The following is a 44,278-nucleotide window of genomic DNA, read 5'->3' on the forward strand; positions in this document are numbered from 1 at the left end:
TTCCTCACCCTCTACGAGGAGGCGCGGGTGGCGCTGATGTTCGCCGGCGCCCGGGCGTGGGGCGTCGACTCGTTCGCCGACGGTGTGGTCATCCGCCGGCACGAGGTCGACTACCTGCGCCCGGTCGACTACTCCCTCGACCGCTCCACGGTCGAGGCCGCGCCGACCGTGCGCATCGAGCTGTGGGTGGAGGAGATCCGGGCGTCGCGCTTCACGGTGGCGTACGAGCTTTTCGACGGTGACGTGCTGGCCGGCCGGGCGCGGTCGGTGCTGGTGCCGTACGACCTGCGCCGGCAGGTGCCCCGGCGGATCACCGAGCGGGAACGGGAGTTCCTGCTCAACCACGCGCCGTCGGGCGGGTCGGTGTGACCCGCCCGGAGGCGGCGCGCGCGAGCGACCGGGGCGGGGTCGGCGGCACTGCCGAGCAGCCCGCCGGGGCGGCGCGGGGCGGCCACGGCATCCTCGGTGTGGCCGACGCCGGCGCCTTCCTGGCCCGGCTGGTCCGCCTGGACCCCGCCGCGCCGGTACGGCTACGGCCGGCCGGGTCCGGCCGGACCGCCCTCTGGGCCCGGCTGCCGTGGCAGGTGCTCGTGGTGCGGACGGTGGCCGGGTCGGGCGCCGACGACGTGTCGGTCGGAGCCGGCGAACTGCTGGCGGAGCTGGAGCGCTCGGGGCCGGGGTTGCCGCCCCGCCGCGACGCCCAGTGGCGATGGCCGTTGCCGCCGGCCGCGAGCCGGCAGGTGGAGACCATCCCCGCCGACGACCTCTGGCGGATCGCCCGGGCGGCGGCGGGCACCCTGCGCGCCGCCAGCGAGCAGGGCGTGGGTGGCCGGGCCGTGGGGCAGCGGGCGCTGCGTGACGCGCTGCTCGACCACGTGGCCGTGCTTGTCACGCCGGACGAACCGCCCGGTCCGGCGGTCGAGGTGCCGCAGCGGCTGGTGCAGGGGCTGGTCCGGATGGGCTTCCTCGGTGGCCCCGGCGAGCCCCGTGCCGCGGGTGACGTGCAGGTCCGCACGGCGGGCCGATGGGTCGGTCTGGTGGGACCGTACGGAGCGGCCTGGTTGCAGAACGGTGGGAATCTTGCGCTGACCCCCCTCACCGCTCACCCGAAAGTATGACCTCCAGTCGTACTTCTGGTTTGGGGCGGGCGTTGGGGGGATGCTTCAACCCGGCTGTCCGGGTACCGTCCATCCTCGGATCCAACGCACGGTAGGCGGCTGGATCCGCTGGGGAGTGAGGTGCGCGAGCGATGCCGTGGTGGTCATGGCGACCGGGTCCCGCCAACGGCGGCAGTCCGGAAACCCGAAGCGGGATCACAGTGGAAGGCACCGTCCGGGTGGGGCCACCGACCCCGCGCCAACCGGGAGACGACTGTAAGCCCAACGACCGGTCCGTCCTCGCCGAGATGCCGGCCACGGTGGCGCCGGTCACCCTGAGCCGGGTCTGCGACGCGCTCGACCTGCTCGACGTGCGCTACCTGGCCGACGGTGACGGCAACCTGCTGGCCATGTGGGAGCGGCACGCCGTACTGGTCACCCTGGAGGGGCCGGAGGACGAGATCCTCGTCATGCGGGCCCGTCCACACGCGACCGTGCCGCCGGACTGGGCCGACCGGGCCTACCGGGTCGTCAACGAGTGGAACCACACCCGTCGGTTCTGCAAGGCCTACATCGGAGACCCGACCGAACGCGGCCAGTTGCCGATCTACGCGGAGCTCCAGGTGCCCCTGGGCGCCGGGACGCACGACGCACTCCTGGTCGAGATGCTCGACTGCGGCGCCGCGGTGGCCACCAGCTTCGTGGACTGGCTGCACGACGAGGGCGCGCTGCTCTGAGCGCCCCCGGCGCTCCGGCTCGGACCGCCGCGTCGAGGGTCGCGCCGGGCGCCGCGCACGGGCCCGACTGGCCTGACCGTTGGCCGGTCGGTGCGGGCGCCGGCTCGGTGGACCGGCGCCGTGGGCCGGGTCAGGCCGGGTCCTCCATCACGTTGACCATGAAGAACGCGGCCCGCTCCAGGTAGTCCCAGAGCGCCGTGGCGTGCTCCGCGGGCAGGTCGAGCCGGTCCACGGCGCGACGCATGTGCCGCAGCCAGGCGTCCCGCTCGGCCACCCCGATGCGGAACGGCGCGTGCCGCATCCGCAGCCGTGGGTGCCCGCGCTGCGCCGAGTAGGTGTTCGGGCCACCCCAGTACTGGATGAGGAAGAGGGTCAGCCGATCAGCCGCCGGGCCCAGGTCCTCCTCCGGATACATCGGCCGGAGCAGCGGGTCGGTGGCGACACCGGCGTAGAACTCGTCCACGAGCTTGCGGAACGTGGGCTCGCCGCCGATCGCGTCGAAGAGGGTCGTCGACGGCCGGGAACGGTCGGATTCGCCTGCGGGGTTCACCGTTCCATCCTGCCAGGCGTCCCCACCGGCGGCGGTACCGCCGCCGCTGTGCGCCGGGTCACGGGTCAGGAGACCGCGTGCCGGGCCCGGCCGCCCTCGGCGGAGGGGCTGCCGACCGGATCGGGGGCCGCGTCGGGGCGGCCGTCGGCCGGCCCGCCTCCCGGCTGGTCGGCCGAGCCGCCCGAGGCCTTCGCGATGGCGGCGTCCACCGTCTCGCGGCTCGGCCAGCTCAGGCTGGCGACCAGCATCAGCAGGACGCCGGCGGCGCTCCACAGCCCCACCACCGACGGCAGGGAGAAGCGTTCGGCGAGCAGGCCGGTGACGAGCACCGCCAGCCCCTGGATCACCTGGACGCCGGTGGCCATCACACCGAAGGCGCGGGCGCGGAAGGTGTCCGGTAGGGCGCGGACGAAGAGGCCGTTCGCGGTCGGCAGCATGCCGGCGACCGCGAAGCCGCAGGCCGCCGCGAGCAGCGCCACCACCAGCGGTGACGGGTCCAACAGCGCGGGCACCAGGGTCAGCGGGGCGAGCACGGCCAGCGGCCGCATCAGGAACTGCCGCCGGGCCGGCCCGAAGAGGCGCCCGATCAACAGCCCACCGAGGATGAAGCCGACCGGGTTGGCGGCCATGATCACCGCCTGTGCCGCGCCCTTGTCGAGGTCGCCGCCGGCCTTCTGGTCGGCCCACGCCGCGGCCAGGCCCTCCGGCACGATCGAGAAGAGCATGGCGCTGAAGACCAGCACGGCGATGGCCCGCAGCACCGGGGTGCCGAACACGATCTGGAACCCCTCGGCCGTCTCCCGGAGCAGGTGGGTGCGGTGCGCGACGGTCAGCGCCGCCGGCCGCTCGCGCACCCCGAAGCGGACCAGGAACGCCGACGCGCCGAAGGTGGCCGCGTTGATGAGCAGCGCGGTGGTCGGGCTGATCTGGCCGATGGCGGCACCCAGCAGGTAACCGGCGACCTGCGCGGCCTGGCTGGCGCTGGCGTTGAGCGACAGCCCGAGGACCAGCCGGTCACCGGTGAGGATCTGTGCCATGAGCGCGGACTTGGCGGCCTGGCTCGGTGGGTTGGCCAGGGTGGTGAGGAAGAGCAGCGCGAGGATGACCGGCACCGGCAGACCGGGGATGGCGATGAGCAGCATCAGCGCCATCCGGATCAGGTCGCAGGCCGCCATCACGCGCCGGTAGGGGTAGCGCTCGGCGAGCGCGGCGAGCAACGGACCCCCGGTCAGCCAGGGCAGGTAGCTGACCGCGAAGGCGACGGCGGAGAGCGCGACGGACTCGGTCTCCTGGTAGACGAGCAGGGTGACGGCCGCCTTGGCGAGGTAGTCGCCGATCCAGGAGAGCGAGCCGGCCGTGAAGACGGCCCCGAACTCCCGCTGGGCGAAGACCTCGCGGAAGGTGGCCGGCCCTTCCGGAGAGGGTCGCTCGTCGGTCACCGTCGCCTCCATCGTTCCCAGGGCGGCCACTCGTGGCGGCGTCAGCCCGGGGAACCGTCGTCAGATCTGCGGATCAGCGAGGACGCAGCACGCTTCCGGCGGGAACTCGTGCCCCGGATTCTGCCCGATCGTCTGACAACTAGCTAGGGCGAACGGATAGATCGTCGCATCTCCGACTGAACGAACGGACGATACCTGAGGGGCCGCGCGGCCCGCGACCCCTCCTTCGATGGCCGGTCCGACGGGATCTCAGGTCGCGCCGCTCTGGCCGGTTTCGCCACCGGACGCCGGTGGCATGGGCCCGAGAGGGTAGAGGCGGGCGGCGGCGATCTGCGCGGTGATGCCGGAGTTCTCCAGCGCCTCGGCCAGCCGGCGGCGCAGCTCCCTACCGACCGCGAACTGGCCGTCGGCGGTCGTCTTCACCACCGTCCGGATCACCGCCCCGTCCACGGTCATCTGCTCGACGCCGAGCACCTCCGGCGCCTCGACGATCTCCGGCGCCAGATCCGGGTCCATCGCCACCGAGGCGGCGGCCGTACGCAGCACCGCCGTGGCCTCCTCGGTGCTGGCGAAGCCGATCGGCAGGTCGACCACGACCAGCGCCCAGCCCTGGCTCTTGTTGCCGACCCGGACGATCTCGCCGTTGCGGATGTACCAGAGCACGCCGCGCCCGTCCCGGACCGTGGTGACCCGCAGCCCGACGGACTCCACCACGCCCGTCGCCTCGCCCAGATCGACAGTGTCGCCGACGCCGTACTGGTCCTCTATGAGCATGAACAGGCCGGCGAGCAGGTCCTTCACCAGGCTCTGCGCGCCGAAGCCCAGCGCGACACCGGCGATGCCCGCGCTTGCCAGCAGCGGCGCCAGGTCGAAGCTGAACTCGCGCAGGACCATCAGCAGCGCTATGCCGAAGATGAACGCGGTGGTGAGGCTGCGCAGCACCGAACCGATCGCCTCCGCCCGCTGCCGCCGCCGCTCCGGGACGAACTCACCGGGCTCGGTCGCGGCGGTCGGGATCCGCTCGCGCAGCGGCCGCAGCATGGTCGGTACGCCGGCGTCGCTGGTGGTGCGGACCAGCCGGCTGATCGTGCGGTGCACCGCCCAGCGGGCGATCACCGCCAGCAGCAGGATCAGGACGACCCGTAGCGGCTTCACGAGGATCCAGTAGCTGCCCTCGGCGAGCCAGACCCAGTGGGTCGACCGCCAGACGGCGTTGCACAGCGCCTCGTTCAGGCAGTCCGGGCTGGGGCTCTCACCCGTGCCGGGAGCGGCCGCGAGGAGCGTCAGGACGGAGGCAGTCACCCTGAATTCGTACCGCAACCAGCTGAACGGACCGCTGTCGACCCACCGCCGGGTGACGCCCGTCCGATTCCCGGTCGACGTACGCGTGAACGGACGCGGGCGAAACCGGTCATCCTGCCATGGCCGGAAAATGCTTCACGAGGGACCCCGGATTAGTACGTGCAATCTGGGGTCCGATCAGGGACGATTGGCGCAACGGACGTCGGTGATCCGACCGGCGCCGACCGTGGTGGCCACGTGCCCGCTTCCGGTCGACGGCGCGCGGAGGGGGCCGCTGAACCGGGAGGGTGAGCGCGATGCCTGACATACGACCCACGGTGGGCTCCGGTGCGCTGGTCCTCAACGCCACCTACGAGCCGCTGTGTGTCGTGTCCGTGCGTCGTGCCGCGATTCTCGTCCTGTCCGCGAAGGCGGTCTGCGTCGCCGACGGCGACGGCATCCTGCACAGTGCTCGTGACGCCCTCCCCGTGCCCTCGGTGGTCCGCCTGACCCGCTACGTCCGGGTGCCCTACCGCACCCACGTCGGGCTGTCCCGCCGGGCGATCTTCGCCCGCGACAACTGGCGCTGCGCCTACTGCCGGGGCCCGGCCGAGACCATCGACCACGTCTTCCCCCGCAGCCGCGGCGGCCGGCACGCGTGGGAGAACGTGGTGGCCGCCTGTGCCCGCTGCAACCACACGAAGGGCGACAAGACCCCCGCCGAGCTGGGCTGGCGGCTGCACGCGCTGCCGGCCGCGCCGAAGGGGACGGCCTGGCGGGTGCTCGGCCACCGGGCGCCCGACCCGCGCTGGGCCGACTGGCTCGACCTCCGCGAGCCGGAGGCGGCCTGAGCGCGGCGCGCGACCGGCGCACCCGCGAGCCCGCGCTGGCCCGCGGCGGTCACCGGCGTGCCTTCACCAACGAGGCGAAGACCACCACGTTGTCGGCGTAACCGGTGTCCCCGCCGACCCAGCGCCCGCCGCAGGTGATCAGGCGCAGGTTGGGCCGGCTGAAGTCGCCGAACACCTGGTCGACCGGCAGCTCGTCCTTGCCGAACCGCTCCACCGAGTTCACCTCGAAGACCGCCACCGTGCCGTCCTCCCGGGTGACGTCCACCCGGTCCCCGGCGCGCAGGTCCTTCAGCTCGTGGAAGACGGCGGGCCCGGTCGTCGTGTCGACGTGCCCGACGATCACCGCCGGGCCGTACTGGCCGGGGGTCGGGCCCTGGTCGTACCAGCCGGCCTCCTGGGCCCGCGTGGCGTCCGGCACCCCGATGCTGCCGTCCGCGGCGATGCCCACGTTGTGCACCGGGGCGCGCAGGTCGATGCTGCCGATCGAGAGCTGCACCGGTGGGCTGGCGGGCAGCACCGGGAACTTCTTCGGCGGCGGGCGCAGCCCGGCGCTGAGCTGGTCGGGAAGGACGCTGAGCCCGGTTACCCGCTCGACCCCGAGCATCGCGACGATCAGGACCATCAGCGTGCCGATGAGGAGCACCGGCACTCCGGGGCCGGTCCCCGTACGCAACCGGCGCACCGCACCGGGCTGCCGGGGCCGGGCCGGCAGGGGCGTCATCCGAGGGTCGGTCGCGGTGACACCCGCCGCGAGCGTGTGCCGGGCGACCAGGCGCAGCCGGCGCGAGGCCCGGAGCGCGAGCCGGCCGGACGCGCGGAGCGCCGAGCGGCTGGCCGTCCGGAACCGGCCCCGATCCGGCCGCCTCCGGCGTGCGGTTGAGGGGGCCATGCTGCTCCCGGCTCAGGAACCGCCGGTCCGCCGGCGGCTGCCCGCCATACCGAGGGCCACCACGGCGCCGACCGCCGCCACCCCACCGATCACCAGCAGCGTGCCCGTGCGCCCGCCCATGGCGGTGCCGCCGCCACCGGTCGCCGGGCCCTTGGTGGGCTGGGCCATGTTCAGGACGGTCAGCGTCGTGGACGCGGTGTTGCCGTTCTGGCAGCGCAGGTTGACCGGGTAGTCCCCGGGCTCCTTGTTGCTCGGCACGGTCACCGAGCCGGTCAGGAAGCCGTTGTCGGGCCGTACGGTCACCCGGCCGAACGCGTCCGACTCGACCTGGGCCTGCCGGTTGTTGTTGTTCTCGCAGCTCGCCCGGATGTTGACGCGGCTGCCCGCCTGGACGCTGTTCGGCGTCACCTCGACGAACACGTTCTCGCCCGCTCGCGCGGGCTCCGCGCCGACCAGGACGAACGCCGCGATCAGCGCGAACGTGCCGAGCAGCCTGGCGATGACCGACGGGGCGGCAAGCACGCCACCGTCCTGTCGCAGACCCCGCATGATCCTCCCTCCCGGCACCGGTGCACCGGTCCTGCTGGGGCGACCCGCGCTGCTTTCCCCGTGGTCCGGCGGCAAACCCGGCCGGCATCCGGGGCGGCAGGGGCGGGTAGCGGGGCTGCCGGGTGGGAGGGGGTGGGCTCGCCGGAGCAGCCGGGTGGGAGGGGACGGGTTCAGCGGCGCCGGGGGGCGGCGTCCGGGCCGGCGGGCGGGGTGAGGGGCGCGATCGGCTGCCAGTCCAGCGGGGTGGACAGGACCATCGTGCTGGAGGGCTGCCCGTGCGGGGCGAGCCGGTCGATGACCCGCTCGAACGCGTCGATCGAGCCCGCCGCGACCTTCAGCATGCTGCACGCGTCCCCGGTGATCCGGTGGATCTCCAGGATCTCCGGCCAGCCCGCGACCTCCGGGTTGTAGAGGATGCAGCGGGAGCCGTAGCAGGACATCCGGATCAGGGCCACGACGCTGCGTCCGGCCCGGCTCAGGTCGACGTGGGCGTGGTAGCCGGTGATCACCCCCGACTCCTCCAGCCGGCGGACCCGCTCGGCGACCGCCGGGGGCGAGAGGTGCACCCGGCGGGAGAGTTCGCTGAAGGAGAGGCGGGCGTCGGCCTGCAGCTCCCGCAGCAGCGCCCAGTCCATGTCGTCCATGAGCAGACCTTACTTTCCTTAACCGGAGGCGCCCTCACACCTTCCGGGTGGCAGCTCGACGGCGGCCAACCCCGTTGATTGGGCATTCCGATCGGCGAACGACAAGCGAGATCATGTCGAGAAGCCGGCTCGAAGGAGACGAAGGTGGAGCAGACGGAGCTGCGGGGCCCCTCGCTGGCCACGGCGGTACGCCCCGTCACGCCGCAGCAGCGTGCGGCCAAGGCGGCACAGACGGGTGGGAACCCGACCCTGGAGTTCGCCGGTGAGGTGCCCTACGACGTGTACACCCGCGCCAGCACCCTGCACCGGCTGCAACAGCCGCTCAGCGACGACCCCGGCGAGATGTCGTTCCTCATGGTCAGCCAGATCATGGAGCTCTACTTCGGGCTGACCCGCTACGAGCTGCGGGAGGCCCAGCGGCTGATCCGCCGCGACGAGGTGTGGGAGTCACTGGCCCCGCTGCGCCGGGCGGGAATGCACCTGGAGGCGCTGAACGCCGCCTGGCGCGGCCTGCGCTGGATGTCGCCGGCCGACTTCAACCGGTTCCGCAACCTCCTCGGCGAGGCGTCCGGCTTCCAGTCGGCCATGTACCGGCAGCTGGAGTTCCTTCTCGGCCTCCGCGACCCGGCCCTGATCCGGCCGTTCCGCCGGCACGCCGACGTGTACGCCGAGCTGCGCCAGACCCTCGCGGCGCCGAGCCTCTGGGACGACGTGGTCGCCCTGCTCGCCCGCCGCGGCTTCGACCTCCCCGCCGACCTGCTGGACCGGGACGTGGCGGTCGAGCACGAGGCGCATCCGCGGGTCGAGGCGGCCTGGGTGGAGATCTACGCCGACAGCGGCCCGGACAACCACCTCCGGCTGCTCGGCGAGGCGCTCACCGAGGTCGCCGAACAGTTCGGCGAGTGGCGCTGGCAGCATGTCAAGGCGGTGCAGCGGACGATGGGCGCGAAGGTCGGCAGCGGCGGTTCCGCCGGCCTGGCCTGGTTGCAGCGCAGCATGGCCCGGGTGGTCTTCCCCGAGCTGTGGTCGGCCCGCACCAGCATGTGATCCCGGAAGCGAGACACCCCTCATGAACGCCCCGCACCCCGACCCGTCCCGACCCGCCACCCCGGAGGACGAGGCACGCCGGCTCGACGAGGCCGACCCCGGCCACCGGCATCTGTTCCACGTGCCACCGGCCGACGGCGGCCGCTACCCGCAGGCCGCGTACCTCGCGGGCAACTCGCTCGGCCTGCAACCCCGGGCCACCCGCGACGAACTCCTCGCCGACCTGGACGCCTGGAGCCGCCTCGGAGTCGAGGGGCACCTGGAGGCCGAGCGGCCCTGGCTGCCGTACCACGAGCTGCTCACCGCGCCGGCCGCGCGACTGGTCGGCGCCCTCCCGGCGGAGACCGTGGTGATGAACTCGCTCACGGTCAACCTGCACCTGCTGATGGTGAGCTTCTACCGCCCGGCCGGTCGGCGGACCCGCATCGTCATCGAGGACAGCGCCTTCCCCTCGGACAGCTACGCCGTGCGCAGTCAGGCCCGCTTCCACGGCCTCGACCCGGACGAGACGGTGGTCCGGTTGCGGCCCCGCCCGGGTGAGGACACGCTGCGCACCGAGGACGTGACGGCCTACCTCGCGGCCGAGGGCGACCGGGTGGCGTTGGTGCTGCTCGGCGGCGTCAACTACCTCACCGGCGAGCTGCTCGACATCCCGGCCGTCACCGCGGCCGGCCGGGCGGCCGGCGCCGTCGTGGGCTGGGACCTCGCGCACGCCGTCGGCAACGTGCCGCTGGCCCTGCACGAGTGGGGGGTCGACTTCGCCGCCTGGTGCTCGTACAAGTACCTCAACTCGGGGCCGGGTGCCCTGGCGGGCGCGTTCGTCCACGAGCGGCATCTCGGCGACCCGACGCTGCCGCGGTTCGAGGGCTGGTGGAGCACCGAGGCCACCACCCGGTTCGAGATGACGCCGGTGTCCCGGCCTCCGGCCACCGTGGAGGCGTGGCAGATCTCCAACCCGCCGATCTTCTCGATGGGGCCGGTCCGCACCTCGCTGGAGCTGTTCGACTCGGTCGGCATGCCCGCGCTGCGCGAGCGGAGCCTGCGGCTGACCGGGTACCTGGAGCGGCTGCTCGACGAGGTGACCGCCGACCGGCCGCTCACCGTGGTCACCCCGCGCGACCCCCAGCGGCGCGGCTGCCAACTCTCGCTCCGCATCGGCTCGGGCAGCGCCGCGGAACTCGCGAAGCGCCTGCGCCACGAGCACGGGGTGATCGCCGACGCCCGGGAACCGGACATCGTCCGCTTCGCGCCGGTGCCCCTCTACTCCACGTACCACGACTGCTGGCGCGTCGCCGAGGCGCTCGCCGCGACGGTGCCGGCGGTGCGCTCGTGAGCGCGGCGGCCCGGCCGCAGCCGCGGAGCCCGTGGGCGCGAACGGAAGGTGGGCACCGATGAGCCCGGAGCGCGACGAGATCGCGGTGGTCGGCGCGGGGCTGGCCGGCTGCCTGCTGGCCTGCTTCCTGGCTCGGCGGGGATACCGGGTGGCGCTCTACGAGCGGCGACCCGATCCGCGGACGGGGCGGGTCGAGCGGGGCCGCTCGATCAACCTGGCCCTCTCCGAGCGCGGCCTCGACGCGCTGCGCCGCATCGGCCTGGCCGAGCAGGTGATGGCCGACGCGCTGCCGATGCGCGGCCGCATGATCCACCCCGTCGCGGGCGAGCCGCAGTTCCAGTCCTACAGCGCCTCCGGTGACCGGGCCATCAACTCGATCAGCCGGGGCGCGCTGAACAACGCCCTGCTCGACGCGGCCGGCGCGCTGCCCGGGGTGCGGATCGCCTTCGACCACCGGTTGGTGGAGCTCGACCCGGCCACCGGCGGAATGACCTTCGAGACCCCGCAGGGCAAGGTCACGGCGACCGCGTCGGTGGTCCTCGGCGCCGACGGGGCCGGTTCGGCCGTACGCGGGCAGCTGCTCGCGCACGGGCTGCTCACCGAGAGCCTGGACTTCCTGGACTACGGCTACAAGGAACTCACCATCCCGCCGCTGGGCGGCGACTTCGCGCTGGAGCCGGACGCCCTGCACATCTGGCCGCGCGGCACCTCGATGATGATCGCGCTGCCGAACCCGGACCGCTCCTTCACCTGCACGCTCTTCTGGCCGACGCACGGCACAGCCGCCTTCGCCTCGCTCGGCAGCCCGGCCGCGATCGAGCGGCACTTCGCCGAGCACTACCCGGACCTGGTCCCGCTCGCACCGAACCTGGTGGACGACTACCAGCACAACCCGGTCGGGGTGCTCGGCACCGTCCGCTGCACGCCGTGGCAGGTCAACGGGAAGGTGGGCCTGCTCGGCGACGCGGCCCACGCCATCGTCCCCTTCTACGGGCAGGGCGCGAACTGCGCCTTCGAGGACGTCGTCGAGCTGGACCGCTGCCTCGACGAGTGCGGCGACGACTGGGCGGCGGCGCTGCCGCTGTTCCAGCGGCACCGGCAGGACAACGCCGAGGCCATCGCCCGGATGGCGCTGGCGAACTTCGTCGAGATGCGGGACAAGGTCGCCTCGCCGCTGTTCCAGATCGGCCGCCGGGTCGAACACGCGCTGGAGCGGGCGCTGCCCGGCCGGTACGTTTCCCGGTACGAGCTGGTGTCCTTCTCCACCACTCCGTACGCCGAGGTGGTCCGTCGGGTACGCCGGCAGCACCAGGTGCTCGGCGCGGTCGCCGCCGGCGCGACGGCGTTGCTGGCCGGTGCGGTCGGCGCGGTGCTCAGTCGAGGGAGGCGTCGATGAGCGTCATCTGGGATCCGCGGCTCATGGCCGGGCGGGCGCCGGACGGGCCGCCCCTGCTGCGCAACTTCGTCGACGGTGAGTTCGTCGCCGCCGGCCGGCGGTTCACCAGGAGCAGCCCGGTCACCGGCGAGCCGGTCTTCGAGGTCGCCGAGGCCGACGCATCCTGTGTGGACGACGCGGTGGCCGCGGCCCGCTCGGCGCTGCGCGGGCCGTGGGGCCGGATGGGGGAGCGGGACCGCGCCGAGGTGCTGCGCCGCGTCGCCGACGAGCTGGAACGCCGCTTCGACGACCTGGTCACCGCGGAGGTGGCGGACACCGGGAAGTCCATCTCCCAGGCCCGTACGCTCGACATCCCGCGGGGCGCCGCGAACTTCCGGGCCTTCGCGGAGATCGTCGCCACCGCGCCCACCGAGTCGTTCACGACCGTCACGCCCACCGGCGGGCGGGCGCTCAACTACGCCGTACGCAAGCCCGTCGGCGTGGTGGCCGTCATCGTGCCGTGGAACCTGCCGCTGCTGCTGCTCACCTGGAAGGTGGCGCCCGCGCTGGCCTGCGGCAACGCCGTGGTCGTGAAGCCCAGCGAGGAGACCCCGGCGTCGGCGACGCTGCTGGCCGAGGTGATGGCCGCGGCCGGCGTGCCGGCGGGAGTGTTCAACCTGGTGCACGGCTTCGGGCCGGACTCCGCCGGGGAGTTCCTCACCCGGCACCCCGGGGTCGACGCCATCACGTTCACGGGGGAGTCGGCGACCGGCAGCGCCATCATGCGCGCGGCGGCCGACGGGGTGAAGGCGGTCAGCTTCGAGCTGGGCGGCAAGAACGCGGGGCTGGTCTTCGCGGACGCGGACCTCGACGCCGCCGTCGCCGGGTCGGTGCGCTCCAGCTTCACCAACGGGGGCCAGGTCTGCCTCTGTACCGAACGCCTCTACGTGCAGCGCCCGGTCTTCGAGGAGTTCACGGCGCGGCTGGCGAAGCGGGCCGGCGAGCTGGCGTACGGCTGGCCGACCGACGAGGCCACCGCGACCATGCCGCTGATCTCGCACGGCCACCGGGCCAAGGTGCTCGGCCACTACGAGCTGGCCCGCGCCGAGGGCGCGCAGGTGCTCGCCGGGGGCGGCACGCCGCACTTCGGCGACGCCCGCGACGGCGGCGCGTACGTGCAGCCGACTGTGCTGACCGGGCTCGGCCCGGACGCCCGCACCAACCGGGAGGAGATCTTCGGCCCGGTCGTGCACGTCGCGCCCTTCGACGACGAGGAGGAGGCGTACGCGCTGGCGAACGGCACCGATTACGGGCTCGCGGCGACGGTGTGGACGCGCGACGTGGGGCGGGCGCACCGGGCCGGCGCGCGGCTGGACGCCGGCATCGTCTGGGTGAACACCTGGTTCCTGCGCGACCTGCGCACCCCGTTCGGCGGGGTGAAGGCGTCGGGGATCGGTCGCGAGGGCGGGGTGCACTCGCTCGACTTCTACTCCGAGCTCACCAACGTCTGCGTGGAGCTGTCGTGACCGGGCGGAGCGAGCAGCCGGACGTGATCGTCGACATCGAGGCCGCGAACCGGGAGCTGGCCGAGGCCCGCAGCAGCGGCAAGCCGTGCCCGCCGCTGCGGGGGCGGCTGCTGCCGGAGGGGGACGTCGAGTCGGCGTACCGCGTGCAGCAGCTCCAGGCGCGGGCCTGGCAGGGCCAGGGCGAGCGCCGGGTGGGCGCGAAGATCGGGCTGACCTCCCGGGCGGTGCAGGAGAGCCTCGGCGTGTTCCAGCCGGACTTCGGCATGCTGACCGACGCGATGGCCGTGGGCGACGGCGTCGAGGTGCCGATCGGGCGGCTGCTCCAGCCACGCGTGGAGGCGGAGATCGCCTTCGTGCTCGGCGCCGACCTGACCGACGAGCGGGTCACCACCGTGGACCTGATCCGCGCCGTCGACCACCTGCTGCCGGCCATCGAGATCGTCGACTCCCGGATCGCCGGGTGGGACATCTCCATCGTGGACACGGTGGCGGACAACGCCTCCAGCGGCCTGTTCGTGCTCGGCACCTCGCCGCGCCGGCTCGCCGACGTCGACCTGCGGCTCTGCGGCATGGTGCTGGAGCACGCGGGGGAGCCGGTGTCGGTCGGCGCGGGCGCGGCCTGCCTGGGCAACCCGCTGCACGCGCTGCAGTGGCTGGCCCGGACGCTGGCCGGCACGGGTGACCCGCTGCGGGCGGGGGACGTCGTGCTCTCCGGGGCGCTCGGCCCCATGGTGCCGGTCACCCCCGGCGCCGCCTACGAGGCGCGGATCTCCGGTCTCGGCTCGGTGCGGACGAGCTTCTCGAAGGAGGCCCAGTGACAACCGGTGTGGCGGTGATCGGTTCCGGCAACATCGGCACCGATCTGATGATCAAGGTGCTCCGGCTGAGCGACCGCCTGCGCATGGTGGCGATGGCCGGCATCGACCCGGAGTCCGACGGTCTGGCCCGCGCCCGCCGGCTCGGCGTGGCCACCACCGCCGAGGGGGTGGAGGGTCTCGTCGGGATGCCGGAGTTCGCCGACGTCGAGCTGGTCTTCGACGCCACCTCGGCCGGGGCGCACCGGCACAACGACGCGGTGCTGCGCGCGCACGGGCGCACGGTCGTCGACCTGACCCCGGCGGCGATCGGCCCGTACGTGGTGCCCCCCGTCAACCTCGACGAGCACCTGCACGAGCGCAACGTCAACATGGTCACCTGCGGGGGTCAGGCCACCGTGCCGATCGTCGCCGCCGTCGGCCGGGTCACCCCGGTGGCGTACGGCGAGATCGTCGCCTCGATCGCCTCGAAGTCGGCCGGCCCGGGCACCCGGGCCAACATCGACGAGTTCACCGAGACGACCGCCCGGGCCATCGAGGTGGTCGGCGGCGCCGAGCGGGGCAAGGCGATCATCGTGCTGAACCCGGCCGACCCGCCGCTGCTGATGCGCGACACCGTCTACTGCCTCTGCCCCGACGCCGATGCCGACACCGCGGCGATCGCGGCCTCGGTGGCGCGGATGGTGGCGACCGTGCAGGAGTACGTGCCCGGCTACCGGCTCAAGCAGGACGTGCAGTTCGACCGGGTGGACACCTACGTGCCGTCGTTGGGCCGCCACCTCTCCGGCCTGCAGGTCTCCGTCTTCCTGGAGGTCTCCGGCGCCGGGCACTACCTGCCCGCGTACGCCGGGAACCTCGACATCATGACCTCGGCGGCGCTGCGCACCGCCGAGCGGCTGGTCGTCCGGCAGTCGGAGGGGGCGGCGGCGTGACCGAGCTGTACATCCAGGACGTGACGCTGCGCGACGGCATGCACGCCATCGCCCACCGGTACACCGTCGACCAGGTCCGCACCATCGCGGCGGCGCTGGACGCCGCCGGCGTCGCCGCGATCGAGGTGGCCCACGGCGACGGCCTCGCCGGGTCCAGCGTCAACTACGGCCACGGCGCCGCGACCGACGCCGAGTGGATCGCCGCGGCGGCCGAGGTGCTGACGAACGCGAAGCTCACCACCCTGCTGCTGCCGGGGATCGGCACCATCGCCGACCTGAAGGCCGCCCGGGCGCTCGGTGTGACCAGCGTCCGCATCGCCACCCACTGCACCGAGGCGGACATCTCCGCCCAGCACATCTCCTGGGCCCGGGAGAACGGCATGGACGTCGCCGGGTTCCTGATGATGTCGCACATGAACGACCCGGCCGGGCTCGCCGCCCAGGCCAAGCTCATGGAGTCGTACGGGGCGCACTGCGTCTACGTCACCGACTCCGGGGGCCGGCTGCTCATGTCGGACGTGGCGCAGCGGGTCGACGCGTACCGGCAGGTGCTGGAGCCGCAGACGCAGATCGGCATCCACGCCCACCACAACCTCTCCCTCGGGGTGGCCAACAGCGTCCTGGCGGTCGAGCACGGCCGCGTCCTCGGTGCGGCGCCCGTGGGCCCCGACGCCCCGCACGGGCGCACGGTGCGGGTGGACGCCTCGCTCGCCGGCATGGGCGCGGGCGCCGGCAACGCCCCGCTGGAGGTCTTCGTCGCGGTAGCCGAGCTGCACGGCTGGAAGCACGGCTGCGACGTGTTCGCGCTCATGGACGCCGCGGACGACCTGGTCCGGCCGGTGCAGGACCGGCCGGTGCAGGTCGACCGGGAGACCCTGTCGCTCGGCTACGCCGGGGTCTACTCCAGCTTCCTGCGGCACGCCGAGCGCGCCTCGGCGAAGTACGGCGTCGACGTCCGCTCGATCCTGGTCGAACTGGGCCGGCGGCGGATGGTGGGCGGCCAGGAGGACATGATCGTCGACGTGGCGCTGGACCTCGCCGGCAAGGAGGACCGGTGAGCACCGGGAGCGAGCCGGGCCTGCGGGCCCCGCGGTCGGGTACGGAAGGTGGCGCAGCATGACCGGGCCGGACGTCGCCGGGATCGCCGAGCGGCTGGGCACGGCGGCCGACACCGCCACCGCGATCGCCCAGCTCGCCGCGGAGACCGGCCTCGACGTGGACGCCGCGTACGCGGTGCAGACCGCGCTGCTGGACCGCCGGCTGGCCCGGGGCGAGCGGCTGGTCGGGCTCAAGATGGGGCTCACCAGCCGGGCGAAGATGGCCCAGGTCGGCGTGGACGAGGTGATCTGGGGCCGGCTCACCGACGTGATGCGGGTGCCCGACGGCGGCACGGTCGACGTGGGCGCGTACATCCATCCGCGGGTGGAGCCGGAGGTGGCGTTCCTGCTGGACCGCCTCCCCGGGCCGGGCGAACCGGTCGGTGCCTTCACCGACGCGGTCCGCGCGGTCGCCCCGGCCATCGAGCTCATCGACTCCCGCTACGCGAACTTCACGTTCTCGCTGCCCGACGTGATCGCGGACAACACCTCCGCCGCCGCGTTCGTCCTCGGACCCTGGTCGCCGGTGCCCGACGGCCTGGAGAACCTGGGCGTGCTGCTGGAGGTCGACGGGCGGGTCGCCCAGGTCGGCTCGACCGCGGCGATCCTCGGCGACCCGCGTCGGGCGCTGGACGAGGGGATCCGGCTGGCCGGCCGGCACGGGGTGCGGCTGCGGGAGGGCTGGGTCTTCCTCGCGGGCGCCGCGACGGCCGCCGTCCCGCTGCGTCCCGGCGCGCACGTGCGCGCCGTCGTGGAGAAGCTCGGCGCGACCTCGCTGCGGGCGGCGTCGTGAGCGCGGTGGGTGCGCCGGTCCCGGGGGCCGGCGACGGCGGAAACGGGACAGTGGCCCGGGTGGTGCCCGGCAAGGCCGTGCCGCGGGGGGCGTTCCCACACGTGAAGGTCGCCGGTGGCTTCGTCTTCGTCTCCGGTACGTCGTCGCGCCGGCCGGACAACACCTTCGCCGGGGTCGAGGTGGACGAGTTCGGCACCACCTCCCTCGACATCCGCGCGCAGACCCGGGCGGTCATCGAGAACATCGGCGACCTGCTCCGCTCGGTCGGCGCCGACCTCTCCGACCTGGTCCAGGTGACCACGTACCTGGTGAACATGAACGACTTCGGCGGCTACAACGAGGTGTGGGCGGAGTACTTCGACGCCGCTGGCCCCACCCGGACCACCGTCGCCGTGCACCAGTTGCCGCACCCCCACCTGCTCATCGAGATTCAGGCCGTGGCCCTTCGTCCCTCAGGAGGTCAGTCGTGAGCGAGATCGCCGAGCCGTTCAGCTTCCCCGGGTGGATCGCCGAGAACCAGCACCTGCTCAAGCCGCCCGTCGGCAACAAGGAGATGCTGCCGGGCAGCGACGACTTCATCGTCATGGTGGTCGGCGGGCCCAACCAGCGGACCGACTTCCACGTCGACCCGTACGAGGAGTTCTTCTACCAGATCAAGGGCAACATGCACGTCAACCTGATGCTCCCGGAGGGCCCCCGTACGGTCCACATCCGCGAGGGTCAGATGTGGATGCTGCCCCGCAACACCCCGCACTCGCCGCAGCGACCCGAGGCCGGCTCGATCGGGATGGTCATCGAGCGGGTCCGCGAGGAGGGCACGCTGGAGAAGTTCCAGTGGTACTGCCCGGAGTGCAGCCACAAGGTGCACGAGGTCGAGCTGCAGGTGCGCGACATCGCCGCCGACCTCCCGCCGGTCTTCCGGGCGTTCTACGCCGACGAGAAGGCGCGCACCTGCGGCGACTGCGGCGCGCTGCACCCGGGCAAGGGCTGATGGCCGGCTCCGCACCGGGCCTGGCGGGGGAGGTGCCCTCGCCGGTGGTGGACGTGCACACGCACGTCGTACCGAAGGGATGGCCGGCCCTCGACGCCGCGTGCGGCGGGTCCGGTTGGCCCTGGCTGCGGATCGACTCCGAGCGGGCCGCCATGATCATGGTGGGTGCCACGGAGTTCCGGCCGGTCGGCGCCGAGTGCTGGGACGCGCCCACCCGGCTGGCCGACATGGACGCCGACGGCGTCGACGTCCAGGTCGTCTCGCCCACACCGGTCTTCTTCAGCTACGACCGCCCGGCCGACCAGGCGGTCAAGGTGGCGAGGATCTTCAACGACCTCACCCTGGAGGTGACCGCCGCCGGCGGCTCCCGGCTCGTGCCGTTCTGCCAGGTGCCCCTCCAGGACCCGGACGCGGCCTGCGCCGAGCTGGACCGCTGCCTCGCGGCCGGGCACGCCGGCGTGGAGATCGGCAACCACGTCGGCGACCGCGACCTCGACGACGCCGGGATCGTGCAGTTCCTGACGCACTGCGCCGAGGTGGGCGCCCCGGTGTTCGTGCACCCCTGGGACATGCCCGGCGGGCCGCGGCTCGACCGGTGGATGGCCCGCTGGCTGACCGGGATGCCGGCCGAGACGCACCTGTCGGTGCTGGCGCTGATCCTCGGTGGGGTCTTCGACCGGGTGCCGGCCAGCCTGCGGATCTGCTTCGCGCACGGCGGCGGCAGCTTCCCGTTCTGGGTGGGGCGCGCGGACAACGCCTGGCACCGCCGGGGCGATCTGGTACGCGGGTCCTCCACCGCCCCGCCCAGCGCGTACCTGGACCGGTTCCTCGTCGACTCGGTGGTCTTCGAGCCGGCGGCGCTGCGGCTGCTGGTGGACACGATGGGGGAGGACCGGGTGCTGGTGGGCAGCGACTACCCGTACCCACTGGGGGAGCGCCCGGTCGGCCAGGTGGTGCGCAAGGCGGACTTCCTCACCGCCGACCAGCGCGCGAAGCTGCTGTCGCGCAACGCCCTGCGCTTCCTCGGCCGCGACGCCCCGCCGCGCTGACCCGCGGTCGGGCGGTCCGGTGCCGGCGCGGCCGGCGGCACCCGACCGGTCGTGTCTGCGTGCCCGAGGGCGCGCGGACGGGCAGGATGGGGGCATGGCCGAGCCGCACGACCTGACCGCGCTGGAGCAGGCCGCCGCGATCGCCCGCGGCGAGCTGTCCAGCGTGGAGCTGGTCGAGCATCACCTGCGCCGGGTCGCGGCGCTCGGCGACACCGTCGGCGCGTTCGTCACCGTCACCCCGGAGGCGGCCCGGGAGGCGGCCCGCGCGGCCGATGCCGTCCCGGTGGAGGAGCGGGGGCCCCTGCACGGCGTACCGACCGCGATCAAGGACCTGACGCTGACCGCCGGGGTGCGCACCACGTTCGGTTCGGCCGCCTTCGCCGACTTCGTGCCGCCCGTGGACGCCGACGTGGTCCGGTTCATCCGGGGCGCCGGCCTCGTGAGCCTCGGCAAGACGACCACCTCCGAGCTGGGCTGTTCGCTCTACTCCGAGGGGCTGGTCGCGCCGCCGGCCCGCAACCCGTGGGACCTCGCGTACACGGCGGGCGGGTCCAGCGGTGGCGCGGCGGCCGCCGTCGCGGCCGGCCTGGTGCCGGTGGCGCAGGGCTCCGACGGGGGCGGGTCGCTGCGCATCCCCGCCGGCCTGTGCGGGCTCGTGGGCTACAAACCCAGCCGGGGCCTGGTCTCCGGCGGCCCGGTGGGCTTCGGCGCGTTCGGGCTGCCCACCCACGGCCCGATCGGGCGGACGGTCACCGACGTCGCGGCCCTGCTCGACGTGATGGCGCAGCCGGTGCCGGGTGAGCCCTACCTGCCGCCCGCCCCGCCGCCCGACGGCTACCTCGGGGCGGCCCGTGCCGCCGGCCCGGGCCGGCTGCGCATCGGCCGGTTCACCGCCCCGATGCTCGCCGAGGAGCCGGTGCACCCCGACTGCGTGGCCGCCGTCGACCGGGCCGCCACGCTGCTGGCCGCCGCCGGCCACGAGGTCGTCGACGTGCCCCCTCCGCTGGGCCCCACGGCGTGGCCGCTGTTCGAGGTCGTCTGGTACGTGCTGGCGCTCTCTCCGGTGCCCCCGGAGCGGGAGAGCCGGCTGCTGCCGCTGACCCGGTTCCTGCGGGCCCGCGGCGCCGAGGTGTCCGCCGGCATGCTCGCCGCCACGCTGGGCGAACTCCAGGCCCAGGTACGCCTCGGCGCCCGCAACACGGCCGGCTGCGACCTGCTGCTCTGCCCCACCCTCGCCGCCCCGCAGGCGCCCGTCGGGTGGTTCACCTCCGACGGCGACCCGGAGGCGGATTTCGACAGGCAACGCCGTTTCTCGCCGTACTGCGCCATCTTCAACGTCACGGGCGAGCCGTCCGTGTCGCTGCCGGTCGGCACGACGGCGGCGGGCCTGCCCGTCGGGGTCCTGCTGACGGGCCGGTACGGTGACGACGCGCGGCTGATCGCAACCGCTGCGGAACTGGAGAACTCCAGTGGCGGATGGGATCGGCACCCCGCGATCTGGCGGGCCGCCGACTCCGCTAACGTGAATGGGAGCGGAGTCGGGCGGTTGACGCCTTGAACCTGTCCACCCGACCTTGATGGCCTGAGGTCTCTTCTTCCGCCTGGGGGCGTTGGGATTGTCTGTTACCGACACGTTGCTGGTCTTCGTCGGCATCCCGGCGGCGGCCGTACTGGTGATCGGCGGTCTGGCGTACGCCGGTAGCCGCGGCAATGGTGGGGGCGGCGCCAAGCGTTACCGGCCGGGCCGGGCCTTCGACTTCACGCCGGTCTGGTTCCTGGCCCGCCCGGAGCAGCTGGCGGACTCGGCCGGCACCGCCCTGGCAGCGGGCGCGCAGGCGCCGGCGCTGACCAGCCGCAAGCAGGAGCAGGCCGGCCGGGAGGCCCCGGCCGGTGGAACCGGAGGCGCAAGTGACCGTTGGTGAGACGCAGGTGGGCACGGGCAACCCGCCGGAGGTGCTGGACGGTCCGTTCTCGACCCGGCAGCTGCTGCGCATCGACGAGGCCCTGCGCCTGGCCGACCAGGGCACCGGCCTCGTCTTCTCGGTCTTCGTCGGCGGTCTCGACGAGCCGATCCGGGAGCACGCCGAGCGGCTGCACCGCCAGCTCGCCGACCCCGACCGATCGGTGCTGATCGCGGTGTCGCCCAACCAGCGCCGCCTGGAGATCGTCACCGGCCGGCACGCGCGCAAGCGCATCCCCGACACGTACGCCAAGCTCGCCGCGCTCTCCATGGTCGCGGCCTTCGGCGGCGGCGATCTGGCCGGCGGCATCATCAACGGCCTCGACCAGCTCGCGAGCCACGCCGGCAAGGGCTGATCCCGCTCCCGTCGACGAAGCCCGGTCCGCGCCGAACGCGGGCCGGGCTTCGTCGTGTGCCGCGCCGACAGTCACCGCCTCGGCGCCCTCGTCGCCATGATCGGCACGCCCGACGGCGACGCGGGCACAGCCGCCGTGCCGGCGACGCGAGCACGGCCGCCGTGCCGGCGACGCGGGCACGGCCGCCGTGCCGGCGACGCGGGCACGGCCGCCGTGCCGGCGACGCGGGCACGGCCGCCGTGCCGGCACGCGGACGGCACGACGAACGGCCCGGGGCCGGCGCGGGTTCGTGCCCACGCCGGCCCCGGGCCGTGCTCGATCGTCGCGTCAGGCGCTGCGGGCGTCCCGCTCGCGGGCCCGCAGCGCCCGGACCACGCCGTCGCGGCCCTCGGCCACCAGCCGGCGCAGCGGCGCCGGGTGGCCGTCGCCGGTCAGCCAGGCGTCGGTGGCCGCCACCGTGTCGTCCTCCACGAGGTACGCCGGGTATCCGAGCTGCGCGAACTCCTGCGCCGGCTCGCTGTCCCGGCTGGCCCAGACCTGGCCGACCGTGGCGAAGTACCGCTCCCGGTAGGGCGTGATCAGCTCGACCTGCGTCGGGTGCGCGAAGCCCTGCAACAGCGCCCGGTTGCGCCAGTTCGGCAGCGCCTCCGGGCCGGTCAGCTGGGCCCAGACGGCGGCCTTGTTCTCCGCGGTCGGCACCAGCGCGTGCACGTACGCGGCCTCCCGCTCGCCGCTCGCCGTCCGGTCGCGGGCCAGCTCGGCGTCCACGTCGTCGGGCCCGGCCGCGCCGTTGGCCACCAGCGCCGCGAGCAGGCCCCAGCGCAGCTCGGTGTCGATGGTCAGGCCGGCGGGCACCTCCCGGCCGTCCAGCCAGCCGCGCAGGGTCGCCAGGTCCTCACTGGAGCGGGCCGCCGAGGCGTACGCCCGGGCCCACGCGAGCTGGAAACCGCTGCCCGGCTCGGCCGCCGCCAACGCCGCCTTCGCGGTGCGGGCCAGCTCCGCCCAGCCCGTCGGCGCCCAGGCCGGGTCGGCGTAGAGGGTGAGCGTCGTCGTGGCCTGCCGCAGGGTCGCGGTGACCAGGTTGATGTCGGTCTCGGCGGGCAGCCCGGCGAGCACCAGCGCCACGTAGTCCCGCGCGGCGAGCTCGGCGTCCCGGGTCATGTCCCACGCCGCCGTCCAGCACAGCGCGCGGGCCAGCGACGACTCGAAGCCGGCGATGTGCTGCACCACGGTGGCCATCGACCGCTCGTCCAGCCGGAGCTTGGTGTAGGTGAGGTCGTCGTCGTTGAGCAGCAGCACGTCGGCGGCGCGCACGCCGGTCAGCTCCGCCAGCTCCGTGCGTTCACCGGTCACGTCCACCTCGAGCCGCTCACGGCGGACCAGGCGCCCGTCGGCCAGGTCGTAGAGGCCGACCCCGATCCGGTGGGTGCGCAGCGTCGGATAGCCCGACGGCGCCTCCTGCCGGACGGCCACCTGCTGGTAGGTGCCGTCCGCGCCGATCGTCACCTCCGGCCGCAGCGTGTTGACCTGGGCGGTCTCCAACCACTGGGCGGCGAACTTGCGCAGCTCGCGGCCGGAGGCCGCCTCCAGCTCGGAGAGCAGGTCGTCGAAGGTGGCGTTGCCCCAGGCGTGCTTCGCGAAGTAGGTGCGCAGGCCGGCCAGGAACGGCTCCTCGCCGACGTACGCCACCAGCTGCTTGAGGACGCTCGCGCCCTTGGCGTAGGTGATGCCGTCGAAGTTGACCTCGACGGCCTCCAGGTCGGGCATCTCGCAGTAGACCGGGTGGGTGGAGGAGAGCTGGTCCTGCCGGTAGCCCCAGTTCTTGCGGATGGAGAGGAACGTCGTCCACGCCTCGCGGAACCGGGTCGCGTGGGTGTTGCACCAGTGGCTGGCCCACTCGGCGAACGACTCGTTGAGCCACAGGTCGTTCCACCAGCGCATCGTGACGAGGTCGCCGAACCACATGTGGGCCATCTCGTGCAGGATCGTGTTGGCCCGCTGCTCGTACTCGAAGTCGGTCACCTGGGAACGGAAGATGTAGTGCGACTCGGCGTGCGTGACGCAGCCGAAGTTCTCCATCGCGCCGGCGTTGAAGTCGGGCACCCAGAGCTGGTCGTACTTCGGCAGCGGGTAGCGGACGCCGAACTGCTCGTGGAAGAAGTCGAAGCCCTGCTTGGTGATCAGGAAGAGGTCGTCCGCGTCCATGTACTGCGCCATCGACGCACGGCAGAACACGCCGAGGTCGATGCCGTCGTGGCTGTCGCGCACCTCGTGGTACGGCCCCGCGCAGAGCGCCGTGATGTAGGTGCTCATCCGCGCGGACTCCGCGAAGTGGACGGTCTTCAGGTCGTCGCCCGCCGGCTCCTCGCGCTCCACCGGCATGTTGGACACCACCCGCCAGTGCTCCGGCACGGTGGCCCGCCAGGTGTAGACGCTCTTCAGGTCGGGCTGGTCGAAGCAGGCGAACACCCGCTGGGCGTCGGCCGTCTCGAACTGGCTGTAGAGGTAGGTCTCGCCGTCGACCGGGTCGACGGTGCGGTGCAGGCCCTGCCCGCTGCTGGAGTAGGCGAAGTCCGCGTCGACCACCAGCGTGTTCTCGCCCTGCAGGCCGGTCAGCGTGAGGCCCTTCTCGGCCGACCAGTCGGAGAGGTCCACCGGGGAGCCGTTCAGCGTGGCCGAGCGCACCGACTCGGCGGCCACCTCGATGAACGTGCTCGCGCCCGGCTCGGTGCAGCGGAACCGGACCTCCGTGGTGGACCGGAAGGTGCGGCCCTGCGCCGCCTTCACGGCGGTCGACAGGTCCAGACTGATGTCGTACCCGGTCACCTCGAGCAGTCGGGCCCGCTCGGTCGCCTCGACCTGCGTCAGGTTGCGCACTCCCGGCACTGTTGTCTCCATCCCACTCGCGTGTACGCCGCGTCGGCGCCGGCCACCGGTCGACTCGCGGCGTCGGCCCGGGACCGAGTCTTCCATGCAGCGGCGCCCGGCGGTGGCCGAGGTCACGCTCTCATTCCGCTGTCGGTCGATGCCGCCCGGGGTGAAGATCGGTGAAGACGCCGGACGGTAGGCGTCACCCGTTGCGAAGGGACGCACCGTGAGCGAACGTGTCGCCGTTGACATGTGGTTCGACCCGATCTGCCCGTGGGCCTGGATCACCTCCCGCTGGCTGCTCGAGGTGGAGAAGGTCCGTGACCTGGACGTCCGCTTCCACGTCATGAGCCTCTCGGTGCTCAACGAGGGCCGCGACCTGCCCGAGGAGTACCAGGAGATGATGCGGACCGCCTGGGCGCCGGTGCGGATCTGCATCGCCGCGGAGCAGCGGTACGGCGGCGAGGTGCTGCGCCGGCTCTACACGGCCCTGGGCACCCGCATCCACCTGGCCAAGGAGAACCGTGGCCCCGAGCTGTACGCCGCCGCGCTGACCGACGCGGGCCTGGACCCGGCGCTCGCCGCGGCGGGCGACAGCACCGAGTACGACGAGGCGCTGCGCGCCAGCCACGAGGCCGGCATGCGGCCGGTCGGCCAGGAGGTCGGCACCCCGGTCATCCACGCCCCCGGCCCGGAGGGCAGCCCGATCGCGTTCTTCGGCCCGGTGATCACGCCCGCGCCCAAGGGGGAGGCCGCCGGCCGGCTCTGGGACGGCGTAATGCTGGTCGCCGGCACCCCGGGCTTCTACGAGCTGAAGCGCACCCGCGACCTCGGTCCGATCTTCGACTGACGCGGGCAGGGCTCCCCGGCGCACCGTTCGGTGTGCCGGGGAGCGTTGTTAACACGTGACGACAACCGTCACCGCTCCGCCGCCGACCTCGTTTGGCCGGATGTCCGCCGCAGCCAGTCGCAATCCGCAACTTCGCAGCTCGTGGAGGCATCCTGATGGCCAAGCACCGTCGCGTGTCCGGTGACGATCCGCTGCCCCAGGCGGAGGTCGAGACCCCCGCGTACTGGTCGGTCGACGACTCCCGCTGGCCGGCGCTCCGGCCGGACCTGCCCACGGACGTGGCGGACCTGCTCGCCCCGCCGATCGTGGTGGGCGTCGCCCGGGTGGCGGCGACGTCCCGGCTGACCCCACCGGGCGCCGGCACCCCGCCGCGGCGGACCCCGCCCACCCCGGCCACGCGCCCGGCCGGCGGCCCCGGCCCCGTCGGGCGGCACCGGCCGGCGGCCGAACGCGCCCGTTAGGCCCCCGACCACGATGACCGGACCGTCCGGGTCGCCGCTTTCACCTGATGGACGGCGGCCCGGGTCCGCGTCCCGGCCCGGACCGGCGACGGTAGCGTCAGCGGGCATGACGGTCGTGCATCCGATCGCCCGGGCCTGGATCACCACTGGCGGCACCGGCGCGCAGAACTACGACGAGTTCGCCGACGACGCGGAGATCACCGCGATCATCGAGGCGAACCCGCACAGTGCCCTCGGCATCGAGATGCCGCACCGGGCGCCGGAGAGCCTCGGCAGGTCCTTCCTCGACGCGCTGCCCGACGCGGTGGCCCGGCTCACCGAGGCCAAGGCCGACGGGAGCTACACCCCCGCCGAGCAGGTGGTGGTGCTCTACCGGATCAGCGCGCCGGGCGAGGAGTCCGCGTACGGCCTCTTCGCGATGGTGGACACCGACCAGATCTCCACCCGGGCCGACGAGCCCGGCCTCGTGATCCGCAACGAGGACGTCTTCATCGCCAAGGTGCGGGAGCGGGTGGCGCTGGCCGAGGCGCTCGGCCACCTCCTCTCCCCGGTGCTGCTGCTGCAGACCGGGCGCGGTGGGGACCTGCACGCCGCGCTCGCGGCGGCGACGGAGGCCGCCGGGGCACCCGCCGCCACCGACACCGACCAGGCCGGCCGGACCCACGCCATCTGGCCGGTGGGGCCGGGCCCGGAGCAGGACGCGCTGACGGCGCTCGCCGGCGGCGGCGAGCTGGTCGTGGCCGACGGCAACCACCGCAGCCTCGCCGCGCAGACCGGTGGCCTCGCGCGCTTCCTGGCGGTGGTCACGACGCCGGGATCGGTCGCCATCCAGCCGTACAACCGGCTGGTCAGCGAGCTGACCACCAGCCCCGGGGAGCTGCTCGACCGGCTCCGCGCGGCCGGCGCGGAGATCAGCCCGATCGACGGCCCGGTCGAGGTCCCGGCGGCCGGCGGCACCGTGCACCTCCGGCTGCCCGACCGCGGGTACGCGGTCCGGCTCCCCCGGGTCGGCGGCGGCCGGCTGGAGAACCTCGACCACGCCCTGGTCGAGCGGCTGCTGCTGCGGGACGCGCTGGGTCTCGACCCGGGCGACAAGCGGATCACGTACGTCGGCGGCGACTACCCCGCGAGCTGGCTGACCGGCGAGGTCGAGTCCGGCCGGGCCGAGCTGGCGGTGCTGATCGCCCCGGTGACCGTGGACGACTTCGTCGCGGTGAACCTCGCTCGGGAGAAGATGCCGCGCAAGAGCACCTGGTTCACCCCCAAGGCGCGCGGTGGCCTCGTGGTGGCCGAGCTGCCGCGCTGAGCTGTGACGAATCGCCGCGGTGACGCCGCCCGCGCGGCGTCACCGCCGGCGGCCTGACAGACTGCGCGGTATGCGCGTCTACCTGGGATCCGACCACGCCGGTTACGAGCTGAAGGTGCACCTGGCCAGCTACCTGGCCGACCAGGGCTACGAGGTGGTGGACGTCGGTCCGCACGTGTTCGACCCCGACGACGACTACCCGGTCTTCTGCTTCCACACCGGCGACCGGGTGGTGGCCGACGAGGGCAGCCTCGGTGTCGTCATCGGTGGCTCCGGCAACGGCGAGCAGATCGCCGCCAACAAGGTCGTCGGGGTGCGGGCGGCGCTCGCCTGGAACATCGAGACCGCCCAGCTGGCCCGGGAGCACAACGACGCCAACGTCGTGGCCGTCGGCGCCCGGCAGCACACCCTGGACGAGGCGACCGCCATCGTCGAGGCCTTCCTCAACACGCCGTTCTCGGGCAACGAGCGGCACGCCCGCCGGATCGCGCAGGTCGCCGCCTACGAGTCGAAGCGGGAGCTGCCGCCGCTGCCCTGACCCGGCCGTCCCGGTCGGTCGTCAACGCGGGGAGCGCGGCAGCTCCTCGCGGGGCACCCAGTTGCGCCGTACGACGACCACCCGGGCCTCGGCCTCGGCCAGGTCGTCGTCGGTGGGCCGGGCCGCGTCGCGGGCCCGCAGCGCGGCGCTCACACCCACCTGGGACGAGCCCGAGCCGACCAGCCCGCGCAGCCCGCGCTCGCCCTCGCGGTCGTCGCCCGGGGCGCCCCGCCGGCGGGGCGCCCCGGCGCCGTCGTGCACCCCGGACGTGGTGGCCGTGGCCCCGCCGGCCTCCCCGGCCTCGTCACCGGGGCGGTGCCGCAGCCGGCGTCGCCGTCGCTCCGCATCACCCATTCCCCGACCGTACCGCCCGCGGGCCGCGGCGGTGCTCCCCGATCCGCGCCCGCACCTCGGCCGGCCACCCGGCGTCGGGGCGCTCGCCCGCCGGGCGGTGGCGGACTCGGCGACCGATTTGCCGGGTGGCTACCCTCGGACGCAGGCGCCGACGGTGCCGTCGGTCAGGGGGAGGGGACGAAGATGGCGGACCAGACACAGCCGTGGGCGGAGCGGACCGTCGAGGTGCCGCCGCAGCCCGGGGTGGTGCCACCGCAGCGGGACGGCTTCCGCCGCGGCGTGGCGTCGGTCGGTCAGCCGCAGACGCCGCGCACCGAGCCGTTCCCGGTGGTCGAGCAGGAGCCGACCGGCACCGGCTGGCCGGGCGGCCCGCAGCCGCGCCGGCCGATGAGCTGGCACCTGGCGCAGCTGCGGCGGGGCAGCGAGTGGAGCACGGCGGCCGGCCTCTTCGCGTTCGTCTGCTGGGGGATCTGGGCCATCTCCGGCCAGGGAAACCTGACCGGTCCGGTCCTGGTCTTCGTGCTGAGCCTGCTCGTCGCGGTCGGGCTCTTCGCGCTCGCCCGGCTGCTCGGCCGGGTGATCCTGGAGCGGCAGTTGGGCCGGGTCCGGCGCACCGCGCGCGGCGCTCACCTGGTGACGGCGGTCTTCCTCGTCGGGCTGGGCGTGGCGTGGCTCCAGCAGACCGAGTGGGTGGTCTCCGCCTGGAACTGGATCACCGGCAACTGATCCCGGCGGCGCCCGGGCGGGCCGGCCAACGCCGCCCGCCCGCGCGCCCGGTCGCGGTGATCACCGCGACGTCGGTCGTCCTCCGCCAGGATGGCGCTTCTTACCCGGCGAGCCGCGGTTCATCCACGGCGCCTCGGCCCGGCTGCGGCCCGTACGCGTCAGTGGGTGCCGCCGTGCCCCTCGGCGTCGGCGAGCGGAGAGGCGACGCGCGCCTGCGGGTCCTCGACGCCCGGCTCGCCGCCGTCCGGGGCCACCGCGCCGTCGTAGGTGTAGACGGGGCCGCCGTCGTCGTGCTGCTTCGTGGTGCGGATGTAACGGTGGATCAACCCGTCGATCTTCAGCTCGACGAGGGCCTCGTCGCCCGCGTCGTGGGTGCTGCCGTCCCGGGGGCCACCGACCAGGTGTGCCGTGCTGTTCGTGTCCATGCCGAAGCCCTACCCGGGCGGTCCCCCGGCAAAACGGGCGCCGGAGGCGGGCACGGGCCGGCCGGAGCGGTCCCGGCCGGCCCGTGGTCGGTCAGCCCGCCTGGGCGACGGCGTAGTCGCGGGCGACCCGGACGAGCTCCACGAGCCCACCGGCGTACTCCTGCGACTCGCCGTGCGCCTCCTCGAACGGTGGCTGGAAGCCGACGCCCTCCCACTGGCCGGTCGCCGCGTTCCAACGGTCGTTGCCGACCTCGAAGTCCCAGGCGAAGATCCCGAGCTCGTAGTACAGCTCGTCGGCGGAGTTGCCGGCGGCCGAGTAGAGCACGTCCGCGACCGGGCCGGTCTGCGACGGCCAGGTGACCGTGCCGCGTTCCTGCGCGATCGCGCCGACGATCCGCCGGGCGCTGTCCAGGAAGAGCTTCGACTCGTCGATCGACGGCCTCGGCAGCGTCACCCGCCCGTCGGCCTTGTACGCCCCCGGCGGCCACATGAAGTACCCGCCGTAGGAGTGCACGTTCATCGCGAACCGGATGTTGTCGTGCTCTCGGGCCAGCGCCACGACGTTGCGGCTCTCCGCCTCGGAGAGTTCGCTCGTCCCGGCGTAGCTGCCGGAGAGGCAGTTGGCGCTGGCGCCCACGTAACCGTCGAAGTACGAGCCGACGGTGTAGTTGCGGTTGAGGTCCACCCCCCACGAGTCACGGTTGCGGGGGTCGCGGCTGGTGCCGGTGCAGTGGTTCACCAGGTTCTTCCGCTGGAAGTTGAAGTCGTGGAACGAGTAGTTGGCGCCGTCGGGGTTGACCGTCGGGATGACGAAGATGTCGACCTGCTCCAGCAGTTCCCGGGTCGCGGCGTCGGTGCGGGAGTTGGCCAGCATCCGTTCCGCGAACTCCAGCGTCACGAGCGGGGTGGCCCACTCCCGGGCGTGCTCCTGGGAGTACGCCAGCACGCCGATGCGGGACCCGTCGCGGTGCACGCCGATGCGCAACGCCTGCACCGTCCACGGCTTCGTCGGCACCTCCGCGCCCTGCAGGCCGTCGTCGAGCCGTACCGGCGCGACCACCGGCATCGGCAGCCCGGCCGAGCCCTCCTCCACGAACGCCCGGAACCGGTTCGGGAAGCGGGCGTTGATCACGGCGGCGACCTGGTCGGTGCTGCTGGTGATCTTGCCGGCGCCGTCGGTGGCCAGGGAGACGGTCAGCACCCGGTCCCGGTAGGTCGCCGTGAGCGGGCGGTTCGGCCGGCCCGGGTCGACCGTCCGGGCCTGCACGCCGTTCATGCCCTGGTCGCCGAAGCGCACCGACTCCACCACCACCGCGGCGGCCGCCGGGTCACCGAGGTACGCGGTGGCGGTCCGCCGGTAGCCCTGCGTCTTGTACGGCAGGTCGATCACGTCCACCAGGTCCCGGTACTGACGGGCCAGTCGCTTGATCCGGGCCTGGATGTCCACCGGCGTGAGGTACGCGTCGATGAAGTCCTTCTGGTAGCCCTCGGGCAGGGGTGGCGGCGCGGCGTTGGGCCACCCGGCCGGGGTGACCGGCCGGCTGACCCCACCCAGGCTGGACGTGGCGGTCACCTGCACCGGCCGGCTCGGCACCGGCACGGGTAGCGCGTAGTGGTACTGGTACTCGCCCGAGTCCTCGAACCGGAACAGCGGGAACGAGCCGGTGGCGCCGTCGGCGGTACGCCAGTTCACGGTGATCTCGACGTCCGGGTCGTCGGTGGCGGTGGTCGTCACCTGGGTCTGCACGAAGGTCTGCCCACCGGTGGTCCACCAGTACGCCTGGAGGAAGTGGAGAGTGTCCGCGGCGGCCGTCGCGGTGGCCGTACGGTGGCCGGTGGCTGGGGCGCGGAGCCCGGCCGCGGTGCGGGCCTGCGCGGCGCGGACGCTCTCCGCGAAGTGCCGGGCCCCGTCGCCCGCGCGCTGGACGACCTGTACCGGGGTCGCGCCCTGCGCGGTCAGCTCGGCGAGTTCGGCGCCGGTGAGCACCAGGTCGGCGAGCACCCGCCCGTCGGCGGAGCGCGGACGGTTGGCGAGGTCGGCGCCGCGCGCGACGAGCTGGTCGAGCTGCGCCTGGTCGCGCAGCTGCACCCGGACCAGGGCGGTCTCCCCGCTGGCCAGGGTGATCGCCGGTCGTGGCGCCGGGGTCGGCGCGGCGGCCCCGGCGCCGGGATGGGACAGCACCGCGCTGACCAGGATCGCTGTGGTGGCGGCGGCCGCCCACCGTCGTCGGACGATCATGTGCCCTCCTGACGGACGTCGATGTCTTCTCTCCCACACACCAGTCCACGGATCGACAGGTGTCAAGAAGGCTTGCCGCCGCCGGCGGTGTTTCGCGGTGCCGGACGCGGGAAGGCACGGCCGCCACCAGCGCGCGCCGGGACACCCGTGATCCGCTCCCGCACTCCGGAGGTACGCCATGTCACTGCCGACCCGGGAGGACCCCCGGCTGACCCCGATGGTGGCGAACGACCGCGTCTGCACCGGGGTGACGACGGTCGACGGGCGGATCTTCGTGAGCTTCCCCGGCGCGGGCGGGCCGGGCGTGCAGGTCGCCGAGGCCCTGCCGGACGGTCGTCGGGTGCCGTGGCCGGACGAGGCGTGGAACGCCGTCCGCGACGAGCCCTCTCCCGAGGGCGCGTACGTGCACGTCAACGGCGTGCGGACCGGCCCGGACGGGCAGCTGTGGATCATCGACTCCGGTGCGCCGGCCCTCGGCCGGCCGCAGGTGCCCGGCGGCGCCCGGCTCATCGTGGTGGACCCCGACTCCGCCGAGATCACCCGCGTCCACGACCTGGCGGAGGCGGTGCGCGCCACCAGCTACGTCGACGACGTCCGGTTCAACGCCGGCACGGCGTACCTCACCGACGCGGGGGCGCCCGGCATCATCGTGCTCGACCTCGCCACCGGGCGGGCGCGGCGGGTGCTCGACGGGCACCCGAGCACCGTGGGGCGGCGGCTGGTCGCCGACGGGCAGGTGCGGTACGGCCCCGACGGCACCGAGGTGGTGCTGCACGTCGACCAGCTCGAGGTGTCACCGGACGGGCGGCACCTCTACTACCAGCCGGCCTCCGGCGGCCTGTCCCGGATCGAGACCCGGTGGCTCGACGACCCGGCGGCCGACCCGGCCGAGGTCGCCGCGCACGTCGAGCCGTGGCTGGAGACGCCGACGACGGGCGGCACCGCCATCGACGCGGCGGGCACCATCTACCTCAGCGATGTGGAGCGGCGGCGGATCCTGACCATCTCGCCGGAGCGGGAGGTGGCCACGCTGGTCGCGGATCCCCGCCTCGCCTGGGTCGACGCGATGTGGATCGACTCCGACGGCGACCTCTGGCTGCCCGCCGCGCAGCTGCACCGCACGCCGGGCCTCTCCGGAGGAGTGGACCGCGTCGACTACCCGGTCTGGGTCTACCGGACGGCCATCGGGATCGGCCCCGCGCCGAACGACCATGCCTAGCGCCGCGGCGCCGGCACCGTCTGCGGCGGTCGCGGGCCGCGGTCTCAGGGCCGGGCGGTCTCATTCGCCCGGGCGGTTTCGCTCGCCCGGGCGGTTTCGTTCGGCCGGTCGGCGAGCCACTCCTCGCGGGTGAGCGCGTACTCGACCTCGCCGTGTTCGGTGCCGGGCAGCGGGTCGTCGAAGTCGAGGTGGAAGGTCCGGACGTAGCGCAGACCCACCGACGACATGGTGGCGCGCGACCCCTCGTTCACCGTCATCGTCTCCGCGAAGATCCGCGTCAGGCCCAGGTCCTCGAAGCCGTGCCGGATCAGCTCACGGGCGCCCTCGCTGGCGAGGCCCCGCCGCCAGTACCGGCGCAGCAGCCGGTAGCCGAGCTCCGCCTGCCCCCGCACCGGGCCCTGGTCGGCGCGCTCCGGCGGCTCGAGGATCCACCAGCCGACGAAGTCGCCGTCGACGAACCCCGCCCAGAAGCCGAGCCCGGGCACCCGCTGGGCCGCCGCGAGACGGCGGCGGTGCACCACCTCGACCTCCGCCCGCGTACGCGGCGGACCGAGGTACCGCATCACCTCGGGGTCGGAGTCGAGCTCGACCTCGTGTTCGAGGTGCTCGTCGGCGAGCGGGACGAGCCGGATGCGGGCGGTGCGCAGCGTGGCCTGGGACATGGCGGGATTCTTCCCCGGCCCGTGCGGAAGGGCAGCCGAATATCCGCGCCGTCGACAGCCGTCCCGCGTCGGCACGTGGCTGGCCCGGAACCGGCTGAGATACCTTCGGCCGCTGTGACAGCACCTGAGATCACCGTCGCCACCCCGGCGGACCGGACGGCCGTCGTCGGCTCCTTGGTCGCCGCCTTCACCGACGATCCCGTCCTCACGTACCTCTTCCCCGACCGCGCCACCTACCCGCGGCACGCCGGCGCCTTCTTCGGGCATCTCTTCGACAAGCGCGTGCGCCGGGAGACGATCTGGACGATCGGGCGGGGCGCCTCGGTCGCGATCTGGGAGCCCCCCGGTGTCGACGAGGGCGCCTCCGACGCGGCTCTGGCCGCCCAGCTCCCCGCCGACGCCCTGGCCCGGGTGCGGGCGTACGACCGCGCGGTCCACGCCGCGCTGCCGGCGGCCCCGTTCTGGTACCTCGGCGTCCTGGGCACCCACCCCGACCACGCGGGCCGCCGCTGGGGCCACGCCGTCATGCGGGCGGGCCTGCGCCGCGCCGCGGCCGACGACCTGCCGGCGGTCCTCGAGACCAGCAACCCCGGCAACGTCGAGGTCTACCGCAGGGCCGGCTGGGAGGTGGTACGCGAGGTCACCGATCCGCTGCCCATCTGGGTCATGCGACAGACGGCGCGCTGACCGCGCCGGTGTGACGCCGGTGTCCGGGACCGTCCGGCCCACCGGGGTCAGGCGTCGCCGCGGATGCGGGCGTGCAGGTGCATGTCGTGCCGTCCGTCGGAGTGGACGGCGTCGCTGCGCTTGGTGCCCTCCAGGACGAACCCGGCCTTGACCGCGACGCGGCACGACGCGTGGTTGCGGGTCGAGTGATCGAGGTGCAGACGGTGGAACCCCGCCTCGCCCAGCGCCCAGCCGCTCAGGGCCCGTAGCGCGCGGGGGGCCACGCCCGCGCCGCGGGCGGCCGGGAGCACCCAGTACGCGCACCCCGCGACCCCGTCGTCGAGGTTCACGCTGTTCAGGGCGATCCGCCCCAGCACCTCGCCACCGTCGCGGGTCACGGCCCAGCTCGCGCCCGTCTCCTGCTCCCAGTCGCGTCGATAGTGCGCGAACCACTCGCGGACCTGGTCCTCCGAGGCCGGTTGCCGGGTGTGCCAGTGCCGGATCCGCGGGTCCTGGTAGGCGGCGAGGAAGACCGGGGCGTCGGGTCGCTCCCACGGCCGCAGGAGGAGCCCGCCCTCCGCGGCGAGCGTCGGTTGCGGACCGGCGGCCAGGGCGCCGGGGGGAATCGCCGGTGGTGTCGACAGGGGAGACCGCACGCGCTCATCTCTACCAGTCCGGCAGCGGCGGGTCGCACCGGCTCGACCCGCCGACGGCGCGCTCGTGACCCCGGGTCGCCAGGTTGCCGGCCCCGGCAGGGGAGCGGGCCACGACCCGTGCCGCTCGCGCCCGCCCGGGGCCCGGGCTACTGGCACGTGGCGGGCCCGGCGGGATGACGTCGGGCCAGATCATTTGGCTCGGAAGCGTTCATGGTCATCCGCGACGATTTCTGCTTGACCTCAACCGAACTTCAGATTCGAGCATCGTGGGTATGGCGAGTTCTCTCCTCGACGAGGCTTACGAACGGGTGCGTTCCACCGGCCCGGAGCGCAACGGTTGGCTGTCGAACCACGCCCCCATGGCGGTGGAGGCGCTGGTCCACCGCGGCCACGAGCGGGCCGTTCACCGATGGATCGATGCGTACGCCGACAAGCTGGAGGAGCGACCACGGGGTGTTCGCCCCATCCCCCGCGACGAGTGGCGTGACCCGCTCGGCGACCCGGTTCGTACGGGCGACTGGCTGAACTACTTCGACCGCGAGCTGGCCGGCGAACCCTGGCGGGAAGTGCTCGTCCGCTGGTGGCCACGCCTGCTGCCCGGGATAGCCGCCGGCGCGACCCACGGAGTCATCCGAGTCGGTCACGTCGTACGCGCGCTGCTCGACGAGGAGACCCAGCCGCGCGTCGCCGAACTCGGTCAGGGGTTGGCCTACTGGGCCGCCCGGTGGCAGCCCCTCGCACCCCCCGGCGCCGGGCCGTACCCGACAACCGACGCCCGGTCGGCGCTCGACGCGGTACCCCGCGTACCCGACCAGCGGTCCGGCATCCGAGCCCGCCTCGCTCAGTTGGCCGACCTGCCCCGGTGGCCTTCGGTAGCCGGCGCGGTGCCGGGCAACAACCAGGACGACGTGCCGACCCGGCTCGCGGGCATCGTCGACGCCGCGGTCATTCGGCACGGCACCCACGGGTACGCCAGCCCGGTCATGCTCGTCCACGCCGCCACCGCGCCGAACGCGGTCCTACGTGCCTTGCCCGCTCTCCCGCCAACGCTCTGGGCGCCCAGCCTCGCCGCCGCCTGGGCGGCAACAGCCGCGGTCACCGCCGCCTACGCGCCGGCCGAGGCACGGCCCGTCCCGCCCGCCGGCAACGACCTGAGCCTCGACGAGGTCATGCGCCGTGCAACGGACACCGGGGACGCTCACGCGATCAAGTTCGTCGACACCGTGAGCGACACGTACACCCGCTCCGCAGACCCCACCCTGGCCGCCATCGCCGCCCGATCCATCGAGCAGATCGCCGCCGACTGACCAAACTCGTGCCGTCTCCCCGGCGAGGCGCGAGCCGGGAAGGACGAAGATCATCGCCAGGAAGCACCTGGCGGCCCAGGCCAAGGCATGAGACGAGTGACCGCTCGTCCCCCTGGTGACCGTCCCGGGTACCGGCTGCTGGCACGTGGATGGCACGGGTTGAACCCCTACCGGCTCTGCGACCCGGCTGTCCAGCGCGACAAGATCTTCGTGTGGTGGTATTCCTCTGCGCGAACTGTCACCAGCCGCTCACCGAGGAGATCAGAGAGGGGGCGCCGTCGCGACGTCCCGAGCGCCCGGCCGGGCACGAGATAGCGCACCCGCGGATGACACAGGGAACGTACAAGGTCAATTTCGATGCCACCCTGCTGATCCTCCGTCCGGATGACGTTCCGGGGACAGCTCTCCACCCTGACCGCCGGCGTCTCAGCGGATGCTGCGGGGTTGCGGGCAGGATGGCCCCGACCTGATCTGTTCTGGCTGTGGCGCAGAGGTCGCAACCAAGGAGCCCGACTGCTGGACCGATCAGTGCGGGCATCGAGGGTTGTAGGGAACGAACTGTCCTCATGGGGTTGCGGTAGGCCCCTGTCCCACCCTCGCCGTCGTGGATCTGCACTTGGTAGTGCGCGGTGCCCTGTGCGCCGTCACCTGTGTGCTGTGCTGGGCCTGCGATGTGTGCCGGGGAGTCGAACCCCTGCGCCTGCCCTCGGCGCGCCAGGAGTGAACCGGAATACCCGCCGGCTCTCGGGTTCGTGCACGCCTCCACGTCGGCTACCTGCTCCGCAACCTCTCAGTCCAGCAGGTCGACCTCCCAGTTCGTCCGCTGGATCACCGTGTCGACCTCGCGAAGGTGCCGGGCGAGGTCGTCGGCCTGGCTGCGCAGTTGCGCCACCGGCAGGGCCGGGATCATCTTCAGCTCCGACCGCAACTGCCGAAACCCGCGCTGACCTTCCCCAGCGGCGGCGTCGGCGGCGGAGGTGATCACGCTGTGCCGCAGGCGAAGCACGTCGCGGCGCGCCAGCGCGTCGGTGAGTGTGCCACCGTCAACCCGGGTGGCGGCGTTGGTGCGGTTGATTCGTCGAATCAGCGTCTCCAGCTCACCGAGCACCTCGCCGGCTTCCGCCAGGAGGGACGCCGCATCCTCAGCGGGCGTCTCGCCCTCCTGGTATCGAGCGCTGGCGACGATGCGGGCACGGAGTTGTTCGGCGCGACGCGCCGCATCCGCGCGCAGCGCAAGAGCCTCAGCAAGCTTCATGAGCACCAGTATGACCAGCGAAGATCAATCCCGCCTTTCAATTCATGAACCACGGCAAGAAGGAGAAGCAAGGGCGGAGGTCGTTAGGTTCCTGTTGCCTCTTCAGCGTGGCCGGCCCGCCCGGCCGATGCCTGCTGGAGGTCGCCAGCAGGCCGGGGCCGGGCCGGCGGGCCTGCTTGCGGGCGCCTTGATCAGCATGCGACCAGCGAGGACCGCGAGATCGCCCAGGCCATGGACCGGAGGATCGCCCGGCGTGCTCGACGGAAGACCGGCAAGGGCAGCTAGTGGCCCACGGATGGCCCGCAAGATCGAATCGAGGAAGTGACCGGCCGGCCCAGGATCGGGGGATGCCGCCTCTGAGCTGGGCCGGAGGCCGGTGGAGCGGGCGACGGGAATCGAACCCGCACCGTCAGTTTGGAAGACTGAAGCTCTGCCATTGAGCTACGCCCGCGTGCGCGCCCTGACGTCAGGGGCGCGCCCGACAGCCTACCCAATGTCCGCACCGCCCGTGCGGCCCCACCCGGCCGCGCTGTGCGCTGCGCGTACGCCAAGATCCGCGCAACTACCGGGAAAGAGTGCCCTCCCGACGCGCCGAGACCACTATTTCCCGGAAGCTGCCCCCTCGCGCGCCCTCACGCGCCCCCTCGGGCGCGCCCGAGGGGCCCGCGCTCTTGCGGCGGGGGTGAGTGGTCTGGAGGGGTGGAAGGGGGTGAAGTGTCGGGTTGGCCGTGCCCCGAGGCCCGAGCCGGGGCGCGACGGCATACACTTCTCGTCGCCACGGGGTGTGGCGCAGCTTGGTAGCGCACTCGCTTTGGGAGCGAGGGGCCGTGGGTTCAAATCCCGCCACCCCGACTGTCGTCCGCGGCCGGGCCGCCCCCGGGTGCCGTCCGGTCAGCGTGCGGTCCGTGGGCGCTGCCGGGGGTCCCGGCCGGCTCACCTACACTCGATGGGCTGAATCCACGCCCAGACTCAACTGAGATCCGTCAAGGAGTACGCCTGTGAAGAGCACCGTCGAGACTCTGAGCCCGACGCGCGTGCGGCTCGCCATCGAGGTGCCGTTCGTCGAGCTCGAGCCGAGCCTCCAGAAGGCGTACCGGGAGATCGGCCAGCAGGTCCAGGTTCCCGGCTTCCGCCGGGGCAAGGTCCCGCCCGCGGTGATCGACCAGCGGGTGGGCCGCGGCACCGTCCTCAACGAGGCGGTGCAGGAGGCCATCCCGCAGAACATCCTCGCCGCGGTCCGCGAGCACGACCTGAAGACGCTCGGCCGTCCCGAGGTCGAGATCACCGAGTTCGCCGACGGCGACTCGCTGAACTTCACCGCCGAGGTCGACGTCCGTCCGGAGATCACCCTGCCCGACCTGGCCACCGTCGAGGTGACCGTGGACGAGCTCCAGATCGACGAGAGCGAGATCGACGAGCAGGTGAAGAACCTGCGCGAGCGCTTCGCCACCCTGAAGACCGTCGAGCGGGCGGCCCAGGAGGGCGACTACGTCCAGATCGACCTGAACGCCACCGTCGACGGCGAGGACGTGCCGGGCGGCTCGGCGACCAACATCTCGCACGAGGTCGGCAGCCAGCAGCTGCTGCCGGGCCTGGACGAGGCCGTGGTCGGCCTGGCGGCGGGCGAGAGCAAGACCTTCACCACCCAGCTGGTGGGCGGCGACTTCGCGGGGCGCGACGCCGACGTGTCGGTGACCGTGCGCACGGTCAAGGAGAAGGAGCTGCCGGAGCTGGACGACGAGTTCGCCCAGATGGCGAGTGAGTTCGACACGATGGAGGAGCTCCGCAACGATCTGCGTGAGCGGGTCAGCCGCGGTAAGCAGGTCGAGCAGATCTACGCCGCCCGGGACAAGGCCCTCGAGCAGCTCGTCGAGGCGGCCGACGTGCCGGCGCCGGAGGGCGTCGTCCGCGAGGAGGTCGCCAGCCGGAAGCAGGCCATGATCGACCAGCTCGAGCGGATCGGCGCCTCCCTGGAGGACTACCTCGCCTCCGAGGAGAAGACCGAGGAGCAGATCGACGCCGAGCTGACCGAGGCGGCCACCGAGGGCGTCAAGATCCAGCTGCTGCTGGACACCCTGGCCGACGCCGAGGACGTCCAGGTCTCCGACGACGAGTTCGGTCACGAGATCGTGCACCGGGCCCAGCGCGCCGGCATGGCCCCGCAGCAGTACTACGACCAGCTGGTGCGCTCCGGCGCGGCCGCCGCCGTCTACGGCGACGTCCGGCGCGGCAAGGCGCTCGCCTCGGTCATGGAGCGGATCACCATCAAGGACACCGCGGGCAAGGAGGTCACCCTCGACGCCCTGCGGGAGGCCAACGAGGCCGCGCACAACCACGACCACGAGCACTGATCGTCGGGGTGGGGCCGCCGTCCGCCGCTTGCGGTGGAGGGCGGCCACATCCCTTTTCCGGGTACGTCCCGACGGTGACTGCGCTGTGAGCGAACAGTGCCACGACCGGGACTCTGCTGCCCGGCCGAGCGGTTAGGGTCGGGTAGGACGGTACGGAGAGCGAAGGGCTGCCATGACCGACATGCACATCCCACCGAAGCCGCTCCGGGCGATTGACGCCCGAGGTGGCGACAACATTGGCAACCTCGACGACTCGGTCTACAACCGGTTGCTCAAGGAGCGGATCATCTTCCTGGGCAGCGAGGTGACCGACCAGGTCGCCAACCGCATCTGCGCGCAGCTGCTGCTGCTCGCCGCGGAGGACCCGGACCGCGACATCAACCTCTGGATCAACTCGCCGGGTGGCTCGGTCTACTCGGGCATGGCGATCTACGACACCATGCAGTTCATCGACAACGACGTGTCGACCGTGGCGATGGGCATGGCCGCCTCGATGGGGCAGCTGCTGCTCTGCGCGGGCACCAAGGGCAAGCGCTACGCCCTGCCGCACGCCCGGATCATGATGCACCAGCCGTCGGGTGGCGTGGGTGGCACCGCCGCGGACATCGCGATCCAGGCGGAGCAGATGCTCTACACCAAGCGGATGTTCCAGGAGCGGGTCGCCTTCCACACCGGTCAGGAGCCCGCCCAGATCGAAGCGGACTCGGACCGCGACCGTTGGTTCACCGCCCAGGAGGCCGTGGACTACGGCTTCATCGACAAGGTCATCACCGGAGCCACCCAGGTTCCGGAAGGTGCCGGGACCCTGAGCTGAGGAGCTGACGATGACCGACCTGAGTTTGCCGCCCCAGTTCGCGGCCGTGCACAACCGCTACGTGCTGCCGTCGTTCGTCGAGCGCACGTCGTACGGGGTCAAGGAGTCGAACCCGTACAACAAGCTCTTCGAGGACCGGATCATCTTCCTCGGCGTCCAGGTGGACGACGCGTCGGCCAACGACGTGATGGCCCAGCTGCTGACGCTGGAGGGCACCGACCCGGACCGCGACATCATCATGTACATCAACTCGCCGGGCGGCTCGTTCACGGCCATGACGGCGATCTACGACACGATGCAGTACGTCCGGCCCGACATCCAGACGGTCTGCCTGGGCCAGGCCGCCAGTGCGGCCGCCGTGCTGCTCGCGGCGGGCACCCCGGGCAAGCGGATGGCGCTGCCGAACTCGCGGATCATCATCCACCAGCCGGCCACCGAGGGCGGCTACGGGCAGGGCTCGGACATCGAGATCCAGGCCCGGGAGATCCTGCGGATGCGGACGCAGCTCGAGGACATGATCTCGCGACACGCCGGTCAGCCGATCGAGAAGGTCCGCAAGGACATCGACCGTGACAAGATCATGACGGCCGAGGAGGCCCGGGAGTACGGGCTGGTCGACACGATCCTGACCAGCCGCAAGAAGGGCCTGCTGGCCGCCAACGCCGCCAGCTGAGCAGTGCCGGTGCAGAGGTCGGTCGGGATGTTGATCCCGGCCGGCCTCTGACACACCCGTTTTGGGGGTCGGAGAAAACCCGGCCAGCGGGTAACGTCGGGTCCGTACCGCTTCGCCGGGTCGGACCGACGAGGTGGACGAGACGGGCGGGGGCAGCCTCCGCGGGTCATGGCCGGGCCTCCGGCCGGTTGAGTGCAGGGAGAACGTAGGTGGCACGGATCGGTGACGGCGGCGACCTACTGAAGTGCTCCTTCTGTGGCAAGTCGCAGAAGCAGGTCAAGAAGCTCATCGCGGGGCCGGGCGTCTACATCTGCGACGAGTGCATCGATCTCTGCAACGAGATCATCGAGGAGGAGCTGGCCGAGTCCGGCGAGGTGAAGTGGGAAGAGCTTCCCAAGCCGATGGAGATCTGCCAGTTCCTCGACAACTACGTGGTCGGCCAGGACCAGGCCAAGAAGGCCCTCTCCGTCGCGGTCTACAACCACTACAAGCGGATCCAGGCGGAGGCGGCCGGCGGGCCGGGCTCCGGTGAGGCCGTCGAGGTCGCCAAGTCCAACATCCTGCTGCTCGGTCCGACCGGCTGTGGCAAGACCCACCTGGCGCAGACGCTGGCGCGGATGCTGAACGTGCCGTTCGCGATCGCGGACGCCACGGCGCTCACCGAGGCCGGCTACGTCGGTGAGGACGTGGAGAACATCCTCCTCAAGCTGATCCAGGCCGCCGACTACGACATCAAGCGCGCCGAGACCGGCATCATCTACATCGACGAGGTCGACAAGATCGCCCGCAAGTCGGAGAACCCGTCGATCACCCGGGACGTCTCCGGCGAGGGTGTCCAGCAGGCGCTGTTGAAGATGCTCGAGGGCACGGTGGCGAACGTGCCGCCGCAGGGCGGCCGGAAGCACCCACACCAGGAGTTCATCCAGATCGACACCACCAACGTGCTGTTCATCTGCGGTGGCGCCTTCGCCGGCCTCGACCAGATCATCGAGGCCCGCACCGGCCACGGCGGCACCGGCTTCGGCGCCCGCCTCCGGGCCGTCTCCGATCGCTCGACGGACGACATCTTCAGCCAGGTCATGCCGGAGGACATGCTCAAGTTCGGGCTGATCCCCGAGTTCATCGGCCGGCTCCCGGTGATCACGAGCGTGCGGAGTCTCGACCGTGAAGCCCTGGTGCGGATCCTCACCGAGCCGCGCAACGCCCTGGTCCGGCAGTACCAGCGCCTCCTCGAGCTGGACGGCGTCGAGCTGGAGTTCGAGCCGGCGGCGCTGGAGGCGATCGCCGACCAGGCCATGCTCCGGGGCACCGGGGCCCGCGGGCTTCGGGCGATCATGGAAGAGGTCCTGCTCTCCGTGATGTACGAGGTCCCGAGCAACCCCGACGCCGCCCGGGTGCTGATCACCCGCGAGGTGGTCCTGGAGAACGTCAACCCGACGATCGTGCCGCGCGAGTTCACCGGCCGGCGTGCCCGCCGGGACCGCGAGGAGAAGTCCGCCTGAGCCGGTTGGCCCGGCCCGACCAGGTCCGGCCGGATGGGCGTCGCCGCCCTGTCCGGGTGGCTTCCGCCCCCGTACGCTGAGGGCCATGCGCGTCGCCGTCTGCCAGCTGAACTCTCAGGAGGACCGCAAGGCCAACCTCGCCGCCGCGGAGGCGCTCCTGGAGCGCGCCGCCGCCGGCGGCGCCGACCTGGCGGTCCTGCCGGAGTACGTCGACTATCTCGGCCCCGCGGCGGGCATGCCGGCGTCGGAGCCGGTCGACGGTGAGGTGGGGCAGTTCTTCGCGGGCGTCGCTCGCCGGCTCGGCATGTGGGTGATCGCCGGGTCCGTCCACGAGGCCGGCCCCGACCCGGAGCACACCTGGAACACCTCACTGGTCTTCGACCGCGGCGGCGCGCTCGCCGCCAGCTACCGCAAGATCCATCTGTACGACGTGGAGATTCCCGGCCGGGTGTCGTATCGGGAGTCGGCGACGGTGGCGCCGGGGGAACAGCCGGTGGTGGTGACCGTCGAGGGGGTCCGGATCGGGCTGTCGATCTGCTACGACCTGCGGTTCCCGGAGCTCTACCGTCGGCTCGCCACCGAGGGCGGCGCCCAGGTGCTGGTGGTGCCCGCGGCGTTCATGCTGCACACCGGGCGGGACCACTGGGAGGTGCTGCTGCGGGCTCGCGCGATCGAGAACCAGTGCTACGTCCTCGCCGCGGGTCAGATCGGCAACCACGAGCCGGGGCGGACCTGCTTCGGTCGGAGCATGGTCGTCGACCCGTGGGGGACCCTTCTCACCCAGGTGCCGGACGAGCCCGGCGTGGCCTTCGCCGACCTGGACCTCGATCGGCTCGGGACCATCCGGACCGAGCTGCCGAGCCTGGCCAACCGTCGGCTCTGACCGCTCAGTCCTGCAGCAGCACGCCGACGAGCGCGAAGCCGGCGATCGCGGCGGCGGTGACCAGCAGGGCCGTGGTCATCCGGGACCGACCGCGACGGGCGAGCCGGCCCACCGAGAGCACGACGACAACGAGCACGAACGCGCCGATGACCAGCTGCCAGAACGGCAGGAGAAGCCCGAGCAACGCCTCCTCGGCGAGGACGGTGGCCGGCGAGACGTCATCCATGCCAGACACTCTGGCACGCCGGAGCCCGCTGTGCTGCCGCGCGGAGCAGCGGGCGCGCTGACCGTCGTCGCCGCGCCCTCCGTTCCCCTGCGGTACGCCGCCGTGGCGGCCACCAGGGAGCGCCCGATCAACGCTGCCTCGCGTGCGCCCCGTGCCAATCACACCCTTGGCGAGCCGGGGGGCATGACCAGGTCGGTGGCCTGGGCCGCGCGGGTCACCGGGCCGGCGCGGGTTCGTGGCCGGCGGTGGGAGCCGCCGCCCGGGGTGTGGGAACCATCCGTAGTGCCGAGCGCGTCGTGCCTCCCGGGTCGGGCGAACCGTCTCGGCAGGACGCGGGCACGGGTCTCGCCGGGCGCTGACGGCGGCCAGTGATCATCGTTGATTTGCCTTCTCCGCGGCGTCCGCGTAACTTTCTCTCTGCACGCGGGAGGCCGACAAACCGGCCGAAAGCGGGTACCAGGCTCGTGGCGGGAACGCCGAGCGAGACTGGGTCGGGCGGTGCGGAAACACTCCGGAAAGTCGGGGTTGCGGACGCGAAGCCGACCGGGTAAGGTTTTGAAGCCGGCAGGAGCCGGGCGGGTGGCCGCGATGCGGCGATCGGCCGGTCTGCGGCTCCCCACGACAGCAACGACCGCCAGAGTATGGCGTGCGTCGGCGTGGGTCCGGACCTTCCAGTGGATCACCTCGGATCGAGGTTGACGCCGCCGGACGGTCCGGGTAGATTAGAGCGGTTGCCCCGGGCGGGGTTCCACGATGTGGGGCTCTGGTTCGGTGTGTGGTTGTTCTTTGAGAACTCAACAGGGTGCTTGATAAGCCAGTGCCAATTGTTTGATGCCCTGTGCTGGCAGGCTTTTGGGTCTGTTGGTTTGGGATTCCTTTGGCAACACTTTTTGTTGTCGGGATTGCTGTTCGACAAAGTTTTTGTTGGAGAGTTTGATCCTGGCTCAGGACGAACGCTGGCGGCGTGCTTAACACATGCAAGTCGA

The 44,278-nt window shown here is 72.9% G+C and carries 45 protein-coding genes, 2 tRNA genes and 1 rRNA gene (1 of these 48 only partly in view); 33 read left to right on the plus strand and 15 right to left on the minus strand.

All coding sequences use genetic code 11. The annotated features are described in order from the left end of the window. The 3 genes from SM573_RS11590 to SM573_RS11600 all read left to right on the plus strand — a co-directional run. Window positions 1-369 carry the 3' portion of an acyl-CoA thioesterase gene (locus SM573_RS11590; protein ID WP_474614261.1) on the plus strand. Its footprint begins 78 nt before the window's first position, so only the last 369 of its 447 coding nucleotides appear in the window; its start codon lies beyond the left edge, outside the window; it ends in the stop codon at window positions 367-369. After that, on the plus strand, window positions 366-1,118 hold the full coding sequence (locus SM573_RS11595) for a DUF8185 domain-containing protein (protein WP_474616028.1): 753 nt from the start codon (window positions 366-368) through the stop codon (window positions 1,116-1,118). Before SM573_RS11590 ends, SM573_RS11595 begins: the two co-directional genes overlap by 4 nt. Window positions 1,119-1,249: 131 nt before the next feature. Further along, window positions 1,250-1,834, plus strand: coding sequence for a type III secretion system chaperone family protein (locus SM573_RS11600; RefSeq protein WP_474614259.1), 585 nt, complete (start codon window positions 1,250-1,252; stop codon window positions 1,832-1,834). Between the two features lie 130 nt (window positions 1,835-1,964). Here the strand turns inward: SM573_RS11600 and SM573_RS11605 are convergent, their stop codons facing one another. The 3 genes from SM573_RS11605 to SM573_RS11615 all read right to left on the minus strand — a co-directional run bounded on the left by SM573_RS11605 (window position 1,965) and on the right by SM573_RS11615 (window position 5,125). Then, window positions 1,965-2,384: a globin gene (locus SM573_RS11605; RefSeq protein WP_474614258.1), complete on the minus strand. Its 420-nt coding sequence runs from the start codon at window positions 2,382-2,384 to the stop codon at window positions 1,965-1,967. Window positions 2,385-2,449: 65 nt separating this feature from the next. Next, on the minus strand, window positions 2,450-3,835 hold the full coding sequence (locus tag SM573_RS11610) for an MFS transporter (protein WP_474614257.1): 1,386 nt from the start codon (window positions 3,833-3,835) through the stop codon (window positions 2,450-2,452). A gap of 237 nt (window positions 3,836-4,072) precedes the next feature. Then, window positions 4,073-5,125 (minus strand): mechanosensitive ion channel family protein, encoded by a 1,053-nt coding sequence (locus SM573_RS11615; RefSeq protein WP_474614256.1) that lies wholly within the window; start codon window positions 5,123-5,125, stop codon window positions 4,073-4,075. A gap of 296 nt (window positions 5,126-5,421) precedes the next feature. On the opposite strand from SM573_RS11615, the gene SM573_RS11620 reads away from it, so the two are divergent. After that, window positions 5,422-5,955, plus strand: a complete 534-nt coding sequence (locus tag SM573_RS11620) for an HNH endonuclease (protein WP_474614255.1) — start codon at window positions 5,422-5,424, stop codon at window positions 5,953-5,955. A gap of 49 nt (window positions 5,956-6,004) precedes the next feature. Here the strand turns inward: SM573_RS11620 and SM573_RS11625 are convergent, their stop codons facing one another. From SM573_RS11625 to SM573_RS11635, 3 genes are all read right to left on the minus strand, one after another. Next, window positions 6,005-6,844: a class F sortase gene (locus SM573_RS11625; protein ID WP_474614254.1), complete on the minus strand. Its 840-nt coding sequence runs from the start codon at window positions 6,842-6,844 to the stop codon at window positions 6,005-6,007. 12 nt (window positions 6,845-6,856) lie between these two features. Next, window positions 6,857-7,393 carry a hypothetical protein gene (locus SM573_RS11630; protein ID WP_474616029.1) on the minus strand — a complete coding sequence of 179 codons (537 nt, stop codon included), beginning with the start codon at window positions 7,391-7,393 and terminating at the stop codon, window positions 6,857-6,859. Between the two features lie 170 nt (window positions 7,394-7,563). Continuing rightward, window positions 7,564-8,037, minus strand: coding sequence for an Lrp/AsnC family transcriptional regulator (locus SM573_RS11635; RefSeq protein ID WP_474614252.1), 474 nt, complete (start codon window positions 8,035-8,037; stop codon window positions 7,564-7,566). A 144-nt stretch (window positions 8,038-8,181) separates the two neighbouring features. Here SM573_RS11635 and SM573_RS11640 point away from each other — a divergent pair, with 144 nt between their 5' ends. The 14 genes from SM573_RS11640 to SM573_RS11705 all read left to right on the plus strand — a co-directional run bounded on the left by SM573_RS11640 (window position 8,182) and on the right by SM573_RS11705 (window position 21,311). Continuing rightward, entirely contained in the window at window positions 8,182-9,084 is a 903-nt protein-coding gene (locus tag SM573_RS11640) for a tryptophan 2,3-dioxygenase (protein ID WP_474616030.1), read from the plus strand. A 22-nt stretch (window positions 9,085-9,106) separates the two neighbouring features. After that, a complete protein-coding gene (kynU, locus tag SM573_RS11645; RefSeq protein WP_474614250.1) occupies window positions 9,107-10,417 on the plus strand; it encodes a kynureninase in 1,311 nt (436 codons plus the stop codon). Window positions 10,418-10,475: 58 nt separating this feature from the next. Beyond that, complete coding sequence (locus SM573_RS11650; protein WP_474614249.1) at window positions 10,476-11,813, plus strand: FAD-dependent oxidoreductase; 1,338 nt, start codon at window positions 10,476-10,478, stop codon at window positions 11,811-11,813. 23 nt (window positions 11,814-11,836) lie between these two features. Beyond that, complete coding sequence (locus SM573_RS11655) at window positions 11,837-13,318, plus strand: 2-hydroxymuconic semialdehyde dehydrogenase (RefSeq protein ID WP_474614361.1); 1,482 nt, start codon at window positions 11,837-11,839, stop codon at window positions 13,316-13,318. A gap of 23 nt (window positions 13,319-13,341) precedes the next feature. After that, a complete protein-coding gene (locus tag SM573_RS11660) occupies window positions 13,342-14,136 on the plus strand; it encodes a 2-keto-4-pentenoate hydratase (protein WP_474616066.1) in 795 nt (264 codons plus the stop codon). Beyond that, window positions 14,133-15,065, plus strand: a complete 933-nt coding sequence (locus SM573_RS11665; RefSeq protein ID WP_474614248.1) for an acetaldehyde dehydrogenase (acetylating) — start codon at window positions 14,133-14,135, stop codon at window positions 15,063-15,065. The genes SM573_RS11660 and SM573_RS11665 overlap by 4 nt, the downstream gene beginning before the upstream one ends. Then, on the plus strand, window positions 15,062-16,123 hold the full coding sequence (dmpG, locus tag SM573_RS11670) for a 4-hydroxy-2-oxovalerate aldolase (protein ID WP_474616031.1): 1,062 nt from the start codon (window positions 15,062-15,064) through the stop codon (window positions 16,121-16,123). Before SM573_RS11665 ends, dmpG begins: the two co-directional genes overlap by 4 nt. A gap of 58 nt (window positions 16,124-16,181) precedes the next feature. After that, the gene (locus tag SM573_RS11675) at window positions 16,182-16,955 is read left to right on the plus strand and encodes a 2-keto-4-pentenoate hydratase (protein WP_474614246.1); all 774 of its coding nucleotides are present in this window, start codon (window positions 16,182-16,184) and stop codon (window positions 16,953-16,955) included. Window positions 16,956-16,960: 5 nt separating this feature from the next. Beyond that, window positions 16,961-17,425 carry a RidA family protein gene (locus tag SM573_RS11680; RefSeq protein ID WP_474614359.1) on the plus strand — a complete coding sequence of 155 codons (465 nt, stop codon included), beginning with the start codon at window positions 16,961-16,963 and terminating at the stop codon, window positions 17,423-17,425. Then, entirely contained in the window at window positions 17,422-17,946 is a 525-nt protein-coding gene (locus SM573_RS11685; protein WP_474616032.1) for a 3-hydroxyanthranilate 3,4-dioxygenase, read from the plus strand. Before SM573_RS11680 ends, SM573_RS11685 begins: the two co-directional genes overlap by 4 nt. Beyond that, window positions 17,946-18,995 (plus strand): amidohydrolase family protein, encoded by a 1,050-nt coding sequence (locus tag SM573_RS11690; protein ID WP_474614244.1) that lies wholly within the window; start codon window positions 17,946-17,948, stop codon window positions 18,993-18,995. The genes SM573_RS11685 and SM573_RS11690 overlap by 1 nt, the downstream gene beginning before the upstream one ends. A 94-nt stretch (window positions 18,996-19,089) precedes the next feature. Further along, window positions 19,090-20,553 carry an amidase gene (locus tag SM573_RS11695; protein WP_474616033.1) on the plus strand — a complete coding sequence of 488 codons (1,464 nt, stop codon included), beginning with the start codon at window positions 19,090-19,092 and terminating at the stop codon, window positions 20,551-20,553. Window positions 20,554-20,611: 58 nt separating this feature from the next. After that, window positions 20,612-20,917 carry an aa3-type cytochrome oxidase subunit CtaJ gene (ctaJ, locus tag SM573_RS11700; protein ID WP_474614242.1) on the plus strand — a complete coding sequence of 102 codons (306 nt, stop codon included), beginning with the start codon at window positions 20,612-20,614 and terminating at the stop codon, window positions 20,915-20,917. Beyond that, window positions 20,904-21,311 (plus strand): DUF5130 family protein, encoded by a 408-nt coding sequence (locus SM573_RS11705; protein WP_474614241.1) that lies wholly within the window; start codon window positions 20,904-20,906, stop codon window positions 21,309-21,311. The genes ctaJ and SM573_RS11705 overlap by 14 nt, the downstream gene beginning before the upstream one ends. A gap of 327 nt (window positions 21,312-21,638) precedes the next feature. Here SM573_RS11705 and pepN read toward each other — a convergent pair whose 3' ends face one another. Then, window positions 21,639-24,188, minus strand: a complete 2,550-nt coding sequence (gene pepN, locus SM573_RS11710; protein ID WP_474616034.1) for an aminopeptidase N — start codon at window positions 24,186-24,188, stop codon at window positions 21,639-21,641. A 217-nt stretch (window positions 24,189-24,405) separates the two neighbouring features. On the opposite strand from pepN, the gene SM573_RS11715 reads away from it, so the two are divergent. The 4 genes from SM573_RS11715 (at window position 24,406) to SM573_RS11730 (ending at window position 27,334) form a co-directional block, all read left to right on the plus strand. Continuing rightward, the gene (locus SM573_RS11715; RefSeq protein WP_474614239.1) at window positions 24,406-25,029 is read left to right on the plus strand and encodes a mycothiol-dependent nitroreductase Rv2466c family protein; all 624 of its coding nucleotides are present in this window, start codon (window positions 24,406-24,408) and stop codon (window positions 25,027-25,029) included. A gap of 155 nt (window positions 25,030-25,184) precedes the next feature. Then, on the plus strand, window positions 25,185-25,490 hold the full coding sequence (locus SM573_RS11720) for a hypothetical protein (protein WP_474614238.1): 306 nt from the start codon (window positions 25,185-25,187) through the stop codon (window positions 25,488-25,490). A 106-nt stretch (window positions 25,491-25,596) separates the two neighbouring features. Then, on the plus strand, window positions 25,597-26,796 hold the full coding sequence (locus tag SM573_RS11725; RefSeq protein WP_474614237.1) for a DUF1015 family protein: 1,200 nt from the start codon (window positions 25,597-25,599) through the stop codon (window positions 26,794-26,796). Window positions 26,797-26,866: 70 nt separating this feature from the next. Then, window positions 26,867-27,334, plus strand: coding sequence for a ribose-5-phosphate isomerase (locus SM573_RS11730; protein ID WP_474614236.1), 468 nt, complete (start codon window positions 26,867-26,869; stop codon window positions 27,332-27,334). Between the two features lie 21 nt (window positions 27,335-27,355). Here the strand turns inward: SM573_RS11730 and SM573_RS11735 are convergent, their stop codons facing one another. After that, the gene (locus SM573_RS11735; protein WP_474614235.1) at window positions 27,356-27,688 is read right to left on the minus strand and encodes a hypothetical protein; all 333 of its coding nucleotides are present in this window, start codon (window positions 27,686-27,688) and stop codon (window positions 27,356-27,358) included. A 183-nt stretch (window positions 27,689-27,871) separates the two neighbouring features. Between SM573_RS11735 and SM573_RS11740 the strand changes: the two genes are divergently transcribed. Further along, the gene (locus tag SM573_RS11740) at window positions 27,872-28,414 is read left to right on the plus strand and encodes a hypothetical protein (RefSeq protein ID WP_474614234.1); all 543 of its coding nucleotides are present in this window, start codon (window positions 27,872-27,874) and stop codon (window positions 28,412-28,414) included. Between the two features lie 158 nt (window positions 28,415-28,572). Here the strand turns inward: SM573_RS11740 and SM573_RS11745 are convergent, their stop codons facing one another. Together SM573_RS11745 and SM573_RS11750 are read right to left on the minus strand one after the other, a co-directional pair. Continuing rightward, a complete protein-coding gene (locus SM573_RS11745; RefSeq protein WP_474614233.1) occupies window positions 28,573-28,839 on the minus strand; it encodes a hypothetical protein in 267 nt (88 codons plus the stop codon). 91 nt (window positions 28,840-28,930) lie between these two features. Next, a complete protein-coding gene (locus SM573_RS11750) occupies window positions 28,931-31,078 on the minus strand; it encodes a M14 family zinc carboxypeptidase (protein ID WP_474616035.1) in 2,148 nt (715 codons plus the stop codon). Between the two features lie 178 nt (window positions 31,079-31,256). On the opposite strand from SM573_RS11750, the gene SM573_RS11755 reads away from it, so the two are divergent. Next, window positions 31,257-32,297 carry an L-dopachrome tautomerase-related protein gene (locus SM573_RS11755; protein ID WP_474616036.1) on the plus strand — a complete coding sequence of 347 codons (1,041 nt, stop codon included), beginning with the start codon at window positions 31,257-31,259 and terminating at the stop codon, window positions 32,295-32,297. A gap of 44 nt (window positions 32,298-32,341) precedes the next feature. Here the strand turns inward: SM573_RS11755 and SM573_RS11760 are convergent, their stop codons facing one another. Then, window positions 32,342-32,959: a GNAT family N-acetyltransferase gene (locus SM573_RS11760; protein ID WP_474614230.1), complete on the minus strand. Its 618-nt coding sequence runs from the start codon at window positions 32,957-32,959 to the stop codon at window positions 32,342-32,344. A gap of 114 nt (window positions 32,960-33,073) precedes the next feature. Here SM573_RS11760 and SM573_RS11765 point away from each other — a divergent pair, with 114 nt between their 5' ends. Continuing rightward, window positions 33,074-33,646: a GNAT family N-acetyltransferase gene (locus SM573_RS11765; protein ID WP_474614229.1), complete on the plus strand. Its 573-nt coding sequence runs from the start codon at window positions 33,074-33,076 to the stop codon at window positions 33,644-33,646. 47 nt (window positions 33,647-33,693) lie between these two features. Here the strand turns inward: SM573_RS11765 and SM573_RS11770 are convergent, their stop codons facing one another. Continuing rightward, a complete protein-coding gene (locus tag SM573_RS11770) occupies window positions 33,694-34,281 on the minus strand; it encodes a GNAT family N-acetyltransferase (protein ID WP_474614228.1) in 588 nt (195 codons plus the stop codon). Window positions 34,282-34,553: 272 nt separating this feature from the next. On the opposite strand from SM573_RS11770, the gene SM573_RS11775 reads away from it, so the two are divergent. Next, window positions 34,554-35,588 carry a questin oxidase family protein gene (locus SM573_RS11775; protein WP_474616037.1) on the plus strand — a complete coding sequence of 345 codons (1,035 nt, stop codon included), beginning with the start codon at window positions 34,554-34,556 and terminating at the stop codon, window positions 35,586-35,588. 790 nt (window positions 35,589-36,378) lie between these two features. Here the strand turns inward: SM573_RS11775 and SM573_RS11780 are convergent. Next, window positions 36,379-36,843: a DIP1984 family protein gene (locus SM573_RS11780; RefSeq protein ID WP_474614226.1), complete on the minus strand. Its 465-nt coding sequence runs from the start codon at window positions 36,841-36,843 to the stop codon at window positions 36,379-36,381. A 377-nt stretch (window positions 36,844-37,220) separates the two neighbouring features. Continuing rightward, a tRNA-Gly gene (locus SM573_RS11785) sits at window positions 37,221-37,294 on the minus strand. Window positions 37,295-37,621: 327 nt separating this feature from the next. Here SM573_RS11785 and SM573_RS11790 point away from each other — a divergent pair. The 6 genes from SM573_RS11790 to SM573_RS11815 all read left to right on the plus strand — a co-directional run bounded on the left by SM573_RS11790 (window position 37,622) and on the right by SM573_RS11815 (window position 43,066). Continuing rightward, window positions 37,622-37,695: transfer RNA gene (locus tag SM573_RS11790), tRNA-Pro, on the plus strand. 146 nt (window positions 37,696-37,841) lie between these two features. Beyond that, window positions 37,842-39,194, plus strand: coding sequence for a trigger factor (tig, locus tag SM573_RS11795; RefSeq protein WP_474614225.1), 1,353 nt, complete (start codon window positions 37,842-37,844; stop codon window positions 39,192-39,194). Between the two features lie 172 nt (window positions 39,195-39,366). Further along, window positions 39,367-40,008, plus strand: a complete 642-nt coding sequence (locus tag SM573_RS11800) for an ATP-dependent Clp protease proteolytic subunit (protein ID WP_474614224.1) — start codon at window positions 39,367-39,369, stop codon at window positions 40,006-40,008. A 10-nt stretch (window positions 40,009-40,018) separates the two neighbouring features. Then, window positions 40,019-40,681: an ATP-dependent Clp protease proteolytic subunit gene (locus tag SM573_RS11805; RefSeq protein WP_474614223.1), complete on the plus strand. Its 663-nt coding sequence runs from the start codon at window positions 40,019-40,021 to the stop codon at window positions 40,679-40,681. Between the two features lie 209 nt (window positions 40,682-40,890). Next, complete coding sequence (gene clpX, locus SM573_RS11810) at window positions 40,891-42,183, plus strand: ATP-dependent Clp protease ATP-binding subunit ClpX (RefSeq protein ID WP_474614222.1); 1,293 nt, start codon at window positions 40,891-40,893, stop codon at window positions 42,181-42,183. An 85-nt stretch (window positions 42,184-42,268) separates the two neighbouring features. Further along, on the plus strand, window positions 42,269-43,066 hold the full coding sequence (locus tag SM573_RS11815; RefSeq protein ID WP_474614221.1) for a carbon-nitrogen hydrolase family protein: 798 nt from the start codon (window positions 42,269-42,271) through the stop codon (window positions 43,064-43,066). Between the two features lie 4 nt (window positions 43,067-43,070). On the opposite strand, the gene SM573_RS11820 is transcribed toward SM573_RS11815, so the two are convergent. After that, window positions 43,071-43,292 carry a hypothetical protein gene (locus SM573_RS11820; protein ID WP_474614220.1) on the minus strand — a complete coding sequence of 74 codons (222 nt, stop codon included), beginning with the start codon at window positions 43,290-43,292 and terminating at the stop codon, window positions 43,071-43,073. Between the two features lie 921 nt (window positions 43,293-44,213). Here SM573_RS11820 and SM573_RS11825 point away from each other — a divergent pair. Then, window positions 44,214-44,278 (plus strand): 16S ribosomal RNA (locus tag SM573_RS11825); the annotation flags it as partial.

The sequence above is a fragment of the Micromonospora xinjiangensis genome, from assembly GCF_056150165.1.

What these genes read in the sequence shown, in the direction of transcription:
- SM573_RS11620 (WP_474614255.1), top strand. Translation starts at nt 5,422, where the DNA reads ATGCCTGACATACGACCCACGGTGGGCTCCGGTGCGCTGGTCCTCAAC.
- SM573_RS11625 (WP_474614254.1), bottom strand. Translation starts at nt 6,844, where the DNA reads ATGGCCCCCTCAACCGCACGCCGGAGGCGGCCGGATCGGGGCCGGTTC.
- SM573_RS11755 (WP_474616036.1), top strand. Translation starts at nt 31,257, where the DNA reads ATGTCACTGCCGACCCGGGAGGACCCCCGGCTGACCCCGATGGTGGCG.
- SM573_RS11725 (WP_474614237.1), top strand. Translation starts at nt 25,597, where the DNA reads ATGACGGTCGTGCATCCGATCGCCCGGGCCTGGATCACCACTGGCGGC.
- SM573_RS11820 (WP_474614220.1), bottom strand. Translation starts at nt 43,292, where the DNA reads ATGGATGACGTCTCGCCGGCCACCGTCCTCGCCGAGGAGGCGTTGCTC.
- SM573_RS11775 (WP_474616037.1), top strand. Translation starts at nt 34,554, where the DNA reads ATGGCGAGTTCTCTCCTCGACGAGGCTTACGAACGGGTGCGTTCCACC.
- SM573_RS11720 (WP_474614238.1), top strand. Translation starts at nt 25,185, where the DNA reads ATGGCCAAGCACCGTCGCGTGTCCGGTGACGATCCGCTGCCCCAGGCG.
- SM573_RS11745 (WP_474614233.1), bottom strand. Translation starts at nt 28,839, where the DNA reads ATGGACACGAACAGCACGGCACACCTGGTCGGTGGCCCCCGGGACGGC.
- SM573_RS11805 (WP_474614223.1), top strand. Translation starts at nt 40,019, where the DNA reads ATGACCGACCTGAGTTTGCCGCCCCAGTTCGCGGCCGTGCACAACCGC.
- SM573_RS11675 (WP_474614246.1), top strand. Translation starts at nt 16,182, where the DNA reads ATGACCGGGCCGGACGTCGCCGGGATCGCCGAGCGGCTGGGCACGGCG.
- SM573_RS11800 (WP_474614224.1), top strand. Translation starts at nt 39,367, where the DNA reads ATGACCGACATGCACATCCCACCGAAGCCGCTCCGGGCGATTGACGCC.
- SM573_RS11650 (WP_474614249.1), top strand. Translation starts at nt 10,476, where the DNA reads ATGAGCCCGGAGCGCGACGAGATCGCGGTGGTCGGCGCGGGGCTGGCC.
- SM573_RS11695 (WP_474616033.1), top strand. Translation starts at nt 19,090, where the DNA reads ATGGCCGAGCCGCACGACCTGACCGCGCTGGAGCAGGCCGCCGCGATC.
- SM573_RS11780 (WP_474614226.1), bottom strand. Translation starts at nt 36,843, where the DNA reads ATGAAGCTTGCTGAGGCTCTTGCGCTGCGCGCGGATGCGGCGCGTCGC.
- SM573_RS11735 (WP_474614235.1), bottom strand. Translation starts at nt 27,688, where the DNA reads ATGGGTGATGCGGAGCGACGGCGACGCCGGCTGCGGCACCGCCCCGGT.
- SM573_RS11740 (WP_474614234.1), top strand. Translation starts at nt 27,872, where the DNA reads ATGGCGGACCAGACACAGCCGTGGGCGGAGCGGACCGTCGAGGTGCCG.
- SM573_RS11655 (WP_474614361.1), top strand. Translation starts at nt 11,837, where the DNA reads ATGGCCGGGCGGGCGCCGGACGGGCCGCCCCTGCTGCGCAACTTCGTC.
- SM573_RS11750 (WP_474616035.1), bottom strand. Translation starts at nt 31,078, where the DNA reads ATGATCGTCCGACGACGGTGGGCGGCCGCCGCCACCACAGCGATCCTG.
- SM573_RS11815 (WP_474614221.1), top strand. Translation starts at nt 42,269, where the DNA reads ATGCGCGTCGCCGTCTGCCAGCTGAACTCTCAGGAGGACCGCAAGGCC.
- SM573_RS11760 (WP_474614230.1), bottom strand. Translation starts at nt 32,959, where the DNA reads ATGTCCCAGGCCACGCTGCGCACCGCCCGCATCCGGCTCGTCCCGCTC.
- SM573_RS11610 (WP_474614257.1), bottom strand. Translation starts at nt 3,835, where the DNA reads ATGGAGGCGACGGTGACCGACGAGCGACCCTCTCCGGAAGGGCCGGCC.
- SM573_RS11635 (WP_474614252.1), bottom strand. Translation starts at nt 8,037, where the DNA reads ATGGACGACATGGACTGGGCGCTGCTGCGGGAGCTGCAGGCCGACGCC.
- kynU (WP_474614250.1), top strand. Translation starts at nt 9,107, where the DNA reads ATGAACGCCCCGCACCCCGACCCGTCCCGACCCGCCACCCCGGAGGAC.
- SM573_RS11690 (WP_474614244.1), top strand. Translation starts at nt 17,946, where the DNA reads ATGGCCGGCTCCGCACCGGGCCTGGCGGGGGAGGTGCCCTCGCCGGTG.
- SM573_RS11600 (WP_474614259.1), top strand. Translation starts at nt 1,250, where the DNA reads ATGCCGTGGTGGTCATGGCGACCGGGTCCCGCCAACGGCGGCAGTCCG.
- SM573_RS11630 (WP_474616029.1), bottom strand. Translation starts at nt 7,393, where the DNA reads ATGCGGGGTCTGCGACAGGACGGTGGCGTGCTTGCCGCCCCGTCGGTC.
- SM573_RS11730 (WP_474614236.1), top strand. Translation starts at nt 26,867, where the DNA reads ATGCGCGTCTACCTGGGATCCGACCACGCCGGTTACGAGCTGAAGGTG.